This is a genomic window from Acinetobacter sp. 1124_18A (genome assembly GCF_052824995.1).
The window spans coordinates 173,014-230,684 of the sequence record NZ_VTDF01000006.1; the positions used below are offsets into that span (position 1 = coordinate 173,014).

Genomic DNA, 57,671 nt, shown 5'->3' on the forward strand with positions numbered 1-57,671 from the left:
AAACCAGCCAGAACGCTCTATTGCTCAAAAGTATTTTGGTATTAGCAATATGGCCTTTGAAATTGGTACGTTTGCTCTCGCCTTCAATTTCGACAGTTTTCTTAAGTTGCAAATTACGCAAACCGAAAACAATGCTGAAAATAGCGATTAGCGTTAACCCAGCCATCACAAAAAAAGTGGTGTGCCAGTCATGGTGTGCTAAAACATTTGCAGTGATCGGGAACCCAAGGAATGCACCAATTGGTGTTCCAAGTAAGAACATGGTTGAAGCACGTGCTTGCTGACGGTCTGTATATGTCTGTTTTACAATGGTATAAGCCAAGGCAAACAACGGACCTTCTGCCAAACCTAACAGCACGCGTAAAATCAACATGCCTGAATAACTGGTGGTGAACCCCATGCAAAACATGAGTAAACCCCATGAAGTTACACTCCAAAACAGCATTTTCTTCGGGTTAAAGATGTCGCCCAAAAAGCTTAGAAAGACTGATGAAAAACCATAAGCAAGTAAGAAACTTGTCATGAGCCATCCCAGCTTGGCCTTATCTTCAGCAATTCCCATTGCACTTTGGAAATGAGGATCTGAAAATAAAACCGCAATACTAATCTTGTCGAAAAATGCCAGTACCACACACACCATAAGGACAAAAGCAGGTACCCAATGCTTTAATCCACTTTTTTCTTCATTACTCATGTGTCATTCCTTCGATTTGGTAATGAGAACCAGATTTAATGTTTACGGTTTTAACTTCATGACATTAAATTCAGAATCTTCTAACAGTTTTGGGTCTAAAACAGTGTTGGCTTGCATCCAACGTTTTGCCAGTTTGACCAGTTTAGAATCATTAATGGCAATCATATTCAGCAAACGATTTTCATGGTCCAGATATAAATAACTCACCTGATCTTCACCACCTTGGCGAATCACTAACTCTTTGGTTTTTTCAGGTTGGTAAGTTCCTAAAATTTGAATATTGAAGTGATATTGATCAGACCAGAGCCATGGAATATCACTGTATTCAGTTTCAATTCCAAGCATCGACTTCGCTGTGGCAATTGCCTGATTTTGTGCATTTGCCCAAGACTGAATGCAATAACCCAAACTCGGATGAATTGCGACATCACCTGCGGCATAAATGTTTTGATCTGAAGTTTGCCCAAAACAATTCACCACAATGCCATCTTTCACATCGAGGCCAGCATGAACACCTAACTCTTTGGCAATTTCAGCGCCTGCACCTACCACAACGCAGTCAAATAACTGACTATTTTGTGGATGGTTTACTACTTCAACTTTTTTATCTGGTGCTTCAATTAAATGAAGGCTCTTGCTGTCTAAGTGAATTTGTGTACCTTGAGTTTCATGCATATTTTTTAAAAATGCAGACACTTCAGGACTCACACTTCTTGCACATAAACGGTCGCCATATTCAAAAATATGAACTTCTTTACCTTGCTTACGTGCAGTTGCAGCAATTTCAAGACCAATCCATCCGCCGCCAATCACAGCAACATTCTTTGCATTCTTTAAAATTTTAGCCAAGCGTTCACAGTCATGTACATTACGTAAGGTCACAACATTTGGAATGAACTGCCATGTATTCACTGGCACACGAGCACGGCTTCCAGTTGCAATCAGTAATTTGTCATAGGGCAAAACCTGACCACTTTCGAGATGAACCTGTTTTTGTTCACGATCGACTTTTGTTGCGATTTCCGGTTTGTGCCATTGAACATTGAACTCTTGAACCTGTTCAGGAGAGAACAGATTCAAACTTTCATAAGTTGCTTCTTTTGAAAGTACTTGCTTAGACAGTGGTGGACGCTCATAAAACACTTGATTCTCATTTGAAACCACGTGAATTTCACCAACATAACCATTTTGACGTAAGGTACTTACTGCCCAGCCCGCTGCCTGTCCAGCACCTACAATTACGATCTTTTCCATAGCCATCTTCCTTGTTCAGCAATACCTGTTAAACAGGCTTCACCTGACGGCGAGTTGTGTCATCAAGACCACCTTCAATCGCCCATTCGGTGAAAAGCTCTAGACGATGTTCTTCTACACGTGGCTGCCATTCTTCTGTCAAATAGTCATCGTTAGTGTAATATTCAAATGCACCACCCAATGGTGAGTTGACGTACCAGAAATAAGCAGAAGAAATTGGGTGTCGTCCCGGTCCAATAAAAGTTGACCATTCCGAACGATTCATATTTAAACCGCCCCCAATTACTTCATGAATATCACGTACTACAAATGCAACGTGATTTAGACCAGCAGGTTTATTTGGAACACTGAGCAAGAATAAATCATGGTGATAACCTTCACCGCGGCAACGTAAGAATGCACCGCGATTTTTGTAAGCATCCGATAAATGAAAACCTACTTTTTCAATATAGAAATTTTCAGTTGCTGCCAAATCTGGTGTAAAGAACACCACGTGTCCAATCGCAACAGGCTGACCTTTTTCATAGACGGGACTTGCTGCATTGACACGTTGAATGTTGCCGTATTGGTTAATGCCTTGCGTTTTAAGTTCAGACACATCTTTAACAAAGCTTTGTTCAAAACGAATGGTCATGCCATTTGGGTCAAGACACTGAACTGTATTTTCAGAACGTTTAAAACCTTCTACATCAGCCAAACGAGCTGCCAAGTCTTCAATGTCTTGAGCACTATCAACGCCCCAAGTCACTTCACGTAAAGTTGAACCTTGCTCAATGGCAACTGGCAAACGTGCATCATCACAATTAAATAGATAAATCTTGCTGCCATTTTGGGTTTGGTAAAGATCTGTGCCTTCAATATCTGAAGTACTTTGGCTTAAACCAAAATCTGCTAAAAACTTGTTTGAAGCGGCTCTATCTTCAACTCCAAACTTTAAAATCTCGATCCCTGTAATCATTTGACCACTCCTTAGTTAAAGACAAAACCGCCATTGACCGGAATATTTTGACCTGTCACAAAAGAGGACAAATCCGACAGTAGATACAATGCTGTTCCATTTAAATCTTGTGGAAGTTGCTGACGCTGAATCGCTCTTCCGTTGACATATAAATCGTGACGTTCCTGCGGTACATATTCAGTTGCTTCAACCAAAGTCAGACCTGGAGACAATGTGTTGACACAGATATTGAACTGCCCCAACTCTCTTGCCATCGAACGTGTCATGGCAAAAATTGCACCTTTACTTGCCACATAAGCCATCAGGTTCGGTGCACCCCATAAAGCAGTATCTGATGCAACATTAATAATTTTGCCAGCAGCCGACTGCTTTAAGTGTGGAACGCATGCCTTACTGATCAGCCATGTGCCTTTTACATTAATATTCATGACCCGATCCCAAAGTTCAGGATCATAGTCAATCATATTTTTTCCACCTACATTGGTTGCAAGTGCCGCACAGTTCACAAGGCCATCTAGCCCTTTTAACAGCTCAACACTTTTTGCTACCGCATTTTCAATCGAGGTCGCATCGGCAAGGTCAACGGTGACCGCATGAACATGAAGCCCTTGTTTCTGCAAGTTCTGTGCTTCTTGTTGAACGAGCTCAGACAAAATATCTGCCATTACAACCTCAGCACCAGCTTCAGCAATCGCTTGGGCGAAATCTCGCCCTAAACCACGTGCAGCACCAGTCACTAAAACTTTTTTGCCTTGCAGCAACGCTACATTAGCCATGAGCTTCTTCCTGCATCTCGATACGGTTTGATGCATTTAGTGCAGCAATTTTCTTTAATTGCTTTTCAGCTTCTTTCTTCATTAAACGGCGTAAACGTGCAAGACCCACATCGTGTTGATATAAGAATTCTCTTTCACGCGCATTTGGTGCAAGGTTTTCTAAAATAATGCGGTCTTGTTCCAACACATCCCAATGCAACTGTTCTAAGTGATTACGATATAAGAAACGCCATACATTACGTTGCCAGCCACTCACCTTACGGCAGCGCCAGAAAAATACACGGGTATTGTTGGCATCAATTGGCGTTGCATAACCCACGATCCAGAACTCGCCACCCGGACCAAATTGTTTACGATACGGAATTGAAAGACGTAACCAGCTTGCACCTGTTGAACCGTATTCAACCCAGTCAAAGTTCACGCCTGTTTGACCTTCTTTTTCAAAAACAAAGCCATTATCGGTTGTACGGTGCTTCATCTCCGCGGTACGTTCACCATCTGCCATCGAATGTGATGTCGCGTGTAAATAGGTCCCGTGCATTGGGTCCATCACGTTATCAATCGCGTATTGATGGTTTACTTTCCAGTCGGCTTGGCAAAGGAACGCACTCCACTCTTCGCTTGCAAGTTGTTCTGGGAACTCAAGCGGTTTTGGCTGTTCATTTGCGTCGATACCAAACCAAATAAAAATTGCGCCATGCTGTTCACTAACTGGATAGCTTTTTAAGCATTTGGTTCCTGTCATTGGGCATTCGTGAACGGCTGGTACATCTGCAACCACACCATCAGCACGAACTTCAACACCGTGATACCAACAAGCAACTCGGTCACCTAAGTTCCAGCCTAACGAAAGACGGGCACCACGGTGCGGACAGCGGTCTTCAAGTGCGTGTACCTGACCTTCGGCATCACGCCAAACCACAATGTTTTCACCCAAACGGGTAATTCCGACCGGATTGGCAGCGACTTCCCAACTTGCTAAAACCGGATGCCATTGATCACGTAAACCGAGTTCTAAATATTCTTCAGCGCTTTGTGAAGCTGATACGATTGCGTTCATTTTATTCTTCCTTGAATTAATAACCTAAACGTTGCATTTCTTCTGTAAAGCTCGCAGAAGTCCATTCATCACCAGATTCACAGCGGAAACCCTGCTGATTAAGTGCAGAAACAACGTCATCTAAAGCTGTTGCGCCCGCAGAAAATGCCTGAATCAAGTTCTTTACAAAGTCTTGTTCGTAGACGGTTGGTTCTTTATAACGTGTTTGCCAAACCAACAATTCAGATTGACCAGGAATTTGAATATTGTTGATACCTGCATCGGTTGCCGGCGTTGCATGAATCCAGCTAGCCAACTTTTCATTAAATGTCTTCATTGTTCTGCTTCCTTGTACCTGTGAGGACTAGAGTTGAATTTGAATATCTTGTCCTTCAACACGAACTGGGTACGTACATAGGTTTCTACATCCCGGTCCACTTTTTAGCTCACCTGTCTGAATGTCAAAAATTGCTTCGTGCAATGGACATTCAACAGTTTGATCTTCGATAAATCCTTCGGTTAATAAGGCATATGCATGAGGGCAAACATTTTCAATCGCAAAGTAATTTTCATCGACGAAAAATACGCCAATTTTCTTCCCTTCAATTTCGATGGCTTTCGGCTCATCTTCGCTAACGTCACCCTGCTGACAAATTGAGATCCAACTCATACCTTGCGTCCTCATTTTGTTTTATATACAAAACATAATTTGATTTTCAAAACATGAGCTAAGCATAATACCCTTGATCATTTTTTGTCAAAGTAAAAATAAATAGATAATTCATTGGTTTAATAAATTTTAAATATTTTGTTACGTTTCAAACAAGAAACAAAGTTTTAAATATAAAAATTGTTTTATGCATTTTTAACAATTACAATAGTTCTAAAATAAAGCAGCATGCCCCAAATTGAACCTTGTTTTATTTATAGGAAAATGACACGAATGAGCCTAACAATTGAAGAAGATTCGCAAGAATCAGAAACAACAAAAAATGATGATCGATATTTAGTACCCGGTCTTGTACGGGGTTTAGCCATCTTGCAAGCATTTAACCAACAAGCACAAGAAATGACGATTACAGAAATCGCTGAAATTTTAGAAGTGAACCGTTCTAGTGCATTTCGTCTAATCTATACACTCGAATCTTGTGGCTATTTAAGAAAAGCTTCTCAAAAAACTTATGCACTTGATTCAAAAGTCATGGAATTAGGTTTTAACAGTTTATCTAAACTTTCATTGCTCGATTTATCGACGCCTTTAATGAAAGAACTACGTGATCAAACCAAACTTGCCGTGCATCTTTCTATTTTAGAAGGCACACATATTGTCTTTGTAAATAATATTCAGTCGATGGGAACCTTCACGAGTAACATTAGCTTAGGTACTCGCTGGCCTGCCCATGCAACCGTAATTGGTCAAATGCTATTGTCTGATTTACCTGAAACTGAAGTACGTCAGCGTTACCGTAACTTTGATGATTGGGATAGTTTTTCTGAACTGACTCCAACCAATTTAAAAACCTTATTGCAAAGATTAGTTTATGTAAAAACACAAAAAACGATGGTGAGCTGGGGTCATTATAATCATGATATGGCAGCCTGCGCGGCACCTATATTTAAACAGTCAAATGGCAAAATGGTCGCTGTTATTTCAGTGAGTTGCCCAATTACAACCTATGATGAAAGAACGTTTAAAGAAGATATTGCAAGCCTAGTCGTTGAAACAGCAAACAAAATTTCAAAATTTATTTATTAAAAAAAGCGACGTTAAGTCGCTTTTTTTTGCAATTTTATTTCAGAAATTAAAAATTACGCTTAAATACGTTCCCATTCATATCTTGAAAAATAACTATCGAATGGTTTTCTTTAATATCAAACTTTAAATACTGCTGTTTAAATTTTACAACGGCATAAAACTCTTCAGCGCCATCATCTAAACCAGTAGCAGAAATCTGGCTGCCTTGTGGAAAATCCTTAAGCCATGCAGCATTATAAAAATCTGAGACTGAATTAAATTCACAATACTCTTTTGATTCGGCCATTATTTTTGCGGCAATTTGATCAAACTGTTGCTGTTTATAACCATCTAAGCTCAACAACATGACCATTCTCCAAACTAAATCGGCTCAGAAGATAAATTCTGTTTCTTTTTAACCTTTTCCCATTGATACCAACCATAAGCCGCCATTAACACAAAGGCTGCATATAAAGCGGCTGTTAAAAATAAATCTTTATAGATAAACATGCCTACATAAATAATATCAACGAACACCCAAAGTACCCATGTGGCAATATGCTTACGACTGGTCCAATAGGTTGCGAGTAAACTAAATGCTGCAAGTTGCGAATCAAGCATTGGCACCGCTGCATCAGTAAAGTTTTTAAGAATCAAACCAAAGAGCAAACCACCTACCGCCGCAATAATCATTTGAAAAATTGCTTTTTGAACTGCAATCGGTTCAATACGAATGTCATGATCTTGCTGCTTTCCCTTGAACCAGTAGTAAAAACCATAAAAATTTACGACCATGAAAAAGAACTGTAAAATCGTTTCACCATAAAGCTTAAATTCGTAAAACAAATAAGCATATAAAACAAAGGCAAAGAAATTAAACAGCCAACACCACATGTTCCTAATAACAGTTAATCCAACTCCAATTAGGCTAATCAAGACTGCAAAAATTTCTAAAGGTGACATAAGAACAGCTTCTTATAGAGATCAATTCGACGGGGTATTATGAGAAAAATATCAGGTTAAGCAAACTGCTAATTTGAAATCAAAAAAACTATGGTCCATGCTTGAATATAATTTGTACTTTTCTATTTCTGTGTTATAAAAATATCACCTGTATTTTAATATACTTATCATGTTTTTATCTAAAGCCCATCTATGTCTGGTTCACCAATTATATGCCTTAGAGGTCAATGTCTCTATGGTCGATTGGCGACGTCCTTATTTTGGACAATCTGGCGCTTTGGATGAGAAAATCAAGATATTCCATTTGTAATATACCCCCTGATTTTCATAACAAGCCGCCATAAAACGCGGCTTTTTTTATGCCCTTTTAAAACACAAAAACAAACTTTCTGGAGCTTTATATGAAGCCATTATTTGAACAACAGAGTATACCCACCCCGCAGATTCAGCCGGCTGTAGCATTATCTTCACCTTCTACTCGCCTTGCTACAGCCGGCCAATTTATTGCTGTCGTCATTATTTGGTCACTTACCCCACTCGCAGCCGTCTGGACAGTACAAGAAATTCACTGGGCATGGGGGTTATTTATTCGATTCAGTTTGGCAATTCCAATCGCTTTGCTGTGTCTAAAATTTTTTCGTTTAAAACTCATCTTTAGTAAAAAAGCTGTTTTAAGTTATTGTGCCGGAGCCATTGGCTTATTTGGTTCTATGGCCTTTTGCTATATGGGCGCAGATAAAGTCCCCTCTGCCATTATTTCAATTATTTACGGTACTTCTCCGTTAGTGTCTGGACTCATCAGCTCTTTTTTATTAGGACGTGAACGTTTTTCAGCATGGCAGTGGCTTGGGCTGGGTATCGCTCTTGTCGGGATGAGTTTTACTTTAGGACTGTCTTCATCAGGTTTTCAGCTCAACCGCATTGGTATTATGTTAGAGCTGATTGCGATGCTGTTTTATGTATTGTCGACTTTTGCCGTAAAATCTGTTGGTGCGCATGTTCCGCCAATTACACAAATGACAGGTGCCACCCTTGTTTCATGGGTCGGTTATATATGCCTGTTGCCTTTCTTTTGGTCACATCTTCCAACTGAATTTCCGAGCCTTAAAATTTCAATAGCAGTGCTCTACAGTGCAGTCTTTTCATCTGTGCTTGCCATGATTTTCTATTATCAACTCATCAAAGTCCTACAACCGACCACTGTGTTACTCATTACCATTATTACCCCAGTTTTAGCTACATTTTGGGGGACATGGTTCAACCATGAACAGCTCAGCTCACATCTTATTTTAGGTTTAACCCTGTTATGCTTAGGATTACTGATGTATTCACGTCGTCCAACATAATGTTTTATAACCTGATTGAGGCCACTCATCAGGTTATTCTGCCCCTTATATTTATATTGATCTTAAGAATAAAAGTTTAGTTTTATTTTAATCCCCCTTCTATTTTTGTTTACGAAGTAGTCTATAAATTGTATTTGACAGTTTTCTAACGATCGTTTAAAAAATTATTAAAGACAAATAAAGGACATCACGACATGTCAAATCAAGAAGGAAAAGTCAGCCGTGAAACTCGCGAACATATTTTTTTAATTGGTCTAGATCGGGCAACAAAACGTAATGCCTTTGATAGCCACCTGATTAAAGATTTATCACTAGCACTTACTGAATATGAAAATAATGATGCACTTCGCTGTGCTGTTATCTTTGCTCATGGCGACCATTTTACGGCCGGATTAGATCTAGTTGAGTTACAACCCAAGCTCGCTACAGGTGTTTTTGATTTTAGTGATGAAGAAGTTAACCCGTGGGGTACAGTTGGACGAAAACTGAGTAAACCTTTGATTGTTGCGGTACAGGGTTATTGCTACACCGCTGGTATTGAACTATTTCTGAATGCAGACATTGCTTTAGCAAGTGAAAATACTCAGTTTGCACAGATGGAAGTTCAGCGCGGCATCTTACCTTTTGGTGGAGCTACTGCGCGCTTTACTCAAGCCGCAGGTTGGGCCAAAGCCATGCGCTATTTACTCACCGGTGACAGCTTCGATGCAAAAGCAGCTTTTGATATGAACCTGATTACAGAGATATGCCCAGAAGGTACGGAGCTCAACCGTGCAATAGAACTGGCTGAACATATTGCTCAAGCTGCACCACTTGCTGTAAAAGCCACTCTCGCCTCTGCCCGTGAAGCCATTAATGAAGGTTATGAAACTGCTTTTAGCCAATTACAGAGCCATCTTCAGCCTTTACTCACCACAGAAGATGTTCAAGAAGGTGTGTTTGCCATGGTGCAAAAAAGACCGCCTGTTTTTAAAGGTAAATAAAATTCATCACGCTAGAAAAATAAAGAGAAAAGCAATGCAACCAGAAACTCAAATCAATGAACAGCCTAGCCAAACTGTACAATTCCCAGCTTTAGATGGTTATCAACTCAAGGGCACACGTTACTTTACAACGATACCTGCTAAAGCAAATATTGTCGTTGCGGGAGCAACGGGTGTGCCACATGAGTTTTACCGCCGCTTCGCTGAATATATGACGCAATTTGGCTATCAGATATTTACGTTTGACTATCGAGGCGTTGGAAAATCGAGTCCAAAATCTTTAAAAGGATTTGATATGTCTTATTTAGATTGGGGACAATATGACTTAGCTGGTGCGATTGAATATTTATCAAAAGACCCCCTACCTCTTTTCATGGTTGGTCATTCCTATGGTGGCCATGCGCTAGGTCTACTACCTAATCATGATAAATTATTGGCCTGCTACACCTTTGGTACAGGTGCTGGCTGGCACGGCTACATGCCACTGAAAGAACGATTTAAAGTTCAAGTGGTCTGGAATATCGTGTTTCCACCCATTGTTGCCGTGACAGGTTATTTGCCTTGGAGCAAATTTAATATGGGTTCTGATTTACCCCTCAATGTGTATAAACAGTGGCGTAAATGGTGTAAAAACCCTAAGTATTTTTTTGCTGACCCAGAACAGCAACACTTAATTGAACAATATGCCGCTGTCAAAATTCCAATTTATGCAGTCTCTGCCCTTGATGATGATTGGGCTTTACTTACTTCTTGTCGGGCATTTATGCAGCATTATCGACAAGCTCAAGTTTCATACGTCAGTCTTCAACCTCAAGATGTTGCTATGAAAACCATTGGCCACATGGGTTATTTTAAAAAAGATGCTGAACACATCTGGAGTAAAATCCGCACCACTTTTGATGGTTTTTTATAAACCTGCTTTATGTTTGGGATGATGTGAAATGAGACCGCAAAAACTGACCAAAGAAGATCTGCTTAAGCACTGCGCTTTGCAGTTCAAAACTTATGGATATGCCGGAACGAGCATGGACATGCTGGCAAAAGCTTGCGGCCTCACCAAAGCTTCTTTTTACTATTATTATCCAAACAAAGAGGCACTTTTGCTTGAGGTGTTAAATGGCACTCATCAATATTTAATCCATTCTTTATTTGGTGCTACTGAAAATTCAGAACTCTCAGCCATTGAACGTTTTGAGCAAATGCATAAACGTGCTGTGCAGTTTTTTACCCAAGGGGTGAATGGTTGTCTGATTGGGGTAATTTCAATGGAAGTAGCATATGGCTCACCTGAAATTTTAGCCAAAATACGCAGTATTTTTCAGGACTGGCAACTGGCTATTCAATCTATTTTTGCTTGTTGCATTGCTCAAGATCAAGCAGAGATTTTAGCAAAACAAAGTATTGCTGATTATGAAGGAGCGATCTTGATGTACCGTGTCACTCATGATGAGTTTTACATCAATCAAGTTAAGCAACGTATTCTTGGACTTCTTAATTCTTAAAAAAATAAAGCCCACTTAAAGTGGGCTTTATTTTTTAGCTAATCGTTATTCAACTCTCACGATTTTACCTAATTCATCGTGGTGAACGACTGTAATTTTTTGGCTACGCCCCTGCTCAATTTCATGTTCAGGTAAATCAAAATAGCGCGCATAATCATCAGTCTGTTTTGCTTTAAGTGCACTGCCACCGACACGGCGCTCTGGTAGCAAATGGCTCCATAACAATAAGCAAATTGCACAAGCAATTAATGCGCTAAGGCCATGTTCAAGTCCTACACCAAAGGCACTAAATAAACGGTGTACCAAATGAGTTTTTTGTAGTTCAACCAATAGCCATACAAACACAAATGGACGCCACAACAACAACCAAACCGCCCACATCATGGCTGTGCTTGTTGTAGAAGCATAGCGTTTATGCCATGGTAATTGACGGCGTAAATCAATAATCAACGAATCTGTCTTCATTTCTCTCTTTACCTAACGAAGTGCTGTGGTTTTTCCCCAGACATCAATACAGCACGATCTTTAAAATCTCATGACTCTTGCATTTCATTCTAGCGAATGCCCCGATCCGGGCTCACCCAACGTGCTCGTTTCTCATCTCCACGTCGTAAGACTTTTGGAAATGCCACAATGGTTGCTGAAATAGTGATTAGCCAAAAGACCAATGGATACCAGATCATCCAGAAATAGTTTTTTCCTAGATGCGGTTCATAACGACTATCCATCCATTTGCTTAAAGCAAACTGAATTAGACAGGTTGCCCCCAATAAAATACCGGTACCATACGGTAAAAATGGGGAGCTCACAACAGCTAATGCAGGGAGTGGTAAAATAAAATGTACCAACCACAACAAAGCCATCGCTAGCATTAAATATGACCAGACTAAAGTTAAGCAAAGCTCAAACATTAAAGGCCATAAAAAATTCAATTTTGGTTTAGTGAACACATCAATATTTTTAATTAATACTTGTGCGCCACCCATTGCCCAACGTAAACGTTGTTTCCACAACCCATTGAGGGTTTCAGGCATTAAAATCCAAACCAAGGCATTCGGTTCAAACTCAATATCCCAACCTGCACGCTGTAACTTCCAAGTAATATCGATATCTTCAGTCAACATATTAGGTGACCAATAGTCGACTTGGTGAACAGCGCTTTTACGAAAAGCAGTAACTACACCAGATACGGTAAACAAGCGACCAAAGGTACGCTGTGCACGTTTAATCATACCTACGATTGAAGAAAACTCACCGACCTGAATACGCCCTAATAAAGTTGAGCGAGTACGGATACGCGGGTTTCCAGTAACAGCTGCAACCGTTGGGTTTTCAAGGAAATGACGAATCATCCACTTTGCCGCATGTGGATCAAGTAAAGCATCACCATCAATACCAATTAAAAACTCGGCATCGGTCATTAAGCTTCCGGCTTGCAATCCCATGGCTTTACCTTGGTTTTGTGCCAAATGAACAACACGTAATTTTTCATGTTGTTCTGCTAAGCGGTCAAGTACTTCACCTGTATTATCTGAGCTGCCATCATTAATCGCAATGACTTCAAAATGAGGATAGTCCAGTTTTAAAGCATGGCTAATGGTTTCCTCTGCATTATCCCCTTCATTAAAACAAGGAACTAATACAGCGACTTTTGGATAACTTTCTAAAGGAGCTGGTTGATCGTAAGGCGGAGCCTGACGTTCTTTCCAATAGAAAATGATCGCACCCATCATCCATAAATACGACATGAATAATGGGTAATAAAAAACGAATTTTAAAGCATGCGACCATATTGCAGCAAAGATTGTCATGTTTCAGCCTCGACTACGGCACAAGACGAGATGATTTTTCAGCAAATGCTTTATGCATTACGTCAACATCCGGATGATCTTTGATTGGGTCATCTGGGTAATATCCGACATGCATTACACCTTGTTGATAAAGTGAGTGAATTGTTGCTGCCATTTCAGTTGAAGGTACCTTTTCATTTTTACGCCAGTCGGTTGCCTGTAATTCAAAAACGGTTTTCTTGATGCCATTAGGATATTGTTTCACGCGATCAACCATGTCTTTATAGAACTGATCTGAGTTATCAACCTGCTCCATATAAGGCATTGCCATAATAGCTGTAAAATCATAACGCTTTAATGACTCTTCAAGCGATTGTGAATACCAGTTTTCTGCATATGGTTTTAAAGCTACCTGCGCATATAAGTTACGTGCAGTGACCAAGAACGGCTCATATTGTCTCACGTCATCAACGAGTTGCATTGCAAAATCATCTAGATATTTTGTCTTATATGCAGTCCATTTTTGCAAGTCTTGATCGTTTTCACGGATTTTTGCCAAATCTGTTGGCAAACCTTGTTTTGCATAAGCTTTTAAAGCATCAGGGCTTGCATCTTCATAATCAGATAAGGTCACATCGTCGTGGAATAAAATTCCATTGAACGAAGCTGACTTAGCTAAGTCCTGATAAATTTCTCGAACAGTTTGGCGTGCATCTGCTGAGAACGGACTTAAACGGATATAACCCATATTAAGGTGTTCACCTGCTTTCTCTTGCTGAGTCACTACTAAATCCTTAGAAACAGGATCAGTTTTTGGTAGTTCCCACGCCAATAACGGCATCCATGCATAAATACGGCTTACAGGTGTGCGCGTTTGAATTTGCCATGCAACACGGTTAAACAAGTCTGCACGCATTGGAATATGGCGGTTAGGGAAATAAACCATATCAGCAGAACCATTCGCATCTGGATCTGAAAATGCCTGTAAATAAACTGTATTTACACCCATGCCATTAATTCGATCTAACAAGTGTCCTAAATTACGCTCTTGTTGTTTCGGATCTGGATCATAAATATAGTCCAAATCGATATGCATGATTTTTTGCGGACGATTGTTATCCGTTAAATTTAATTCACGGTTTTTAATTTCTTGAGCCAAATCATCAGTTGTCATTCCACCTTCTACCAAAATACGGCTCATATTTTGTAGAGATTGTTTTGCGTGGTCTGCCCCATCATCAAGTGTAATGGTCACAGGCATGCCTAAATTTTTTGCAATTTGGACAGTTTGCATATTATAGCGACCGTATGGCCAAACCATAACACGTGGCGAACGTAAGCCATGCGCTTTTAATAAGTCATTATTCTTTTTCAGGTCGCTATAGATTCGTGCCTGATATTGTTTATCGTTTTCATATGTTTGTGTTTTAACATCATAAAAACGTGTGGTCGCAGCAGGTTCAGAGTTGCCTTGCGGGTTGCCCGTAATACCACGATGCAAATGATAGCTATGATTCGCGATTTCGACTAAACCGCTGTCTTGCATTTCTTTAAGTTCATTCCAACTCAAGATCTTATCGCGAGAGATTTCCTCACCAGAGAAGTCAACTTTTTGGCCAGCTTTTGGTTCTAACCATGAACCTACTACAGCCAAAACAACCGGAATTTTTTTTGCTTTAATAACAGGATATACATTTTGATAAAAAGACTGATAACCATCATCTACGGTCAATAATACTGGCTTGGTCGGTAGTGGATTTTTACCTTGATGCGCACGAATTAATTGATCAACCGTAATAAAATGAAACCCGTTTTTTTGTAGCCATTCAACATGCTGTGTAAATTGTTGAGTAGTGACTGCATATTGAGGGATCATTGCATTTTTTGTATCAGTAACTTCATGATAGCCAATGACCGTAAGTGTTGAAGCATCGAGTTTTTGTGGTTTAGCCAATGCCATACCAGACATGCCTGTAAGGGCCAATCCAAGCGTAAGATTCAACAAAGGAGATGCAAAGCGGATAATCATGAAATAGCGTCTCAATAACAATATAGATTATTTATGTGAAATTTGAAGTTAAGACGCAAACTTTCTGAAATTTGGTCTTAATATCACACTGCCCACAAATGAACAGTTTTTCAGTCAGCATTTATAATCAAATAATCTGAAAATAATCTTAAATATTCAAAAAGCTAAAATATAAATTATGAATGTATTTATATTTAAAGCTCATATAAACAAGAAAGCCCCCTCAAGGGCTTCTATTTTTCACTAATCACGAGTTTTGACATCAAATAATTCAATTTCAAAAATTAAATTAGAATTAGCTGGAATAATCTTACCCATTTTACGTTCACCATAAGCCAAATGAGAAGGCACGATTAATTTACGTTTACCGCCAACTTTCATTCCCATGATGCCTTGGTCCCAGCCTTTAATGACACGGCCTGTTCCAATTACGCATTCAAAATAGTTACCACGGTCAATTGAAGAGTCGAATTTAGTACCGTCTTCTAACCAACCAGTGTAGTGAGTCGTAATTAAAGCACCTTTAACAGCTTCTTTGCCTTCACCTACTTTTAAATCGATAATTTCTAGTTCATTTGACATGGTTTACCCCTTAAATCGAATTTCTAAATAGCAATTGGTACTTAGTGTACCAATTGAATCTGTAGAATTTGTTGCGCTTTTCTATTTTACTGTAACTGCGTCCACACAACATTTGCCTGACCCTTTTCACCTAAAAGCGTCCACTCTGTGTCCATGACATTTAATTGTAGCTGCATGGTGCGTTCACAGATTTGTTCGAGCTCAGCTGTGCTTTGAGGAGCAATTTGCCAAACCTGAACGTTACTTAACGTTTTAATTTTACTGTTTCGCTTCCACCATTCTTCGACTTGTGTGCCATAAACAACAACCGCAACTGTTTTACAGCGCGAACTGGCTTTTTTGACTTTATCTTCAGATGGTAAACCCACTTCAATCCATGCTTCTAACTGACCTGTTAAATCTTTTTGCCATAATGCTGGTTCGTCAGTTTCAAAAAGGTCTTTAGTAAACTCAAGCTCATCACTTGCAAAACGGGCAAAGGCCATCAAACGAACCATTAAACGTTCTAAAGTTTCTGAAGGATGCAAGGCAAGTGTCAGTTGGTAATCACCATAAATATGGTCATCCATATTGGCAATATTCAAGTCTGCCTTATAAATTGTTGCTTTAAGCGCCATGATTAATATGTTCCAAAATTTGGCGCTAAGGATACTCGATTTTAGGTAAAAATTTATAAAAAAACTGAGCAATCCACAACATAGTAATTGGAAATTTGCATATTCTTCCAAAACGCTTTGCTTGCTTGAGAGTTGGCCGGCTTTTTGCTTGAAAGAGAAATATTCTCCTCTTGCTAAAATTGATGACTTATGTGGCAGAAGCTTAAACGTAGTTTATTTTTACAGGTTCTTTGCGCTCTCTTTCTTGGAGTTGCAGTTGGGGCTAGTTTTCATGATTTCTCCCTATCTTTAAAGCCTTTAGGTGATGGTTTTATTTCTTTAATTAAGATGCTGATTGCACCAATTGTGTTTTGTGTCGTTGTGCTCGGCATTTATGGTGCAAATGACATCAAAAAAATGGGCAAAGTCGGTGCAAAAACCATTCTCTATTTTGAAGTGGTTACCAGTATTGCTTTAGTTTTAGGCATTATTGTGGCTTATGTATTTAAACCGGGCGTCGGTATGAATATCGATATCAGCCATTTAGATGCAAAAGATTTAAGCACCTATACTGAACGCGCCCATGAAATGCACACAGGTTCGGAATTTCTACTCAATATTATTCCAAAAACATTCACTGCCGCTTTTGCAAACGGCGATATTTTACAAGTTTTACTCATCGCTATTTTATTTGGTGTATCACTCCTTTTAATTCCTAAACATTTGGCAGAGTTAGTACGTCAGGCGCTTGAAGCTTTTTCTGAAGTCTTCTTTAAAATTATGGGTCTGATTATTCGTTTAGCACCTATTGGTGTGTTCGGATCAGTGGCCTATACCACTGCCAAATTTGGTTTAGATTCACTTCTACAATTGGGCTATTTGGTTCTACTGTTTTATGCGACCTGCATTTTATTTGTTGTTGTGGTTTTAGGTTCAATTTTAAAACTTACCGGTCTCAACATCTTCAAATTTGTGGCTTATTTTAAAGATGAATTAGCCATTGTTTTGGGTACAGCATCTTCTGACTCTGTCTTACCTCAAATTATGAAAAAACTCAGAAATCTGGGAATTAAAGATTCAACCGTCGGTCTGGTCATTCCTACGGGTTATTCTTTTAACTTAGATGGGTTTTCAATTTACTTAACTTTAGGGGTGATCTTTATTGCGCAAGCCTGCAATATTGATTTATCTAAGCATGACTTGCTGGCTATTTTGCTGGTTTCACTCATCACGTCTAAAGGTGCCCACGGTATTCCCGGCTCAGCTTTAGTTATTCTTGCAGCAACACTTTCAGTTATTCCAAGCCTCCCTGCGATTGGTCTAGTACTTCTACTTTCAGTCGATTGGTTCATTGGCATTATTCGTGCCTGCACCAACTTAATCGGTAACTGTGTTGCTGCTGTAGTGATTGCACACTGGGAAAAAGATATTGACCATGCTCAAGCCAAAGCAGTGTTAAATACAAAACCTTAAATCCGTTTTAGAGAACATTAAATCGTCTTTGGTTTAATGTTCTCTACTCTTTAAGCTGACAAGCAAGTAACGCCGTTTCAAAAGCCAACCAATCGTGATGATGTGCGCTAATGATTTCAATACGGTTATCAATACCCTCTTCACCAGACTTATAATTAAACTGATCAGGATTAAAGTTAAAAACTTTCCAACCTTGATCTGTATTAAAAATTCCCTTAATTCGCAGCCAGTCTTGCTGCGCACATAATAAATCTAGCAAAGCATAAAACTCGAATTTCCAGCGTTTAGGTAATTTCCAACCTGCCACAATATAGCCTTGTGCCGACTCGACATAATGATAAGGTAATTGCTGAATTTCCTTCTTAACCTCAGTTTCAGTCATTTGTTTTTGAAGTTTAAGTAAGGGCTGTATAGATCGCTCAGTTAAACGAGCAGCTACATCAATTTTATTGAGAGCTAACTGACCATTTTCAGTTTTAATCCATTCTTGTTGATAAGGCTGATATTCTTCTTTTAATAACTCAAGTGCCTGATCATCTTCAAAAGTCATCACATCAGTATGTGACACCACCACAATCTGGGCAGCTTTTAACTGATCTTCATAAAGGTTTTGCTTTACCCAGTTTGTATCATGCAAACGGCTACCATCTAGAACTGTGATTAATGCTCGCATGGCTAAACTACTTTGCCAATGCGGTTCAGTCAGTTGATCAAATAACTGCGAAGGATGCCCAAGACCAGTCGGTTCAATAAAGAGTCGGTCTGGCTTTTGTTCACTCAATAGACGAGCTAAAGCAATATGCATAGGCAATTGACTGCTACAACATAAGCAACCACCTAATAATTCTTTGACTGCATATCCTTCATCTTGAGGTAAGAGTTGTTGATCTACTCCAATTTGCCCAAACTCATTCATTAATACAGCCCAGACCTCATCTTTAGGTTTCTGACTTAATAAATGCTGCAATAACGTGGTTTTCCCCGCCCCTAAAAAACCGGAAATAATATGGGTAGGAACAGTTTTTTGGGCAATAAATTTCACGAGTCACTCAAATTGGAACGGTCTAAAACATTTTAGGTATATCACTCTTTTTTGTCATGTAAATGATTTTTAAACTTAGCCGATGATTTTTTAATTTTTACTTAACGAACCAATAATGAGACTTACATCTCATTTAAAATCTAAATTAACTTTAGATAATTGCAATTCAAACGGAATATTCTATTTATACGCATTCACAATTCATGCCAGAGTGTTAGGTTTACGTAACACAATTGGTTTTTTTTCATTCAAGAAGAAATATTTTTACACATTTTAAGGTGTATTTAAGCCGGTTAACTTTACAGATTCCGCACATAAACGGCCCGTATATTTCATATTGTTAAGATAGGCGTAATAGATTGTTAAGTTAATTGATGTAATCCCAAGCTCGGCTTAGCATGTGTCCTAGCTTAGTCATTCAGCCATACACGTTTCATGTAGGTATGAACGATTAGGTTTGATTTACTTTTTTAATGAATTTAAGGATGCCATAAAATGAAATTAGCTAAGACTCTACTTGCAACAACTTTAGCTTTAACTGCTGCTTCAACTTTCGCTGCTTCTAAACATGAACAAGCACACAGCACTGCTGGTGAAGAGAAAGTTGTTGTTTCAACTCAAGAACAAGCAAACACAGCAAATGCTGCATCTGATGCTGTAGGTTCTGCTTCTGAAGCTGCTCCTGCAACTCGTTAATTCTCTCAGCACTCTCCTCCAAGCTCAGAGATAATTTTACTGAAATGAAAAATGGATGCTGAATTTCAGTAAAGAAGAAAAGGATCGAACCATGCTGCGGTTCGATCCTTTTTTTAAGAAGATTTTTTATACATACTACAAGATGGGTTGTGATTTTCTTGTAGACGTAAAACCTTACGGTGCTCGGCTGCTTCAAAGCGGCAACGTTTCCACTCAGTATTTAGATTTAATTGAGGCACTTCACATGGCTTGCTCTGTTCATCAACAGCAACCATGGTGAAATAACAACTATTAGTATGGCGCACTGTACGCTTCTGGATATTTTGGGCTTCAACACGTATTCCCACTTCCATTGAAGTACGGCCTACATGGTTAACACTTGCCAAGAAGGTTACCAGCTCACCCACATAAATAGGTTCTTTAAAATTCACCTTATCTACAGATAACGTCACCACGTAGCCACCCGAATAACGGCTCGCACAAGCGTAAGCAACTTGGTCTAGTAGTTTTAGAATCGTACCACCATGAACATTACCTGAAAAATTTGCCATATCAGGCGTCATCAAAACTGACATCGTCAATTCAGACTGATCATCAGTTGCTGTGGTTATTTCATCTAATGTAGGCATAGCTCAACTCTGTGTCTTAAAACAAGCTCAATGAACATTATGGTTGATAATTCACAAAAAAAACATGATTAAATCCACAACATGGCATTGTATTTTTTAATATCTCTGATTGTTTTTTAAAATCTAATTTTTTAAAGCATTATTTTTAAAGTTATTTTTTATAGCTGCATCATTTATTTTAAAGTTTTATAGAACATGCTATGCCATTTTATTCCACGCTTAATGGCATAGCAGGGTCTTACAGATCATTCACTATACTTTAGTAATAACGCCTGTCACACCATTAATAATCATATCAATGGCGATCGTTCCGATTAATAAAGCAGATAAACGGCCCACAATGTCGAAATAACGGTCGATATGCTTGGCATGTTTATAGCGTAAATGATCATGTGAAAATTTCATCAAAATCAAAATACTACAGGTTAAAAACAAGGTGAAGGCAATCACTAGGGCTGCCTCACCAATTGACATTTCCATTCCCGTGACTACGGCAGCACTAATCGTTCCCGGGCCAACCATGAAAGGCATGGCAATGGTGCCTGCCAGATGTTCTGGCGCACCCCTCATTTCACCGATGGTATCGGCACCCTGAAACACATAGCGATAGCCAATCACTAGAAAAATCAACCCACCAAAAATCTGGAAGGCTTCAAAACGTACATTCAGATATTTACTAAAAATTGCTTCACCGCCCCATGCAAATAGCATAAATACAATGTAAGCAATTACACTTCCCTGAATCAGTGCTTTATTAAACACCCTTGTTTCTGAATGGCGGATCAGACCAATCATATAAATGCTCATCAAAAATGGATTGAGCAAAGAGAAAAATAAAACAAAAGAATGCAGATATGGAGACGCCATGCATATTCCCCTTAAGCTTGTGGATCTGGGAACAACGGTCGGTTCCCCGGGCTAATACGATTAATATGTAGAAACGTCATATGTCTTTCATATTTATCTAAAATATCATTAATGACTTGCTCTTTACCGTAACCCACTAAATCGTTATCTTGAGAACCATCATAAAGATAGGTTTCCAATCGATAATAGAACTGTTTACCTCGTTTCACACGTTGACTGAAAATCGGTGCGCTATAACGCACAGGCCAGATCTGGTAAACGAAGTTTTGCTCTTCTTCTAAATGAATAGTGAAGTCTAGATGATAAAGCGTGTCTTCATCTTCGAGCAGCGTTTGTTGCACATCCACGTTCATTCCCTGCTTAATAAGTTCATCAGCAACGGCCTGAACTGCTGGTCGGCAGACAGTATCTAACATGCGCAGAGTTTCAGTGGTTCCCGGATGATGCATCACACGGGTTAAACGTTGTTTCCAATTCAGAATATCGACGTTACCGACCACAGGAGCTGCATTCATACTTCGGCTAGCCTGTCTGTAATCTTCAAGTCTTAAGGACTTGTAAAGCCCTGCCATGACAAGGAACATCACGAAACTAAACGGCAATCCCATAATAATGGTCGCGTTTTGTAAAGCCGTAATTCCGTTGGTCATCAGCATCGCTAGCGTAAGTAAACCAATAGCAATTGCCCAGAACACACTCAGCCAACGCGGAGCATCATTATCAATATGAGTTAACTTAGTGGTGAAGTTACCTAAAACTAGCGCACCCGAGTCAGCAGAAGTCACATAGAACAAAAGCCCTGTTACGGTGGCAATTGAAGCAATAAACGTAAAGCCCGGATATTGTGCTAACAAATCATAAAAACCATGCGCGGGATTTGCTAATACTGTGGCAGCGAGTGTCTGGTTCCCTTCAAAAATTACGCTATATAACGCGCTATTACCAAAAATAGATAACCACGTTATTGTAAATAGAAGCGGAATAATTAAAGTACCGGATACAAACTCACGAATGGTACGCCCTCTTGAGATACGAGCTAGGAAAAGCCCTACGAACGGCGACCATGCAATCCACCAAGCCCAAAAGAATAAGGTCCAGCTACTCATCCACGCTTTAGGCTGTTCAAACGCAAAACTTTGTAAGGCCAAAGATGGGAAACGGCTTAAGTAATCACCAACATTTTGAACAAGGGCATTGAGTAAAAACTCAGTATTTCCCAAGAACAAAATAAACAGCAATAGCCCGATCGAAACATAAATATTAATTTCAGATAAAATCCGCAGGCCTTTATTAACGCCTGATGTCACCGAAATAATACTGATTCCAACTGCAATGGCAATCAGGGCAAACTGCATCCAGATGTTCTCTGGTAGCCCTAATAATACATGTAGCCCATAATTCAGCTGTACCACCCCAATCCCGCAGGTTGTTGCAATACCAAAAATTGTCCCGATAACGGCAGCCGTATCAACACTATGCCCGATCACACCATTAATTCTTTGACCAAAAATTGGGTAGAGTGCAGAACGAATGGTAAGCGGCAGATTATAACGATAGCTGAAATATCCCAATGACATGCCAAGTAAGGCATACATACACCAACCAGTTAAACCGTAGTGGAACAATGTCCAGACCATACTTTGGCGTGCGGCTTCATAAGTCTGAGCTGCACCTACTGGCGGTTGCATATAATGAGATAAAGGTTCGGCGACCGAGAAGAACATTAAATCGATACCAATACCAGCCGAAAACAGCATGGCAGACCAACTAAGTAAACTAAACTCAGGCTTTGAATGCTTAGGTCCTAGCTTAATATTGCCATATCTTGAACAGGCAATGAAAATTACGAATGCCATATAAAGTGTTGCGGCAAGCAGGTAATACCAACCAAAGGTCGAAGTTACCCACTGAAGTACTGTATTCATTACCCGATTTGAAAAATCATTGAACAAAAACGTGACGAGAGAAAAAATTAAAATAAGTACAGCTGAAAAATAAAAAACCACACGGTTGAGCGGGTCTTTTTTAGATTTAGATAATGTTAAATCATCAACTGCTCTTGGATTATCTGTTGCCATACAATCCTCAAGGAATAAAAAATAAAAACAAAATGTTTAACTTCGTCTTTTCACTATTCAAAATAATGAAAAGACGATATTTAAACGCAAAAATAATATATAGATGTGATCGATGGAGGTTATAAAACCTCGGTCACTTTATTCTGGTCACAATTCGATGGGACAGAAATGTCTTTTGAAACAGCTAACTGCTTTTTCACTAATTGAGGGTCAAAATCATCTTGCTTTAACGCTTTGGCTAAGCCAAACATATAAAGCAAAATAATGACTGAAAATGGTAAACCACATAACACCACAGCGCTTTGCATGGAGTTAAAACTACCGGCCAGTAACAAGCCAATACTTACAATGGTAATTACCACAGACCAAAAGACGCGTAACCAAATTGGCGAATCACTATCATTGGTGCCCCCTTTTGAGGACAAATTAGCGATCATAAGTGTACCAGACCCAACTGGTGTCAAAAATAAAACGAAACAAATTACAACAACAATGCCAGCAACATATGGATTAAATGGCAGATATTCGAGTAATTTAAATAATGATAATGCTGGGTCACTTAAAACCATATCACCCAAAACTTTCTGTTTTTGATTCAAGATTAAGTAAATTGCAGTATTGCCAAAAACCGAAATCCAAGCCAGTGTAAAACCTAATGGAATCAGGCAAACACCCAATACAACTTCGCGGATTGTGCGTCCTTTTGAAATACGGGCAATAAACATACCCACAAAAGGTGCCCAAGCAATCCACCATGCCCAATAAAATACGGTCCACGAACCCAACCAACCACTTGCTTTTGGGTTATACAAATACATATCAAAGCTTTTACCAATAAAATTGCTTAGATAATCACCGATATTTTGCACAAGACCATTTAATAAATGATTTGTAGGGCCCGTTAAAAATACAAATAAAAGTAAGGCATAGAGCAGACGTAAATTAATACGAGATAACCATGCCAGACCTTTTTCAATACCAACCACTGTCGTTATTGTGGCAACAGCCATCATGACCAGAACAACAGTAATTAAGGTTGCAGAGTTATCAGGAATTTGAGGAAGTAAATAGCAAATACCAGATACGAGTACCAAAGCACCAATGCCTAAATTGGTCACCAAGGAAATAACTGTTGCTAAAATTCCAAAGCCATCAACAAAATCCCCCACCAAGCCATGAACACGTTCCCCAAAAATTGGGTAAAGTGCCGAACGTAATGCCAGTGGCAAATTTTTTCTAAAAGCAAAATAACCTAAAGTGACTCCAAGCAACGCATAGAGCACCCAACCATGAATTCCCCAGTGTAAAAAGCTATAGGTCATGGCATTTCGGGCAGCTTGAATAGTTCCTGCTTCGCCTTCTGGTGGGCGTAAGAAATGATCAACAGGTTCGGCAACACCATAATAAAGTAGCGCAATACCAATCCCTGCCGAGAACAGCATTGAAGTCCATGCCAGATAACCAAACTCAGGTTTATCGTCGTCTTTTCCTAACGGAATCTGGCCGACTTTTGAAAAAGCGAGCCAAGCCACAAAACCGAGGCACAGCACAATAACCAGCATGTAATACCACCCAAAAAAGTGATTTACCTGCTCTTGTATATAGGTTAACCAGAACTGGCTCTTTTCAGGAAACAGCACAAAAAGTAGGCCAAAAATGCCAATACTAATGGCTGAACTCCAAAATACAAACCGATTTAACCGAATATGGTCTGAAGAATATCTATCACTTTTCAACACCATCTTATTGCTCCTTGCAATCGGTGTATTTTCTCAAAATAACGTGATAAGTACTGTACTTATGCGCATCATCCTATCCTTAAGAATCTTTGATTTTACCTCTTTATTCTTAGAGCTAATCTTCAAAAATTCATTGATTTTTACATATCATACTTGTTATTGATTGAACGTTCAATCAATAACAAGTATGATAAAAAAAGTGCTATGATGCTCTGCAAGTTAACATGCTGAATTTAAAGCACCGCTAAAAGTGCTGATGTGGAAAATCATGACAAAACGCAGAGTAAAACCAGAGCACGTGCGACGTGAAGAAATCATGAACGCTGCACTCGACGTAATTTATGAAGTGGGGTTATCCAATACCACCATTGCACAAATTGCAAAAAAAGCCGAGTTGTCGACCGGCATTGTCAGTCATTATTTTGGTGACAAACAAGGGTTGATAAACACCTGTATGCAAGAAATGCTGAATGTTCTGCGTCATAAAACCGAACAGTACAGAGCAGAAGCAGATTCGCATCCAGAGAGCCAGATTAAGGCCATTATCGACTCTAACTTTGACATTAGTCAGGTCAACGAAAAAGCAATGCGGGTCTGGTTAGATTTTTGGTCAGCGAGTATGCATGTACCAGACTTGAGCCGTTTGCAAAAGATTAATGATCAACGCCTATATTCCAACTTGAAGTTTTATTTTCTCAAGTTAATGGATGAAAAACAGGCCGGTGTTGCCGCCCGAGGTTTGGCAGCATTGATTGATGGATTATGGCTACGCGGCAGTTTAAGCCGTCATAACGAATTTGACAGCGAACTTGCCCGTTCCATTGCTTACGATTATGTACAAACGCAATTGCAATTTGCGAACAAGCCTTTGCAGGAGAGACAAAATGAGTGATGTACAAGTTCATCAACTGTATATCCATGGACGCTACGTTAAAGCAACCAGTGGTAAAACATTTAATAGTATTAACCCTGCCAACGGCGAAACAATCGCGACTCTTCAACAAGCATCTGAACAAGATATTGAAGCTGCTGTGCAAAGTGCACAACAAGGTCAAAAAATCTGGGCAGCCATGACCGCCATGGAACGCTCACGTATTTTACGCCGTGCAGTCGACATCTTACGTGAACGTAATGATGAGCTTGCCCGTCTTGAGACACTAGACACAGGTAAAGCTTTTAGCGAAACATCTACCGTCGACATTGTGACTGGTGCAGATGTACTCGAATACTACGCAGGGCTTGCAACAGCCATTCAAGGTGAACAAGTTCCGCTTCGCGAATCAAGTTTCTTTTATACACGCCGTGAACCTTTAGGCGTGGTTGCAGGTATTGGTGCCTGGAACTATCCAATTCAAATCGCTTTATGGAAATCTGCTCCTGCCCTTGCTGCCGGTAATGCCATGATTTTCAAACCAAGTGAAACGACCCCTCTTACTGCATTTAAACTTGCAGAAATCTATACAGAAGCAGGCTTACCAGACGGCGTATTTAACGTCGTTCAAGGGCCCGGCCGTGAAATTGGTCAATGGTTAACTGAACATCCAGTGATTGAGAAAATCTCATTTACAGGTGGTGTTGAAACTGGCAAAAAAGTCATGGCAAGTGCTGCTGGTTCTACACTTAAAGAAGTAACGATGGAACTTGGTGGTAAGTCTCCACTCATTATTTGTGAAGATGCTGACCTTAATCGCGCAGCAGATATTGCTGTCATGGCGAACTTCTTTAGTTCAGGCCAAGTGTGTACCAATGGTACGCGTGTTTTTGTTCCAAAATCACTGTTAGCCGATTTTGAAAAAGCTATTGTAGAGCGTGTAAAACGTATTCGCATTGGCGACCCAATGGCTGAAGACACCAACTTCGGTCCTCTCACCAGCTTCCCTCACATGGAAAAAGTGCTGTCTTTCATTGAGTCAGGCAAACAACAAGGCGCTAAAGTTTTAATTGGTGGTGACCGCGCAACAGAGGGTGACCTTGCTAAAGGCGCTTACGTGCTACCAACGGTATTTAGCGACTGCAACGACCAAATGGCCATTGTTCAAGAAGAAATTTTTGGACCAGTCATGAGCATCTTAAGCTACGAGACTGAAGAAGAAGTGATTCGTCGTGCTAACGACACCACCTTTGGTTTAGCTGCTGGCGTTGTCACTCAAGACATTAGCCGCGCTCATCGCATTATTCACCAAATTGAAGCTGGTATTTGCTGGATTAACACTTGGGGCGAATCGCCTGCCGAGATGCCAGTGGGTGGCTACAAACAATCTGGTGTGGGCCGTGAAAATGGTCTAACCACGCTTGGGCACTATACCCGTATCAAATCTATTCAAGTTGAACTCGGCGACTATCAAAGCATTTTTTAATGCATCAATCGCCTTAAACACTTCAACCTAAATCACATATGCAGAGCAATCTTTATAGATTGCTCAGGCAAACTGTTAGTAAAAAAAGGATAGTTATGAATATTAAAGAATATGATTACATTATCATTGGCGCAGGATCTGCCGGAAATGTACTTGCTGCACGTCTTACTGAAGACAAAGATACCACCGTTTTATTGTTAGAAGCTGGCGGGCCAGATTATCGTTTGGATTTTCGTACCCAAATGCCCGCAGCTTTGGCCTTCCCTCTGCAAGGCCGCCGTTATAACTGGGCTTATTTAACTGACCCTGAACCACACATGAATAACCGCCGTATGGAATGTGGCCGCGGTAAAGGTTTAGGTGGCTCATCTTTAATTAATGGTATGTGCTATATCCGCGGTAATGCAATGGATTTAGAACAATGGGCAACCCATAAAGGCCTAGAAAACTGGTCTTATGCTGACTGTTTGCCGTACTATAGAAAAGCAGAAACCCGTGACATTGGCGAAAATGACTACCATGGTGGCAATGGCCCTGTGTCAGTTGCTACACCCAAAAATGGTAACAATGTCTTGTTTCATGCCATGGTTGAAGCTGGCGTACAAGCAGGTTACCCGCGTACCGATGACTTAAACGGTTACCAACAAGAAGGCTTTGGTCCAATGGACCGCACGGTAACGCCTAAAGGTCGCCGCTCAAGTACCGCACGTGGTTATCTGGATATGGCGAAAGGTCGTCCTAACCTCACCATTTTGACTCATGCAACCACCAATAAAATTTTGTTTAACCAAAAACAAGCCGTTGGTGTTGAGTACATTATTGGGGCTGATCAAAACAACTTACAACGCGCCTTGGTTAAACGCGAAGTCTTACTGTGCGCGGGTGCAATTGCTTCTCCACAAATTTTACAGCGCTCAGGTGTAGGTCAAAGTACCTTCTTAAAATCAATGGACATTGATGTCGTTCATGATTTACCAGGTGTAGGTGAAAACTTGCAAGACCATTTAGAAATGTACTTGCAATATAAATGTAAGCAACCTGTTTCTTTATACCCCGCCCTAAAATGGTATAACCAACCGGCCATTGGTGCCGAGTGGTTATTTAACGGTACAGGAGTTGGTGCAAGTAACCAATTTGAAGCAGGCGGATTTATTCGTAGTTCAGACGAGTTTAAATGGCCAAACATTCAGTATCATTTCTTGCCGGTTGCCATTAACTACAACGGTAGTAATGCAGTGAAAGAACATGGTTTCCAAGCTCACGTAGGTTCAATGCGTTCTCCTTCACGTGGCCGTATTAGACTTAAATCAAAAGATCCGTTTGAGCATCCAAGCATCTTGTTTAACTATATGTCGAGTGAACAAGACTGGCGTGAGTTCCGTGACGCGATTCGTATCACCCGTGAAATTATGCAGCAACCTGCTCTTGATCCATATCGTGGTGAAGAAATTAGTCCAGGCAAACACTTGCAAACAGATGCAGAGCTTGACGACTTTGTTCGTAACCATGCAGAAACAGCTTATCATCCGTCTTGTAGCTGTAAGATGGGTGAAGATGAAATGGCTGTCGTGGATGGTCAAGGCCGAGTCCATGGTATGCAAAGCTTACGTGTGGTTGATGCCTCGATCATGCCGCTTATTATTACCGGTAACTTAAATGCAACCACCATTATGATTGCCGAGAAAATTGCAGACCAAATTCGTGGACGTGAAGCATTACCACGTTCAACTGCACCATTTTATGTAGCCTCATAAAATCATAAGGGTATATTTCTTATGCAGAAATATACCCTTAATTTAATATTTATAATCCAATCATTAATAAGAACGATGTATGACAGAAAATAAACTATTCAAAAAAGCTGTTTTACATCAATATGGCATGAAACAAAAAATCATCTATCTTTATAGGCAAATATTCTTCAAATGATTTAACTTTAGTCAAATCAATATTATCAATTTAATTTCAAATACTTAAATTAAAATAATTCACTTAAACTATCTTATAAAAACTCAATTTGATTAAATATAAATCATATTTATGATTTTGATGAACCCCATTTATTATAAAAATTGTCTTGTCAATGCAAAATTAGTCTAAAATATAGAGTGTTTGCGATAATCCCAAGTCATTTTTATTTTTTTCGAAGTTCTCTAATTTTGAGAATTCAGTTTCGCATTTATATCCATTTTGTCTGGATACGCTGTCTAGGTTTCCTCACTCCTTAAGTGACTCAAATAACTTATTTTAAGGTCCCCCTTACATGAAAAAGTTTTTGAAATACCTTCTGGTATTAATCATTCTTATTTTAATTGCAGGTATTGTTTTCTTGTTTAGACCAACTGCGTCAAAACAAGTCGAAACTGCAAAAGATGAGCCAGTTGTTGATGCTGTTCTTGTTGGCGGCGGCATCATGAGTGCCACTCTTGGTACTTATTTAACTGAGCTTGAACCAAACTGGCAAATTCGTATGTATGAACGTCTTGACCAAGTTGCTCAAGAAAGTTCAAACGGCTTTAACAATGCCGGAACAGGCCATTCTGGCTTTATGGAAATGAACTATACCGAAGAAAAAAACGGTAAGATGGAAATTGTCAAAGCTGAAAAAGTTGCTTCTCAATTTGAAGTAGCGAAACAGTTCTGGTCATATCAGGTAAAACAAGGCGTTTTAGCTGAACCTAAATCATTCATTAATCCAGTTCCGCACATTGCTTTCGTTTGGGGCGATAACGTTCAGTTCTTAGAAAAACGTTATGCTGCCATGATTCAAAGCCCGTTGTTCAAAGGCATGAAATTTACTGAAGACCCAGCTGTAATTAAACAATGGGCACCTTTAGTAATGAACGATCGTGACCCTAGTCAAAAAGTTGCAGCAACCCGTATGGATGTTGGCTCTGACGTAAACTATGGTTCTATCACTAAACAATTAGTGAATCGTTTAGACCAAAACCCGAACTTCAAATTACAGACTTCAACCGAAGTGACTGGCATCAGCCAAAATGATGACAAAACTTGGACTGTGTCTTTCAAAAATTTGAAAACTGGTAAAGTAGATCACGTTAAAACACGTTTTGTATTTATCGGTGCAGGTGGTGCAGCAGTTAAATTATTGCAACTTACTGGTTTACCAGAAGCGAAACAATATGCTGGCTTCCCTGTAGGTGGTGAGTTCTTAATTACTGATAACCCAGCAATTACTGCTCAACATACAGCGAAAGTATATGGCCGTGCTGAACTTGGTGCGCCTCCAATGTCTGTACCACATATTGATACACGTTATATCGACGGTAAAAAATATGTATTGTTTGGACCATTTGCAACGTATTCAAACAAGTTCCTGAAAAATGGTTCTCAGCTTGATTTACTTGCATCAACTAACAAAAACAACGTTTTACCAATGACCACTGTTGGCTTGGAAAACCTTGATCTTGTTAAATACTTGGTGAGCCAAGTAATGATGTCAGACCAAGATCGTCTAAATGAACTTCGTAAATACTACCCAGATGCGAAAGCTGAAGACTGGCGTTTAAGCCAAGGTGGTCAACGTGTTCAGATCATCAAGAAAGAACCAGGTAAACCAGCAACGCTTCAATTCGGTACAGAAATCTTTGCGTCTAAAGATGGTGCTGTAACTGCATTGTTAGGTGCGTCTCCAGGTGCTTCGACTTCTCCATACATCATGCTTAACTTGCTTGAAAAAGCTTTCCCTCAGCAAACTGAAGGTAAGTGGAATCAGAAGCTTCATGAAATTGTAGTGTCTTATAAACAAGACTTGAGCAAAGACCCTGTGTTACTCGACAAAGTTCGTCAATATACAAGTTCTACGCTTGGCTTGAACTATACATCTCCGTTCAAAGCTGCAAACGATGAAACTGCTGCTGCCCCAGTTGCAAAAGCAAACTAAGTTTGACGATGTATAACTAAAACTCCAAAAGGATGAATTTCGATTCGTCCTTTTGTTTTTTAAGACCTCAGTTGAGATATAGATTCGCTATGACGCCTTTAAACTCATCACCTCGCCTCATGTCATTTTGTTTTAAGCTCGTGCTTGTTTTGCTACTGGCTTATCTGTTGGTAAGCGGGTTTTATATGTGGATGATTGGCGGTACAGCCATTTATGTCAGCTCAGCGGTGTTACTTGCTATAACGGCTTATACATTTAAGCTCGGCAAATATCAAAAGTTATGCTCGGTTTTAAATGTGCTGATGAGTGCAGCCGCATTATATTTCAGTAGTGCTCATTTATTTTTCTCCCCTGTTCAGTTCTTGATATTTTTACCTGCGCTGTTTTTTGCTGTGCTTGCTTTTATTTCTCAAAACAAGACTTATCGCTTATGTAAGCTTTTATTATTAATCAGTTTATTGATTTGGTGTGGCATACATTTTACGCAGCTTGAACAACTTAAAGCCTATTATCAAACGCAGCATACAGGTGAAAGCTGGCAACAATTTGGCGCGTTGTAAGATTATTTTTTACGCTACATTTCCATATAAATATCTTATCTTTTCTATATAAAGTTCATCAGTAAAACTGAACATCATCTACAGAAATCCTTTTAAGCAAAAATATTCATAACAATCTAATTTATTTAGAAATATATCGAGCATATTAGCGATTGAACACGACTCATCTACACGCTAGATTACACAAATATTTTTTCTCCCTTTATGTCGTAATTTATGAAAATTTTAGATGGTGGTTTAGGCCGTGAATTAGCTCGTCGTGGTGCTCCGTTTCGTCAACCAGAGTGGTCTGCACTTGCACTGATTGAAGCACCTGAAACAGTAAAAGAAGTACATCTCGATTTTATTAACGCGGGTTCAGAAGTTATTACCACTAACAACTATGCTGTTGTGCCTTTTCACATTGGACAAGAACGCTTTGAAACTGACGGCGTGCGTTTAATTCAAGTCGCTATTGAACAAGCAAAAAATGCAGTTAAAGAAAGCGGCAAAAATGTCAAAATCGCAGGCTGCTTACCGCCTTTATTTGGTTCTTACCGTGCAGACTTGTTCCAACCTGAACAGGCTAAAAATCTTGCCGAGCCAATCATTAACACATTGGCACCAGAGGTTGATTTTTGGTTAGCAGAAACTCAATCGTGCTTAAAAGAAGTCGAAACAGTTCATGCGTTATTACCTAAAGATGGTAAAGACTATTGGGTATCGTTCACGCTGCAAGACGAAATCAAACATGAACAAGCGCTACTTCGTTCAGGCGAAAACATGCAACAAGTGGCTGATTTTATAAAACAATCAAATGCTAAAGCAGTGTTGTTTAACTGCTGTCAGCCTGAAGTGATCTTGCAAGCGATTAATCAAATTAAAGGACTCATTCCAGAGTCTGTACAAATTGGTGCCTACGCCAATGCTTTCCCACCGCAAGATGACAGTGCAACTGCCAACGATGGTCTGGATGAAATTCGTAAAGACCTAGACGCTCCAGCTTATCTGGGTTTTGCTAAACAGTGGCAGCAAGCAGGTGCAAGTCTGGTCGGCGGTTGCTGTGGCATTGGTCCAGAACACATTGCTGAACTTTCTCAATTTTTTAAAGAATAAATACCATGTCTGCTGCCAAAATTGGACTATTGTCTCTTACAGCGCTGGTCTTTAGTTCTATGGTGGGGTCGGGCGTATTTAGCCTCCCCCAAAATATGGCTCAAGTCGCTAACGGCTCTGCCCTTCTTGTTGCATGGCTCATTACTGGGGTCGGCATTATTTTCTTGGCCCTCACGCTATTGCATTTAACGCGTCAACGGCCAGATCTAGACGGTGGTATTTATAACTATGCGCGGGAAGGTTTTGGAGACCTGATTGGTTTTTGCTCGGCGTGGGGTTATTGGTTGTGTACCACCATTGGTATTGTCGGCTATGTCGTAATTGCCTTTTCAGGCGTCGGCATGTTTACTGATAGCAAAGACCATATTATTTTTGGTGAAGGTAATACGCTCTACTCTCTGATTGGTTCAAGCATTTTTGTATGGCTAGTACACTGGTTAGTGAGTCGAGGTATTAAAGAAGCTGCAATTGTGAATTTACTGGCAACTATTGCCAAAATCATTCCAATGGTGGTTTTCATCTTCTTTACCTTCATTGCCTTTAAGTTTGATTTGTTCAAACTCAACTTAAATGACTTTTCTTTAAAAGTTCCACTTTGGCAGCAAGTGAAAGATCTGATGCTCATTACCCTTTGGGTATTTACCGGTATTGAAGGTGCTGTGGTTTTATCATCACGTGCAAAAAACCGTTATGACATTGGTAAAGCCACCATTCTGGGCGTGTTACTGGCGTTAAGTTTTTATGTGATGGTCACAGTTTTGGCCTATGGCATAGTGAGTCGTGAAGCGCTTGCAGGCATGCATAACCCATCAATGGCAACCATTTTACAGCAGCTCATCGGTTTGCCGGGCACTATCGTTATTACCATCGGGCTTATTATTTCAGTTTCTTCGTCTTATTTAAGCTGGACTTTGTTCGCCACTGAAATTCCATATTTGGCTGCAAAAAATGGTGCATTCCCGAAATTATTTTTAAAGAATAATCAAAATAATGTACCCATTTCATCACTTTGGCTGACCACCATTGTCGTGCAAGGTGCCTTAATTGCGGTGTATTTTTTCAATAAAAATTACACCCAGCTTTTATTAATTTCATCGGTCATGATTTTGCTGCCTTACTTTCTGGTGTCGGCTTTTTATCTTAAAGAATCCATTCGCCACAAACGCACGCCGCATATTGCCATTGCAAGTGTCGCTTCCATTTATGCACTTTGGTTGCTCTATGCAGCAGGATTAGATTTATTACTTCTGTCTGTAGTGTTGTATTTGGTCGGCTTGGTTATTTTTTCAATCAGCTATTTTGAGCATAAAAAATCGCTCAAACAAAATCAGCTTAATTGATCATTTCAACCACTGTTGAGTCGTTTCAGCAGTGGTTTTCTAAAAACAAAAAATTCTATTTTAAAGGCTGTGACTGCTTTAAATGCAACCGTAAAATACGGCGTAATTCTAAAATCGCCTCTGGGGTAGTTTGAATCGAATGCCCGCCCTTAATAATTAGTTCTGACTGTTCACCACCTAAATGTGAACTTTGATACGGCACAATCCCATCGCTGCTTTTTAACTTATCAGTCGTGCCATTTATGTTCCCCATAATCGAGTGATAGACCACGCTGGACGATGGCTGAATGGCTTGCGTAAGTTGCATAAAGCTAGAAGAACGACTTAAATTACTCGCACCATTTTCAATTAAACCTTTTCTGAGCTTTGTGTTTTTCTCATCTCTCATTTCGACAGCAATAAAGAAATCGGCTGGCAAACGAATAACACGGCGCGCAATTTGGGTAAACCATCGGTCAGCGTAATCTGTGCCATGATGCGGTGCCGAAACAAAAACAACCCGCTTAAAATAAGGCAAAGCTTTGAATTGAAAACGCTCTCGTACCACCGGATTTTCTTTTAAACGATTTAGCTGGGCTTCATTCATTTTTTGCATGGCTTGCTCTGAAACATCGGCATCACTTACCAAGAGGCGACTAATCACTCCGCCCATACTATGCCCGACCAGCACTGCATCGTGTGCAGCGTAGCTATCTTTAGCAACATTTTGAAAAGCTTGATTCAGCAAGGAATAAATCTGAAAACGACTTTCAAAAATCGGCATATTGGTTGAATAAAACACCTGCCAGACTTGATAGTTATTTCTTAATTCGGCATCACCCATAATGTCATTGGTTAGGCTCACCCACGCCTCTGGGCTACTTGCCAAGCCATGAATAAATACAATGATTTTCTTATTGGGGTTAAAGGGTTCCAGCATATATAAATGCGGCATGATTAAATTGTTTTCTTTATTAATTAAAGACCAATAACCTGCTGCCCCTAAATTATATTTCGACAGCCATAGCCCATAAGGCGCCGAATAGTTTGCAGTGAGCGGATAGTCCACACCTTCAACCTTTACGCGGTCTTGTCGATATGGATCAAACATGGCAATTTCTAAATCTGCTCCAGCAATGACCTGATCTGCTGTGGCTTTTTGTTTTGGGTAAGCAATCGCAGTGACTGGAAAGAAGCGTGGTAAATGTATGTTTGGATTATTCTGGTGAGCATAAAAAGCATCGGGGTCTAAAATGAAGTCGTGATTTACATCATTTTCTTTACGCCCGACAATAAACTCTGCCCCTAAACCATCCTTACGGTTAACAGTATTAAAGCCAGAAAAGTTCATGTTATAGCTTGAGCGAAAAGTATCGACTTCAATTTTTTGTACATCTACAGCATGGTCAAAATTGACGTGGTACTCATGACCATCTGCTTTAAGCAGCGGTGGAAAGCGATGCGTATTTAAATGATTAAAATACGTGGTCATGAGCTTCGACAAAGCCACGTTATAAAAAATACGCACCTGATTTTGGCGATGGTCAAATACCCGATCGAACGGTGACTCTTCAGAATCAAATAAATAGACATAACTATAGCGCAAGCTTTTATCAAACAGTGCTAACTCTTGCTCAAGACAACTATTACTTTTATTAATAACATTACATTGGCTATTACGTCCGACGTCTAAAGCCTTGGCTAAATAAATTTCACTGAGCGCAGCATAACGTTCTTCTCGGCTGCTATTTTCAGACAAGCTTTGAATCTTATTTAAACAATCATCAAAATTTTGCAGACAAGACTTTTCATCTTTTTTAACTAAATACAGCAAGTTTTGAGTTTGATGACTTAAGGTGCCATCGGTCAGAATACTTTCATTCTTACTTTTTAAAGCATTACTTAAATTACTTTCTTTTAAATTAATGACCTGACAGCCACTGAGCAAAGCCATTATTGTTATGATTGAATAATGATAAGACTTTGTCATTGTGCATTCCTTAATCGAATGTATTCCCCATCTGGTCATTATGCCTGTAAAGCAGTGAACGAACAATTTCGGCTCAGCTTCCATTTTCCTTTTTTGTTATTTTTTCTAATCAAGCTTGGTTGAACTTTTGCTGTGAGGCTAAATAAGAGAAATACAAAATGGGTAAGATAAATGGCGCTACACTCCAAAAATCAAAATAGACATAGAGAATCGCTCCTAAAAAGGCACCAATCACAAAGCCAATTACAATACTGGCACTTTTGAGTAAACTTGCCCGATTGGCTGCATTATTATTTTTAAGCAAGTTAGCAATATCAATACCGAGCTGCGTGGTGTTGCCCGTCATCATGGTGCTTGGACTAATATTTTTAATGAGTGTTTTGCTTGAAGTATTACGAATAGCTAAAGCAATTAAACCCAACCCACCTGTCAATGCTACAGTAATTGAATCGGCATTTTTAAAAGGTTCGAAATAAAGCCCTGCAATCATAAAAGCAGATAGAAAGATGGCTTCAAATAAAAATAAATAAGACAGCGTTTTATGCTTCATCTGACTACGGTCAATTAAAAGTTTTGTAATGACCACAGTCAAAATAAATAGCGGAATAGCGGCAAGCTTAATCCATATTCCCGCGCCTCCTTTAACCCATGCCGCCCCTGCCAACACTAAGTTTCCAGTAACATGAGCGGTAAAAAAGCCAAACAACGCAATAAAGCCAATGGTATCAATCGCCCCACCAACCATAGTTAGTAAAACAGGATCTCGACATATTGCCCATGTACTTTCTGTTTCTTTTTTAATTGGGGTATCTACCATATAAAATATCCTGTTAAATTAAAGTTTTAAAGCAATTAAGTTGTATCTAAATGATTTAAAAATGAATAATGCTTAAACGTTTATGAAAGCAAAAAAAGATGTAAAAAAATAGGGTGTGTAATGTCGTAACACTGTCTTTAAAATAGCAACAATCAAAATTGTCTATTTTAAGGACAATAAAACAGTGATCATCTTCAAATCAATTTGACCTCTAAAACAGTTCTAACTATGATGAAGCCGCAAGTTGATATCAACTGATTTTGAACCTGAAAAAGTTATGCCAAAATATGGATAATGAAAAAAACAATCACGAGTAGATATATGTCATTTTATAATTATTCAGTTTTTCTAGGCGGATTATTATTTGCATCTATTGCCTTTGCAGGTCAGAAAAATAATGCTCAACGTGATTTCTATTTAAAATGTATGGCAGCAGGTCATAGCCGTGCAAGTTGTACATGTATTTATCACCGCTTAGAACGTCAATATTCCCCTAAACTAATGCTTAAACTTGGAAGCTTAAGTTTACAAAGCCCTGAAGTACCACGTGATTTTGTGAAAACCATGAAGCGTACTATGCAACAGTGTCAATCATAAATCTTCAATTTTTTAACCACATCCAAATTAATACCCCAGCCATGCATAAAATTGCCGGATAGACAAACCACGGATGTGGAATAGTCCAAATCATAAAAATAGCCGCCAGACTCATACTAACTGTCGAGATGTATTTTGCCTTTTTAGGAATACGCCGATGTTCTTGCCACTCGCGAATGAGTGGACCAATATAACGATGATTTCGAAACCATTGATGAAGTTTTTCAGAGCCTCGAGCCGCAAAGAAAACAGCCAAAATTATAAAATCAACGGTGGGTAAACCCGGAATAAAAATACCCAATATGCCAAGTGCAATACACGACCAAGCCAAACTAATAAACACCCAACGCGCCCAAATAGAACGAGCAAGCTTACTGACTGGTTGAGCTGGTACTAACGACTGCTCATGTTTTACGATCACATTTACTTGATTGAGTTTGTCCATATCGGGTATTCCCTTTATCCACTTTTTATTATTTCAATTCATCAAGCTGATCAAGCGCTTGACCAAAATATCCAAAGGCATCTAACGCCCCTTGTACAACACGATCTTGTTGGGTTTGGTCAAAGCCTGTTTCGTCGAGTGCTTGCACAAAACGCTTCCAGACTTTAGCGCGCCCTTCGGGATAGGCAGCCAAATTACGTGCAGCAAACGTTTCAGAAAACCCTAAATTTTTTTGGGCCTCTTTAAATAAAAATGCAGCCCCTAAGGTTGAACCTTCAGACACATAAATCCAGCCTAAAGCTTCGGGTAGCTGTACGTTTTCACTGTGTAATTGCTGTCCGTTAGGTTGAATACCTAAATCATTTAAATCGGCAAGTGCTTGTTTTGAGCGACCGCGGATATCAAGGTCCGGAATCAGTCCTGCTACACCCTCTTTTTCAAAAAGATGTTCAATTTCGCGCTGAAAGTAATATTGAGACAAAGTAAATTGCGCGTATTTTTCTTTACTTGAAAATACCTTTGCCTCTGACATTAATTGATGCATACGTTCATGTTCGGCAGCGGTTTCTTGTTTCAAACGTAAAGACAAGCTGTTGTTAATGATTTGTTCTGTAGATGAGTTCATCATCTTTCTCCTGCAAAATGGATATGGCTCATCGGTTAACGGCCCCGATTGAGTTTGAGTTGGACTGGAAAATCCACAACAATAGTCACGGCGCGACCATTAATTTTGTGGGGTTTAAATCTGGATTTACGTGTAGCTTGCATGACCCGTTCATCAAGGCTGGCAATGCCCGAACTTTGACGTAATTGGATGTCGATCGGCTGCCCTTTTTCATTAATGCGAATCCGAAGCTCAACCAAACGATTTTGTTGTTTTAACTCGCGGTCATCGTAGTCAAGCCCACCAAAACTCAGCACATCCACACTACTCACCTGAACAACGTCATCGTGTTCAACTTGAGTGCTCGGTGCTTTGGAATATTCTTGCTGCGTTGCAGGTGTTTTAACGCCGCCACTTTTGGTTTCGCTATTGGTGCTTTGCAGCAAATGCTCAGTTTGCGTTTGTTCGCTGTCTGTCGAACTCAGTTTTTTATCGTTATGAACCGCTCGCCGTTCTGTACGCTGCAATGGTTGGAGTGAAGTTGAATTGTTTAAAGTCGTTTTTGGTTGTACTTGCTGTTTATCACTTAGATTATTTTGTACCACCTCTTTAGAAGCAGTTTTTGACGCTAATGTTTGAACATTTTTAGGCGAGTTTTTTGATTCTTCAGGTGCAGAAGATACCGAACTATTTAAGGTAGATTTAAGTGTTACACTTTTTTAGGTTGGCTTTCGATCTTTTCAGCCGATGGCTTTTTAGCAGGCGCCAATGACACAAAACTTACTTTTAATGCATCTACTTTTGGCGATGCTTGAAAAGTATAAGGTTCAATTAAATGACTCAGCATCCAGACAACAAACACATGCAGACCAATCACCACGACTACGGTTAAGCACTTATAAAAATGCTTCGGCCCTTGTAGTAAAGGCAGTTTGCCCATTGGCTCATGTGTCGGGAATAAAGATTTTGATTTCATGACTTATTCCCTAAAAACGATGCTCAAGCTTGAGACTAATGTTGTGTTTATCGTAGGAATACAGCCAATCGACATTGCTTTTATTTTGGTTATAGCGATAGGTTAAATTAGGCGTCATGCCATAAAACTCAAAGCGCGGCATTTGCACAACAAAGGTATAGTTCTGCTCAAAATCATGACGGCGTGCCAAGAAAGTTTCTGCATATTTATCAAACTGACGCCAACGATAAGAACTCAGCAAAGTGGTGTTAAATCCTGTGCTCCAAGATTTGCTTAAGCCTAATCGTACGCCTTGCTGTTCGTAGGCAGCTACATATTTTTCTTGTGCAGAATGGTCAACTACATCTAGACCACCAAAAACAGTCCACTGGTCTGGAAAAATCTTCCAGAAAGTGGCAAAAGCTGAATTTTCTATACCATCAAAGCTTTTATATTTCTGATAATTAAAATCTTTTCTTTCAGCTTCAAGCTTAAAGGCTTTATCTGACGAGATAAAATGCATCCACTCGGCACGCGTCCCCCATGCATTGTAAAGGCCATCATTGCCATAACGTTTATGTTCAAAAAGCGGACTCACCCCAATTTGATTTTTTAAGTCAAAGTAGCTGTAGCCTGCATTAATATTAATGGTAGATTCATTAAATGCCGCGTGGTCGTTATAGGACTGTCCAAACGCCAGCGCACGTAAAGCCACGCCATGATGCCCTTCAATCGCATAGCGTTTTATAAGACTGGCTTCGTAATCTAATCCCGTTGCTGACACAGGTTTAGGACTATCACGAGTAACTTTCTGAGACCCAATAATCTTACCGTCCTTATCTGTCTGATAACTCATCCATGTTTTACTCTGTTCAGAAGAACTATTTAAATTACTGACATAGGTATAACCCGCTGAAACAGAGCCTTGCCAAGAGTCTCGTTTTTTTAGTGCCTGAACAAAAGTATTCACTGTTGTTAAAACCCCAGAAGGAATTACCGCAGGGTCACTTTGTTTAAGTTGGTCTTGAATGGAAATAAAAAGGCGTGCTGCTTCCTTATTCTTCTGTTGTTCAAACAGCACGCGCGCTAACTCAAGTTCACAAATTAAATTATGAGGTTGTTGTTTTAGGCTGCTTTGAAATTTTTGTTCAGCCAATTTCAATTGACCCTGAGAACGTGCAACTGCCCCTTCGGCAAAGTCGGTTAAAGCCCGATCGTAGCCAACATATTTCTTATAATGTTCTAAATAAACCGTGGCTTTGAGCCACTGTTTTTGCATGACTGCCAGATATAGAGCCTTGGCAAGATCATTTGGGTTTTGCTCAACACTATATTCTTGTCCATTAATTTGAAGTTTTGGTAATTGCTCGGTACTACGAATGGTTCCCTGCTCGTGAAACTGTCGCTGTTCTTGCAAAAGCGTTTGGTCCAAGCTTTGGTTGAGACGAAGCTGTGTGTCTTCGTCGGCATATAAAAATGGACAACTCAACAATGTCAGACAGCACAAAAGCGTTCGTTTCATAAAACAATAAACCTGAAGCAACCAAGCAAAAGCCCAAAAAACAAAAGGAACCTACGTGTGTAGATTCCTTTTGCATTCATTAATTTTTAGCACCGCCAAATGCAGTGTTGTAAGACACGTTATCAAACTGGGCAATACCCGCTAAAGCCGAAGCATTTGCACCGAAGAATTGACCTTGCACCACACCAGAGTTGTCCACCCCAGCCGTACCGTTAGCCGTTGCCAAACCTGCAAAGGCAGCAGTACCTGGGTTAAATGCCACGCCATCTAGGCTTAATGATGAAACAGCCGTACCTGTTCCGGTAAGTGTTCCTTCAAGTGTGCCCGCGCCATAATTTGCCGTGAACGTACCACTTAACAAATTGCTTCCAGAACCATTAATCCCTGCAACCGTATAAGTTGCAGTACCCGCAGTTGGAACAGTGGTATTGGTGTTATCACCCGCATAGTAAACGGTATGGCTCGCGCTTGCTGGCGTGTCGCCCGCTTTCCACCATTCACCAAAATAGACTTCCTGTGTGCCCACCTGACCAAAGTTAAAATTACCTAATGCACTGTGTGAAGGTGGCATTGCAGACACTGGAATATGCGAAATATTAAAGGTTTTGCTGCCAACCGTTACATTGGTGTTACTCGTTCCCTGAGCAGCAAAAGCCTGAGCCAAACCTTTTAACGAACTAAAACCTGTAAAAGCGTTATATGGTGCGCCCGCAGCTTGAACCGATACCGCTGCTACACCACCCGGATGGCTTGCATTGGCAGCAGCACCGATTTTGATGTTACTTTCATTACTCGAAATACCATCAATACCTGCATAAGCAAATGCAGTTGAACAAGCAACGAGACCCAAGAACAATTGAGAGATTTTCATTTGTTGTTACTCCATCTTTTTTTAAAACTAAGTTATTGTTTAATTTAAAATAACGATTTCGCTATTTTTAGTTTATTGAGTAGGCCCAGCTGCAAACCTACTCGGGCTTGTTTGTAAATAATAATCATTCAATATTATTATTTACCGTTACCTGACTCCCCTTTTATGTATGTGTAGAGGGAATCAAATTCTGTTTAAAATTTGGTGGTCCAACTAATTTTCATCGTTCGGCCGGGTGCCGCCATGGCACTACGGGTTAAAGGATCGATATAAAACTGGTTAGAAAGATTGCTGCCGACAAATTCAACGGTGTTGTAGTCATCGACCTGATAACGCGCATAGGCATCAAAAATCCATGTGTCATCCCACGCCAAAGGCACATTGAGGTAATAGCCTTTATTGACGCTAGCATCATTGTTTTTGCGTAGTGGGCTTTCATAAGCTTTGTAGAATGTTGCACGCGCGCCGAGCTCTAACTTTTCATCTAAAAAGCGTGCGCCCAGCAAACCGCGGAAACTCAGTTCAGGTGTAGCCATGGTCACCAAGTAGCCATTTGGGAAACCATCATCGACACAACGCTGATAGGGTTCACGGAACTCAAGGCCCTGCTCGGTTTGAACCGTGCCGCCTAAAATCATTTTGTTAATGGCACTATTGGTGTCACACACTTCATTTTTTAAGTTATAGGCCACGCTCAAGTCTGTGAAAAAACCACCATTATCAAAACGGCTTTGTAGCTCTAGACCTGACAGTTTCTGTTCATCCATATTGGTAAAAATAAGGTTCTGGTCACGCTCAATCACATTTTTGGTTTTGTTGTAGTAATAGGCGAGTTTAATGTCGGCATTGCGCGCTGTGCTGAACCAGTCACGCATGTCATAGACATAACCCACTTCGTAGTTAAAAGCGTGTTCAGGTTTGATTGCTTGATATGGCAACATCGCAGAAAAACCGACAGTGCTTTCAAACAAACTTGGTAAGCGATATTCCTCTGCATAGCGTGCATAGATTCTGCTGTTTGGCGTGAGGTGAATTGAGGCACCTAACTGCGGTGCCCAGCCGCTATCTTTAACTTTATCGGCAGACTCAACCGGAACTTGGTCTACCACCGACATAAAGTTCCCGCCAGTTACGACGTACTTTTGTCCAGAGGCATTGAGCTGGTTTAAAGGATTATCGGCAAGCGACAATTGCCCATTGGCATCTGCTTTCCAGCTCAGTGTATTTTTCTGTGACCAGATCATGTTATACAAAGTGCTCTCTGATGCAGGCACGGTATCGAGCTGCCCATCCCATTCAGGATTTTTTGTGGCATAGCGCTGTTTTAAAACATTGATTAAACGCTGCTGAGTCGAGGTGTAACTCTCAGGCATGGTCTGATATTCAAAGGTATATTCTTTAAGCCTACTTTTTTTGGTAAACAGCGGATTTAAATTCGGGTCAATCTCGCTCTGCAAAGATTTATTTAAAAAGTCATCAACAGCCCAATACGAGCGATAACGCATGCCCGCATCAAAACTTAACCAAGACAGCGGTCGATAATTAAAATTAAAGTCGAAGGTTTTTTCCTCACGGCGCCCTGCCCGTGGTAATGCCTGATAGAGCGAATAACTTGGGCCAAATCCACCATACACATCGTCAGACGTCAGTTTTTCTTTTAAGAAACTTCCACCGAGCGTCAAATCAAGCAGGTCTAACAAACGGGTTTTATTACTGACCGTAATGCCTTTACGCGTATTGTCAGAATGGCTTATCGCCGTGTTAATAATGGTGTTATCTCGAAAGTCGATTGTGGTTGGCCACCCACCACGTGTGTATGTCTGGCTTGCGGTGTCGGTTTGCCAAATGTTGGCATAGAAATCAATCCAACGATTATTCTCAGGCTTAAATTTATATTCGAGGCTATAGGCTTTAGAGTGAATATTGCTTAAAGGCCACTGCGGAACACCTAAGTCGGGCGTAATGCCCCAAACAATACGAGACGGCATAATTTCACCAAAAATATTTTTGGTATCTCGGTAAGTCAGTTTAAGAGTCTGATCATCGGTTGGGCGATAGGTCCCTTTTAATAACCACGACTCCATATGACTTGAAGTGTTGGGAACTTCATCGCCCGGTTGATAGGCATAGGCAAAGTAAGGGATAAAATCGAGACTACTGTCTGGCGTCGCTCGTTTATAATAGCCCGCGCCATGTGTCCCCGAAAAATAATTGCCGCGCTCACGTACTGCATAAACAGCCAGTAAATCGAATTTATCTTGCTTGGTCGCAATTGCCAGTCGGCCCGCCAAGTCATCGCCCGAAAAATTAGAGTTGTCACTTCTAGTACGGTTCTTTTTATAAATATCGGGGTCGTATTTCGCCCCGTTCATGTCGATCCAAGGCGTTGTGTTATCGTAGTTTTGGCCCACTTTGCTCATGTCTGGCAAAGACGGATCGATTGAGTTGGTTGAGCCTTCTACCTTTAACTCGGCACCAAAAGACTTACCCGGACGAACAATATCATCGGCCTCTAGCGTTTTAACGACTACACCGCCGCCAACAGAAGTCGTGGTATTGCGCTCTAAAGATGGGCCTTTAATGACTTCAATGCCCGCAATGAGATTGGGGTCGATATAGTTGCGGTTGTTTACCCCGTTGTAACCACGCCATACCGCAATTGACTGTTCGGTACCATCAATGGTTAAAGGCACACGGCCAACGCCCTGCACACCACGTACACTTGGGTCGAGTGCCCCACTGTTACGGGCATCGCCGCTATAGACCCCCACCATGCCTTGTAAAACATCGGCTGGGTTGGTTCCTTTAAAGCGCTCGACATAGTCTTTGCCCGCATAGACCGAAGAACGGTTTGCGTCATAAACTTTGTTATAGCCTTCTGTGTCACGGTCTTCTTTGCCGTACACCACAATTGGGGTGAGTCGTACCGATGCATCTTCTTCGATTACGGCACTACTTGGCGGTAGGCTAGCGGCCTGAACCTTAGATGAAGCTACCCGAGGCGTAGATTTTTTGCTGAGTGTGTAGCCCTGCCCAACCTTTACAGCATTAAAATCGGTTGCTTTTAAAAGCTGCTCAAAACCTTGCTCGACAGCAAAATTGCCTTTTAAGCCTAGGCTATGTAACCCTTGAAGTTGCTGGGCATCCATTGCAATTGAAGTACCTGATTGTTCGGCAAACTGATTCAATACGTTAGCAAGGCGACCAGCAGGAATGTTATAGCTTTTAACTCCGGCTGTTTGTGCATAGGCCTGCTGCATAGGAAGCACAACCAGCCCACCCATCGACACAACATGTATGGCAAACGCCAGTGTTGAGAATCGAAAAATCGATCGATTCCGCTTTTGCCCCATTCCCGCTTTTTTCATTTGCCCCGCCCCAGTAAATCGTAATAAGAATCATTCAATACAACAGATTAAAATGATCCATATTTATTGCTTCTACTTACTATGACGAACGACTTTCAAAAAAGTGGAACCTAAAATTGAAAATAAATTTAATTTTTTATTATTTTAAAGAAACCATGACCACAAACGGCGTGATTTGCTTAATTTTCAGGTCAGGAAAAACCGTAGCCAAAAGCTTAAGCGATTCTGTGGTTTGGTCTAAAGGCAACACAGCATTGACACGCACATGTTGCAGCGCCGCATCATTAAAAATAATTTTGCCTTTGTAGTTGCGGTCTAGCTCTTGTAGCACTTGATTCAATGGCAGGTTTTCTACCATAAGCTGATGCTTTTGCCATTTTTGTTGTTCGTTATAGATATTAAGTGCAGGAAGTTTTTGTACACCATTTTGGTCCATTTTAATGGCTTGCCCCGCCTCGACAATGGCCTGACGAGTCGCGTGCAATTGGGTCGTTTTAACCCGTGTGGCTTCTACTTTTACCTTTGAGTGGACCATTTTGAGTTCGGTTGCCGAAGAGTCATAACTGACACTAAAAGCTGTGCCGAGTGCCTGAATTTTTCCATGACTGGTTTTGACCAAAAACGGTCTGGTCTTATCTTTGGCAACGTCGACATAAATTTGACCTTGTACCAACTCAACCACTCGCTGGTTGGTTTTAAAATCAAGATTGACTGCACTTTTACCACGTAAAATTAAACGTGAACCGTCTGGCAAGGTTTGCGTGGTCCACTGCCCCGATTTCCCTTGAATATCGGCAGTAACATAGGCCACCGTGGTATCAGTTAAATAAAGTAACGCCCCACTCATGGCAACAAACACGATGGCAAAAGCTGTTCCTGCCCGTAAATGTTTATAGGCTTTGCCTGAGCTTAGGCCAGCTTTAAGGGCAACTTTAGTGACTTTTTTATGTCCACTGGTTTGGGAAAGTTTTTGAATTGAGCCAATACACTGTTCAATATCGGCAGCCACTTGGCGATGTTGCTCACTGGTTTTTTTCCACTCTTCAAATTTTTGATTGGCGGTTTTTCGTGAGCTTTCATCATCCGAACTGAGTTGAACAATCCAATGCGCGGCTTCTTCAACCAGTTGGTGATGTTTGCTTTTATCCATGGCCATTTAAATGCAAGCGTCCATGTCTTGTCTGTTTTGGTAGCACTGAATTAAGCAGCTCGCCAAATATTTTTGAATCATTTTGGTCGACACATTTAAACGCTCGGCAATTTCTTTATGGGTATAGCCTTCGAGGTAATGCAAAATAAAAGCTTGCTGTGCTTTTTCAGAGACCCCTTCGAGTGCTTTGCAAAGCTGGTTAATCGCTTGAATAATTTGCATTTGCTCTTCGGGTGAAGCCACCGCTTCAAGCATATATTCCATTTGACTCAAGCCATCTAAATAGGCCTGTTCAATGCGTTTACGGCGCACTTGGTCAATGAGCAGGTTTTTAGCAATCGACGTTAAATAGGCACGCGGTTCCTTAATGCCGAATAGCTCGTCTCGGGTTTGTAGCAGTTTAATAAATGTGTCCTGAACCAGATCTGCGGCCTGATCAGTATTACCTAATTTTTGTCTCAACCATTGGTGAAGCCAGCTTTGGTGACTTCTATATAACTGATCTACAAGCAAAGAAGTTTTGTTCACAGCAATTGGACTCAAAACAAGGAACTTACAAATGATAATAATTATCATTTAAACAAGTCAAGCAATAATTCAAGTAAAACTTAAATCACTGTTTAATAAATTGAATTAATTACTACATAGTTTTGCTGCACTTCTCTTAAAGCAAATGAGCAAGATTTCTAATTTCTTCCATCACTGCCTTACAAGCAGGCGTTAAATAACCATGCTTAGAAATAGACAAAGAAATATAGCGCTTTAGCTCGGGACTCATAATTTTTGCGGCTTGAATTGAGGTGTATTGGCTGGCCTTTTTTAAAGCCTGTGGCCCAAGCATGGTGTAAATGCCAGATTCGGAAACCAAATGGGTTTGTAAACTAATCGAGTCAGCTTCAAACACAATATTCAGCTCTACCCCATTTTCATAAGCCATATGATCTAAAAAATTGCGCCAGTTACTTGGTCTGCAAAACGTAACCAGCGGTAACTGATTTATTACTTTAAAGTCGACTTCATTTGCCTGAGTGAGCACATCTCCTTCACAGCCCACCAAATAAGTATCGGCTTCGGTAAGATAGACATCACCGTGTTTAGGCGTCGGATTAAATCGATAGAGTATGGCTAAATCGACGCTGCCATCTTCAAGCCATTTTTCTAAATGCACCCCTTGCCCTTCACGCACCGACAGTTTAATTAAGGGATATTTTTGTTGAAGCACTTTATATAAGGTCGATAACAACGGATGTGCAGTAGATGGCAAACTGGCAATACGAACCGTACCAATCGGTGTATCGGTTGAGTGCAAAATTTCATTATTAAGTTGGTCGGTCACGTTTAGCCATGAACGAATTTTTGGAAGTAAATGCTGGCCTAAATCGGTCAGCTCAACACCGCGCCCAGTTCGGTTAAACAAACGACCGCCACATTGGGCTTCAAGTTCGTTCATTTGCCGACTTATTTGCGGTTGGTTGGTGTTATGTAGCATCGCGACTTTGCTTAAGCTACCGAGTTCCACCGCGTCTAAAAATATTTTCCATAAATCATAATTCATCGATTCTTCCTAAATCGTAAATAGGCAGCATTTTGAGCCATACATTTTCAGTATAACTGAAATTCAAGAATTGGTAATTCCTACATAGCTCACCTATTTCTATACTCCAATCATGTTCTCTACAACACGATTTAAGTCAGATTAAAAACCAGAGAATATTTAATTACACTGTATAGGAAGTACGATTATGAGTTTAGATTTACGTGGATTAACCCCAGCACCTGTGACTCCTTTTACCCGTGACGGACAAGTAGACCATGATGCAATTCAACGTTTAGGTTCATGGTTAGGCAGCATTGATGGTGTGAAAGGCTTGGTTGTTCTTGGGCATGCAGGTGAAGGAACATTCTTGTCTCAAAAAGAACAAATGCAGGTCATCGAAAGCTTTGTTAAATCGGTAGATGACAAAATTCCGGTAATTGCAGGGATTACACTCGAAGGTACTTCGGTTGCAGCAGAAGAAGCAAAACGTGCCGTAAGTGCGGGTGCTTCAGCAGGTTTAATTTACCCTTCACATGGCTGGTTGCGTTTTGGCTATCAAAAAGGCGCACCACAAGACCGCTATAAAGCAATTTATGAAGAAAGTGGTTTGCCCTCTATTTTATTCCAATATCCAGACGCAACGAAGGCCACTTACGACCTAGAAACTCTACTCGATATTTCTGCACAGCCGGGTGTGTTTGCCATGAAAAATGGTGTGCGTAACATGCGCCGTTGGGATGTTGAAATTCCAATTATTCGCCGTGAACGTCCAGACTTACAGATTTTGACATGCCACGATGAATATTTGCTTCACACCATGTTTGATGTAGACGGTGCTTTGGTTGGTTATGGCAACATTGCCCCTGAGCTTTTAATTGAAATGATTAAAGCAGGTAAAGCCAAAGATTACGCTAAAGCTCGTGCACTTCACGACCAACTTTTACCAGTGACTCGCAATGTTTATCACCGTGGTTCACACATGGAAGGCACGGTAGCACTTAAACATGCATTGGTTGCTCGCGGAATTTTGGACCATGCCACTGTGCGTTCGCCTCTGCTTCCACTCGCAGATGGTGCTGAGCAAGAAATTCATGATGCGATGCGTCAAGCCGGAATTGGCAAGGTCGATTTAACCCAAGCCGTTGCTTAAATTCTATTCGGGCTAGCATGTACGCTAGCCTTTTTTTCCTGTACGCTGCCTGAGGCCAAACATCGGGCATGTCACTTAAAAATAATAATAAAAAGCATGCAAACTGTGGTGAACAGGTAGTGCGAAATAGAACAAAAAAACTACGAGGAATGTAGTCATAAGGAGATAGAAGATGACAAATCTAGCGGATGTAGAACCAATTAGTCATCATCAAAAAAATGCGGAAATTATTGCAAGACTCGAACGGCTACCCGTCACCGGACGTTTGCAATTTATGCGAATTACCATTGGTATAGCGACCTTTTTTGACGCGTATACTGTTCTTGCGATTGCCTTTGCTTTACCCCAACTCATTACCGAATGGCACCTGACTCCTGCCTATGTCGGTGCGATCATTGCCGCAGGCTATGTCGGGCAACTGGTCGGTGCCATCTTTTTTGGTTCTCTTGCCGAAAAAGTCGGTCGCTTAAAAGTACTGTCTTTTACCATTTTACTGTTTGTGGCAATGGACATTTCTTGTCTGTTTGCATGGAGCGGAATGTCTCTGTTAATTTTCCGTTTCTTACAAGGTATTGGAACAGGTGGCGAAGTGCCTGTTGCCAGTGCCTATATTAATGAGTTTATTGGTGCGGAAAAGCGCGGTAAGTTTTTCTTGCTCTATGAAGTTTTATTCCCGATGGGCCTTATGTTTGCAGGCATGGCAGCGTTTTTCCTGATGCCAATTTATGGCTGGAAAGTCATGTTTATTGTGGGCCTCGTTCCATCTTTACTGGTGATTCCTTTACGGTTTTTCTTACCTGAGTCACCACGTTGGCTTGCCTCAAAAGGTCGTTTTAAAGAAGCCGATCAAGTGGTTAAAAGTTTTGAAGATGGTGCCATTAAAAGCGGTAAAACTTTGCCTGAACCTGTGATTAAAGACATTAATCCGCAAGGCATGGCAAAAACCGACTGGCGTGAGCTGTTCCAAGGCATTTACCGCAAACGTACCTTTACCCTGTGGGGCATGTGGTTCTGCGTCTATATGATTAACAATGCCATGGTGACTTGGCTGCCATCTCTCTACAAACAACACTTTGGTCTGTCGCTTCAAACCAGTTTGGGTTATGGCTGGATTACCTCGGGTGTGGGTGTGATTGCCTCTATTATCTGTGCGTTAATGATTGATAAAGTCGGCCGTCGTCCTTGGTACAGTGCAGCGTTTTTCTTGGCAATCATTCCTCTCATGAGCCTCTCGATTTTAGGTGCAAAATCGGCGATGGAAGTGGTGATTTTAGCAACGCTAAGCTATGCCATTTTGCAGACCATTTCATTCTCTTTATACCTTTACGCAGCCGAACTTTACCCAACTCGCCTACGTGCGATGGGCATCGGGTTTAGTACCGCTTGGTTACGTGCCGGCTCTGCAATTGGACCTGTTATGGTCGGTCTGGTGGTCGGTGGCTACGGCATTCAATATGTGTTTAGTGTGCTGGCTGTTGTGGCGCTCATTGGTGGCCTAGTGACCTTCTTATTTGCCATTGAAACCAAGGGCCAAGTGCTCGAAAAACTCTCTCCTTAATTCATCCATTTCATAAAAAGCTTGCCTAACCTCAGCGTTAGGCAAAGGGCTTATTCATGCTTAAAAAAGGAATTTAAAATGAATAAATATTTGCTATGGGGCTGTATTGGTTTAGGCAGTGTGAGCAACGCGTATGCAGAGCTTCCTCAAGAATTTGGCAAGTTAGAATTAAAACTTAACACCCGTTACTGGAACGATGAAGGCACCGCCCACCCCACGCTTGCCAACCCTTCGCCTTCGTCGAGTGAATATGAACAAAGTGCCTTAGGGCTTGAGTTAAATTATCAGTCACCTTACTTGTGGGACTGGCTTGGGGTAGATGGCTCACTCTATGCAGTCACCAAGTTGTTTGACTCCGGCAAACCTAGCGCTCAGCTTTTAGAAGTCGAAAATAATGGCAAGCTCGATCAAAACTTTGCAACTTTAGGACAGCTCTACATTAAGGCAAAACTCGGCGACAAAGGCGAAATTAAATTAGGCCGCCAGTTGCAAGATTCGCTGTTGCTTAAAAGCACCAATAACCGCGCAGTGCCTGATACCTTTTCGGGTGCGAGTGGTCAGTTCCAACTGAATGATCAGCTACAAACTTACATTGCTTACTATGACCGCTGGAAACCGCGTAGCATGGACAGTTTTGAAAAACTGGTGACTGAAAATGACGAGCGGATTGATTATGTCGGTTTACTTGGCGCCAAATATCAGTACAAAAACTGGAGCGTGAATGCCGAATATTTAAATAGCAAAGATTATTTAAAAAAGTACGGGGCGATTGCTCAATATAAATTGCCCTTTCATGGCTTGGTATGGACATTCAACACTGGTGCTTTTTTCTCACGTGATGATGGCAAGCTGTTTAAGTGTGGTGCCGAAACCGAGCTGGACTGTGTCAAAGGCCAAGACATTAACAACCGTGGTAATGGTTATTTTGTCGATGTAAATGTAGCCAAGAATAACCTCGAAGGCGGCATTGCTGTTTCAAAGTTTGATGGTTTTTGGATAGAAGATAACTTTGCCGTGCACTCTGACCGCAACTCAGTTTTGACGCAAGATCACGGTACTAATCCGTTTCCGACCTCTGCGACCATTGGCCCTGACTTTACCAATAACGATGAAACCGCGGTTGCCCTTCGGCTGAAATATAACTGGAAAGACTATGTGAAAGGTTTAAAAACCGAAGCGAAGTATATTTATGGATTTGGCGCTCACCAAAGTAACATTAGCAGTGATATTGAAGGTAAAGAGCGTTACTTTGACTTCACGGTGAGTTATGCCTTGCCGTGGGTAAAAAACTTAGATGTGCGTTATTCATTTTTGCATTATGAGTCAAAGTTTGAAAATTCAAATCTAGGTGAAAAAATAAATGGAATGACCCGTAAAGATTGGGACCAGCACCGTGTATTTATTAATTACCGTTATACATTTTAAGAACAAGTTAAACGTTTAGTTTAACTTTATTATATTTATTAATTTACCCATTTAAATAGATAAACTTTTGAGTTTAATTAAAATATAAATTTATATTTTAATTTTTTATAATATTTTATTTAAATTGAATTGACCTGTTAAAAACTTATGATTATTATGGTCTCGCTGGCCTACATTGCCAGTCGGTTTTGACAGACCGTTTTACATACAGCACATCAGATTTATCCTTCTGAGGGAGAAATTTGTGTGAAAACCACCGTCCCCCTCATGTTGCGGTAGGGCGGAAGGGGGACACCTTCGGGTGTGCTGGTTCTGTATGTCCGGTCTGTCAACCCTCTTCCGTTCTACCACCATAATCAATTGACGGTGATCTTTGGTGGTAGAGCTCCATAAATTTTAAGGAGTTGACCATGACATTTTTTATATTAATCCCCTATCCTCTCTCGTGATTTTATTTATTTAAAATTTAGGCTTTCTCTCACCTAAAATATTTTAAATTTATAAATACTTTTAATTTAAAAAGTTTAATCATTTTATTTTCCTGTATTACAGGCGGGTTAACTATTCCCTTTTTAAATGATTTTAATACTTTAAATATAAGCGGCTTATTTTTTATTAATAACTTAGTGAAAATTATCACGAGAATAATATGAAACTTTATAAACCTATTTTGGCTTTAAGCCTTTTAATAGGCGATTACGGTGTTTCTGGTTGCGACATTCACACTCAGCAGGATTTTGAAAAAATTTGCCTGTCTGGTGGGCACACCCAAGCCAGTTGCGACTGTATTTACCAACGGCTTGAACAAGTGTATTCGCATAAACTCATGCAACGTCTAGAACATGTCAGTTTGCAAAGTCCTGCTCTCCCACAGGACTTTGCCCCTACTTTTTTTAGCGTGATGCGGCGGTGCGATAAAGAAGAGATGGGCTAAGCGTTTGGCTTAGCTCCCTTATCTCTGTGTCGCAACGGTAGATTACTTTAAATCAGCGCAAAAAATTAAACTTCTGTTGTAGCATGGGGGCCTTGAGTAAAATGAATTTAATTATTCATCTAATCAGTAATACTCCAATTATGTTTTTTAAATCTACTTATCCAGATTAATTTAAATCTTTTGGCTTCCAAACTTTTAAAGTACGTGGTAATACAACTAAACTTAAAATATGGTCATATTTTTCTGAATATATTTTATATTCTATTATTGAGCTGTCCTTACAGGTGTATGGGAACCAGATAGTTGCTTTAATTTCTTCTCCTTGTTTAGATTCAATAATTTCTAGATTCGCTGCTAAAGATTTTTCAGGTATTTCAATAATATTTTTCTTTGTTCTGAAAAATGCTCCATTTTTTAGAGCAACCTTGCTTGAAATTGCCCAATTCATGAAACCATCTCTTGAATTAATTAGAATTGCACTTTCATCAGTAAATTCTAGCCATTTCAATATTGCAGCAGTTAATGAAACGCCATATCTCAATGCACATAAAGATAAGGATTGGATCAAATCGGATTGATCAATTTGCATCCTAAAATCATCTATAGGCATAAGTAAATAAGATGAAAATTTATTAGCTTCTGTTTCAATAGAAGCTATTTCATAACTTTGAAAATCATCGGTACCGCACTGAAACTCATCTTGTAATGTTCTGTGAAGTATGTAATGTCCAAGTTCATGAGCTTTTGTAAATAAAATTCTTCCCGATGATTCCACAGTAGGATTATATAATATAGTCCATTGATTAGTATTATTTTTAAACAACGCCCCATCAAATCTTTTTATTGAAACTTCTTTAATTTCAGTAATAGGATCATTCCACTTAAAAATATTAGCAGTTTCATATGCAAGCATATCAACATTAATAGGAAATTTATCTAAACCTTGTACCTGAAAAAAAACGTCTACAATCTTTAATAACCTATTAGCAGCTTTAGGTGGATTTATTTTCTCATCCATTATTATTAACCTGATGATGATTTAATCACTGCCATTATATTCCTTATTTGTTCTTTTTCTTGAGAATTTAAATTTTTATATTCACGAAAAAAAGCATTATCAATATGTTTTTCTTCAGGAGTTCTTACATCTGACTCTAAAAAAAACTCAACATCAACCTTTAAAGCTTGAGCTATGGATAATAACTTTTCTGCTGAGGGTTTCTGAGATTCTCTATTTTCTAGTTCCCATAAGTAACTCTTACTTAATCCAGCATTATTGGCTAAGGCTTCTAAAGTAAGTTTTTTTTCTTTTCTAAGAAATCTGATTTTATCACCAAGTGTATTTGCCATCTCATATGCCTCTTGATTGATACTGAGTATATTTTACAAGAAAAAAGTTCGGAGTAGCGTAAAAAAAAGCTTGACTATGTAAAATTTAGTATAAATAATGATCTTAGTTCGGTATAGCGAACTTTTTATCATGTTTCAGTATCATTGGAGTTTAAACTTTGACTACATTTCTTGATTTTTTTAAGGTACCACCGCCCGAGTCTCTAGACTTTCTTAACTTGCAGTTGGAAAAAGATACAAAGGTATTTCTAGACCCCTATAGTGTGGCAATGACTAACAACGTTCATTGCATGAATGCGCATAAATGTATTAAGGCATTTATGGAAACTTTATTAACCGCCTTAAAAGATGATAATCACACTTTGGCGACGGAATTATGTAGCCACTTTCAGGAACCTAAAGGCACAGGGATTGGATGGACAAAGAAAAGTTATAAAGGCAGAGGAGCTGGAGAAATAAAAGCAGCTAAATTGCTGGAAGCATTAACTTCTTCTGAAGCAGTTATGTCTGGTGCAATTGAAGATTTAGAAGAATTAATATTAGTTGTTGAAGGATTAGGTTTAGATACTATTTCAGATATAACGATAAACCTAGGGATGAAACATTTTATAGAGTTTACGCAAGAAAAATGTAATGAGCTAAATATCCCATTAGAGAGAATAAATAAAAAAGTTAATTACTTTTGTCATTTAGATAATGAATGGAAATCAGATTTTTTTGACTTACCTCATGCTCTTATCGGTGAAGAAAAAGAAAAGGGGCAAATTATTTTATTGCCTATAAACACTTTAGCTAAGCAATCAGCGTATGGAACTTCATATTTCTTTACAAATATCGCTACCCCTTATTTCGTTAATCAAGGTATAGCTGCTGGTGCATCTTTTATCAGAGCTACAAAATCAGGGGGTTATAAAGCCGATCTTAAAAAGATGAGGGAAAATGATCAATATAAAGGTGGAAAAAAAAGAATGGGGAAATTTATAACAGATCACCCAGAAGCCCTAAAAGAATATCGAGAGAAAGTGGCTTTCTATCGATATAAGAAAAATCACAAAAAAGACTAATCACCATAGGAGAATTTATTATGTCTAAAAATACAAAACAAACATCTAAAGCAGTAAGCTCTTTGGCATCGAATGTATTACGAGACTCTTCATCTTCGGCAATACAAAAACAATTAGCTGCTTCTGCCTTGTCTCAAACACATTCAAGTAAACAAACAGGAAGTGAGATGGAGACAAAAGCATCAAAAGTATTACAAAGTGACAAATATAGTGATACTACAAAATCATTAGCGGCATCACTTCTTTCACAATCTAATAAGCAAAGATAGTAATTATCTTTGCTTATTAGACATTTACTTATCGGCCTTTTGAGTTCGCTCTACAGTAATATATTCATTAGGAATCACAATCTGTTTTTCAATCTCTTTGACCCTGTAAGAAACTAAAGTGTTTTTACCAATTCCTTGAAAAGGAACTTCCATACCGCTAAAAATAAAAATTTGGTCTTGGCTTAGTTTTTTAGTGGTCAGTTTTGGTAATTCAATTAGATTGGCATAAGGTTCTTTGATGTATAAGTTCGCTTTTTCTATTCTTACACCAGTTTTTTGCATTGTGTAATGTAAAAAAATTTTGCCAACATCTCCAATCAAGAACATGAAGATTAGTGGAGTAAGAATAAGAAATAGAGCTGATTGTATAGAGTTTTTAATCCATATTTCTAATTGCTTTAACTTTGTTTCTGCAAAAGTTTTTAGATTTTCACTTGCTTTAGGATCATCAATAATATCTCTTAAATTTTCAAACTTTAAACGATATTCTTTGACTCTCTTCTGATTAACATAAAAAGCATAATAAAATAAAGAAATTAGACTTACTGTAATACCCATATAGGCATTAATTTTCCAATCTAATAAAAATAAAACACGAATAATATATAGAAGGTAAATAGATACTCCCAATGTGATAATACTAATCTTTGGAAAAGGAAGTTTTTGTCCAATTCTTACATGAGATGGCAAATATTTATCAACTACACTTAAGATGAACCAAGTTACGGGCATTAAAGAGATACCAAAGAAAAATAGCATCATGCAGAACGCAGTATAGACAATAGAAAATGCTGCAAAAATCAGTAAAAAAATAAGCGTATCACCAAAGCTAATTTCCGAAGGGATATAGCTAATTGTTAAAAGATAAGCAACTAAACACAATACCCCTATTGCAATAATCGCTTTGGTAATCGTCAATGCGACGTCATGCCACTGCCCCAGATTACTTAAAAATCTCGTTATTAAGTCATTCATTTGTCTAACCAAATCTTATAAATTATTTAAAAATAGATGATTACCGTTTTATTAAACCGCTCCCCAGCAGAGTAATCATCTTTTTGAAACTTCCCCAAATTTCAAAGTGTGTTCCTACATACTATTTAATACTACCTGCAAAAATTTACGGATGTTAATAAAAAAATCACAAAAAAACCGGGACAACTATTGACAAAAACAAAAATACCAAAATACCTATAAAAATATAATTATAAAACCCATTGTCCTCACTGTCATACTAGATATAATAGTAATCCATACAGTTATCCACAAGGAAACTATAGGAGAAACCTATGAAAAAAAATACAACTATTATATTACTTAGCGATAAAACTATGAAAGAGGGATGGGACTTCTAAAAGTTCTAATCTCACAAAAAAGCCACTCTTATATAGAGTGGCTTTTTGTTTTTGGATATAATCTTATTTAATTTCTTTATATTAAATATACTTATGCAACAACCACAAGATTTTACACTCTGGGGCGGAAATATCGCTTTTTGGATACAAACTTTAGTTTTTCTTTTCAGTGCAATCATTGCTATTTTTACTTTATGGAGAAATGAAGCTCAAGCAAAAAAACGTGCAACTGTTGACCTTGTTTTATCTGAAACACAGGATATGAGTTTTAGAGATATAAAGGAAAAATTTGGCCAATATAAAAAAGAGAAAATAAATTTTACAAAACTAGCTTGTGATGAATTAGCAGATCATCCAGAAGAGAATGAAGTAATAATGACGATTTTAAACCATTATGAGTTTATTGCCTCAGGTATCTTTGAAAAAGCATTAGATGAAAAAATATATAAAAGAATGAAAAAAGGAATTCTTGTGCGTGATTGGAAAACTTTGGAACCTTATGTAATGGAACTAAGAAGAAAAGAAGGACGTAAAGCTATTTATGCAGAAACTCAAAAATTAGCTGAAAAATGGGAAAATGATCCAAAATAATTGAAGCTCTTTTATAAATATTTTACTTTAATCAAAGCATCAATTCAAAAGCAATATGGACTTCTTATGATTTAACCTAAAAGAGTCAGTCAAATTAAACAAAGATAAAATTA

General features: G+C 39.6%; 54 protein-coding genes and 1 pseudogene (1 of these 55 running past the window's edge). 22 read left to right on the forward strand and 33 right to left on the reverse strand.

The window, feature by feature from the left end:
- The 7 genes in view from FY048_RS13645 to FY048_RS13675 are tightly spaced (at most 42 nt apart) and all read right to left on the reverse strand, a layout consistent with a single transcriptional unit that may run on beyond the window.
- On the reverse strand, positions 1-694 hold the 5' portion of the coding sequence (locus FY048_RS13645; RefSeq protein ID WP_005042319.1) for an MFS transporter. The gene continues 530 nt to the left of window position 1, outside the view; the window shows 694 of its 1,224 coding nt (coding positions 1-694); it begins with the start codon at positions 692-694; its stop codon lies beyond the left edge, outside the window.
- Positions 695-736: 42 nt separating this feature from the next.
- Positions 737-1,948 carry an NAD(P)/FAD-dependent oxidoreductase gene (locus tag FY048_RS13650; protein WP_446091496.1) on the reverse strand — a complete coding sequence of 404 codons (1,212 nt, stop codon included), beginning with the start codon at positions 1,946-1,948 and terminating at the stop codon, positions 737-739.
- A 28-nt stretch (positions 1,949-1,976) separates the two neighbouring features.
- Positions 1,977-2,906 carry a VOC family protein gene (locus FY048_RS13655; protein WP_446091497.1) on the reverse strand — a complete coding sequence of 310 codons (930 nt, stop codon included), beginning with the start codon at positions 2,904-2,906 and terminating at the stop codon, positions 1,977-1,979.
- Positions 2,907-2,917: 11 nt separating this feature from the next.
- The gene (locus tag FY048_RS13660; protein ID WP_424613470.1) at positions 2,918-3,682 is read right to left on the reverse strand and encodes an SDR family oxidoreductase; all 765 of its coding nucleotides are present in this window, start codon (positions 3,680-3,682) and stop codon (positions 2,918-2,920) included.
- Positions 3,675-4,742, reverse strand: coding sequence for an aromatic ring-hydroxylating oxygenase subunit alpha (locus FY048_RS13665; RefSeq protein WP_017388716.1), 1,068 nt, complete (start codon positions 4,740-4,742; stop codon positions 3,675-3,677). The genes FY048_RS13660 and FY048_RS13665 overlap by 8 nt, the downstream gene beginning before the upstream one ends.
- 16 nt (positions 4,743-4,758) lie before the next feature.
- Positions 4,759-5,058 (reverse strand): recombinase-like helix-turn-helix domain-containing protein, encoded by a 300-nt coding sequence (locus FY048_RS13670; RefSeq protein WP_003653124.1) that lies wholly within the window; start codon positions 5,056-5,058, stop codon positions 4,759-4,761.
- Between the two features lie 27 nt (positions 5,059-5,085).
- Entirely contained in the window at positions 5,086-5,391 is a 306-nt protein-coding gene (locus FY048_RS13675; RefSeq protein ID WP_003653126.1) for a non-heme iron oxygenase ferredoxin subunit, read from the reverse strand.
- Between the two features lie 273 nt (positions 5,392-5,664).
- On the opposite strand from FY048_RS13675, the gene FY048_RS13680 reads away from it, so the two are divergent.
- Positions 5,665-6,477 (forward strand): IclR family transcriptional regulator, encoded by an 813-nt coding sequence (locus FY048_RS13680; RefSeq protein WP_003653128.1) that lies wholly within the window; start codon positions 5,665-5,667, stop codon positions 6,475-6,477.
- A 46-nt stretch (positions 6,478-6,523) separates the two neighbouring features.
- On the opposite strand, the gene FY048_RS13685 is transcribed toward FY048_RS13680, so the two are convergent.
- Both FY048_RS13685 and pnuC read right to left on the reverse strand, forming a co-directional pair.
- On the reverse strand, positions 6,524-6,823 hold the full coding sequence (locus FY048_RS13685; RefSeq protein WP_348950221.1) for a hypothetical protein: 300 nt from the start codon (positions 6,821-6,823) through the stop codon (positions 6,524-6,526).
- A 14-nt stretch (positions 6,824-6,837) separates the two neighbouring features.
- Positions 6,838-7,419 carry a nicotinamide riboside transporter PnuC gene (gene pnuC, locus FY048_RS13690; RefSeq protein WP_003653131.1) on the reverse strand — a complete coding sequence of 194 codons (582 nt, stop codon included), beginning with the start codon at positions 7,417-7,419 and terminating at the stop codon, positions 6,838-6,840.
- A 401-nt stretch (positions 7,420-7,820) separates the two neighbouring features.
- Here pnuC and FY048_RS13695 point away from each other — a divergent pair, with 401 nt between their 5' ends.
- The 4 genes from FY048_RS13695 (at position 7,821) to FY048_RS13710 (ending at position 11,250) form a co-directional block, all read left to right on the forward strand.
- Positions 7,821-8,765, forward strand: a complete 945-nt coding sequence (locus FY048_RS13695) for a DMT family transporter (RefSeq protein WP_446091498.1) — start codon at positions 7,821-7,823, stop codon at positions 8,763-8,765.
- A 194-nt stretch (positions 8,766-8,959) separates the two neighbouring features.
- Positions 8,960-9,748, forward strand: a complete 789-nt coding sequence (locus tag FY048_RS13700) for a crotonase/enoyl-CoA hydratase family protein (protein ID WP_446091499.1) — start codon at positions 8,960-8,962, stop codon at positions 9,746-9,748.
- A 34-nt stretch (positions 9,749-9,782) separates the two neighbouring features.
- Positions 9,783-10,661 (forward strand): alpha/beta hydrolase family protein, encoded by an 879-nt coding sequence (locus FY048_RS13705; protein ID WP_446091500.1) that lies wholly within the window; start codon positions 9,783-9,785, stop codon positions 10,659-10,661.
- Positions 10,662-10,689: 28 nt separating this feature from the next.
- Positions 10,690-11,250 carry a TetR/AcrR family transcriptional regulator gene (locus tag FY048_RS13710; protein ID WP_446091501.1) on the forward strand — a complete coding sequence of 187 codons (561 nt, stop codon included), beginning with the start codon at positions 10,690-10,692 and terminating at the stop codon, positions 11,248-11,250.
- A 45-nt stretch (positions 11,251-11,295) separates the two neighbouring features.
- Here the strand turns inward: FY048_RS13710 and pgaD are convergent, their stop codons facing one another.
- The 5 genes from pgaD to FY048_RS13735 form a co-directional block, all read right to left on the reverse strand.
- A complete protein-coding gene (pgaD, locus tag FY048_RS13715; RefSeq protein WP_446091502.1) occupies positions 11,296-11,715 on the reverse strand; it encodes a poly-beta-1,6-N-acetyl-D-glucosamine biosynthesis protein PgaD in 420 nt (139 codons plus the stop codon).
- 89 nt (positions 11,716-11,804) lie between these two features.
- Positions 11,805-13,061, reverse strand: coding sequence for a poly-beta-1,6-N-acetyl-D-glucosamine synthase (gene pgaC, locus FY048_RS13720; protein ID WP_446091503.1), 1,257 nt, complete (start codon positions 13,059-13,061; stop codon positions 11,805-11,807).
- Between the two features lie 13 nt (positions 13,062-13,074).
- The gene (gene pgaB / locus FY048_RS13725) at positions 13,075-15,069 is read right to left on the reverse strand and encodes a poly-beta-1,6-N-acetyl-D-glucosamine N-deacetylase PgaB (RefSeq protein ID WP_446091504.1); all 1,995 of its coding nucleotides are present in this window, start codon (positions 15,067-15,069) and stop codon (positions 13,075-13,077) included.
- Between the two features lie 243 nt (positions 15,070-15,312).
- Complete coding sequence (locus tag FY048_RS13730) at positions 15,313-15,651, reverse strand: FKBP-type peptidyl-prolyl cis-trans isomerase (protein ID WP_016138973.1); 339 nt, start codon at positions 15,649-15,651, stop codon at positions 15,313-15,315.
- A gap of 86 nt (positions 15,652-15,737) precedes the next feature.
- Positions 15,738-16,268, reverse strand: coding sequence for a YaeQ family protein (locus tag FY048_RS13735; protein WP_016138974.1), 531 nt, complete (start codon positions 16,266-16,268; stop codon positions 15,738-15,740).
- Positions 16,269-16,457: 189 nt separating this feature from the next.
- Between FY048_RS13735 and dctA the strand changes: the two genes are divergently transcribed.
- Positions 16,458-17,720, forward strand: a complete 1,263-nt coding sequence (dctA, locus tag FY048_RS13740; protein ID WP_446091505.1) for a C4-dicarboxylate transporter DctA — start codon at positions 16,458-16,460, stop codon at positions 17,718-17,720.
- A 43-nt stretch (positions 17,721-17,763) separates the two neighbouring features.
- Here the strand turns inward: dctA and FY048_RS13745 are convergent, their stop codons facing one another.
- The gene (locus FY048_RS13745; RefSeq protein ID WP_446091506.1) at positions 17,764-18,762 is read right to left on the reverse strand and encodes a CobW family GTP-binding protein; all 999 of its coding nucleotides are present in this window, start codon (positions 18,760-18,762) and stop codon (positions 17,764-17,766) included.
- A 495-nt stretch (positions 18,763-19,257) separates the two neighbouring features.
- Between FY048_RS13745 and FY048_RS13750 the strand changes: the two genes are divergently transcribed.
- Positions 19,258-19,458, forward strand: coding sequence for a hypothetical protein (locus FY048_RS13750; RefSeq protein WP_016138977.1), 201 nt, complete (start codon positions 19,258-19,260; stop codon positions 19,456-19,458).
- A gap of 113 nt (positions 19,459-19,571) precedes the next feature.
- Here FY048_RS13750 and FY048_RS13755 read toward each other — a convergent pair whose 3' ends face one another.
- From FY048_RS13755 to FY048_RS13770, 4 genes are all read right to left on the reverse strand, one after another.
- Positions 19,572-20,087: an acyl-CoA thioesterase gene (locus FY048_RS13755; RefSeq protein ID WP_003653152.1), complete on the reverse strand. Its 516-nt coding sequence runs from the start codon at positions 20,085-20,087 to the stop codon at positions 19,572-19,574.
- A 252-nt stretch (positions 20,088-20,339) separates the two neighbouring features.
- The gene (locus FY048_RS13760; RefSeq protein ID WP_446091507.1) at positions 20,340-20,954 is read right to left on the reverse strand and encodes a MarC family protein; all 615 of its coding nucleotides are present in this window, start codon (positions 20,952-20,954) and stop codon (positions 20,340-20,342) included.
- An 11-nt stretch (positions 20,955-20,965) separates the two neighbouring features.
- Entirely contained in the window at positions 20,966-23,032 is a 2,067-nt protein-coding gene (locus tag FY048_RS13765; protein ID WP_446091508.1) for a choline transporter, read from the reverse strand.
- A gap of 119 nt (positions 23,033-23,151) precedes the next feature.
- On the reverse strand, positions 23,152-24,774 hold the full coding sequence (locus FY048_RS13770; protein ID WP_446091509.1) for a BCCT family transporter: 1,623 nt from the start codon (positions 24,772-24,774) through the stop codon (positions 23,152-23,154).
- Positions 24,775-25,039: 265 nt separating this feature from the next.
- Between FY048_RS13770 and betI the strand changes: the two genes are divergently transcribed.
- The 7 genes from betI to FY048_RS13805 all read left to right on the forward strand — a co-directional run bounded on the left by betI (position 25,040) and on the right by FY048_RS13805 (position 34,027).
- A complete protein-coding gene (betI, locus tag FY048_RS13775) occupies positions 25,040-25,663 on the forward strand; it encodes a transcriptional regulator BetI (protein ID WP_446091510.1) in 624 nt (207 codons plus the stop codon).
- Complete coding sequence (gene betB, locus FY048_RS13780; RefSeq protein ID WP_446091511.1) at positions 25,656-27,128, forward strand: betaine-aldehyde dehydrogenase; 1,473 nt, start codon at positions 25,656-25,658, stop codon at positions 27,126-27,128. Before betI ends, betB begins: the two co-directional genes overlap by 8 nt.
- A 95-nt stretch (positions 27,129-27,223) precedes the next feature.
- Entirely contained in the window at positions 27,224-28,882 is a 1,659-nt protein-coding gene (betA, locus tag FY048_RS13785; protein WP_446091512.1) for a choline dehydrogenase, read from the forward strand.
- A gap of 509 nt (positions 28,883-29,391) precedes the next feature.
- Complete coding sequence (gene mqo, locus FY048_RS13790; RefSeq protein ID WP_446091513.1) at positions 29,392-31,032, forward strand: malate dehydrogenase (quinone); 1,641 nt, start codon at positions 29,392-29,394, stop codon at positions 31,030-31,032.
- A gap of 89 nt (positions 31,033-31,121) precedes the next feature.
- Entirely contained in the window at positions 31,122-31,592 is a 471-nt protein-coding gene (locus FY048_RS13795; RefSeq protein ID WP_446091514.1) for a hypothetical protein, read from the forward strand.
- A gap of 216 nt (positions 31,593-31,808) precedes the next feature.
- Positions 31,809-32,687, forward strand: coding sequence for a homocysteine S-methyltransferase family protein (locus FY048_RS13800; RefSeq protein WP_446091515.1), 879 nt, complete (start codon positions 31,809-31,811; stop codon positions 32,685-32,687).
- A gap of 5 nt (positions 32,688-32,692) precedes the next feature.
- Positions 32,693-34,027 carry a basic amino acid/polyamine antiporter gene (locus FY048_RS13805; protein ID WP_446091516.1) on the forward strand — a complete coding sequence of 445 codons (1,335 nt, stop codon included), beginning with the start codon at positions 32,693-32,695 and terminating at the stop codon, positions 34,025-34,027.
- A 55-nt stretch (positions 34,028-34,082) separates the two neighbouring features.
- On the opposite strand, the gene FY048_RS13810 is transcribed toward FY048_RS13805, so the two are convergent.
- Together FY048_RS13810 and FY048_RS13815 are read right to left on the reverse strand one after the other, a co-directional pair.
- Entirely contained in the window at positions 34,083-35,996 is a 1,914-nt protein-coding gene (locus tag FY048_RS13810) for an esterase/lipase family protein (protein WP_446091517.1), read from the reverse strand.
- A gap of 109 nt (positions 35,997-36,105) precedes the next feature.
- On the reverse strand, positions 36,106-36,813 hold the full coding sequence (locus FY048_RS13815; protein WP_446091518.1) for a YoaK family protein: 708 nt from the start codon (positions 36,811-36,813) through the stop codon (positions 36,106-36,108).
- 321 nt (positions 36,814-37,134) lie between these two features.
- On the opposite strand from FY048_RS13815, the gene FY048_RS13820 reads away from it, so the two are divergent.
- Positions 37,135-37,410, forward strand: coding sequence for a hypothetical protein (locus FY048_RS13820; RefSeq protein WP_017391749.1), 276 nt, complete (start codon positions 37,135-37,137; stop codon positions 37,408-37,410).
- A 4-nt stretch (positions 37,411-37,414) separates the two neighbouring features.
- Here FY048_RS13820 and FY048_RS13825 read toward each other — a convergent pair whose 3' ends face one another.
- The 9 genes and pseudogenes from FY048_RS13825 to FY048_RS13865 form a co-directional block, all read right to left on the reverse strand.
- Positions 37,415-37,855 (reverse strand): YbaN family protein, encoded by a 441-nt coding sequence (locus FY048_RS13825; protein ID WP_446091519.1) that lies wholly within the window; start codon positions 37,853-37,855, stop codon positions 37,415-37,417.
- 28 nt (positions 37,856-37,883) lie between these two features.
- Positions 37,884-38,483 carry a biliverdin-producing heme oxygenase gene (locus FY048_RS13830; RefSeq protein ID WP_446091520.1) on the reverse strand — a complete coding sequence of 200 codons (600 nt, stop codon included), beginning with the start codon at positions 38,481-38,483 and terminating at the stop codon, positions 37,884-37,886.
- A gap of 32 nt (positions 38,484-38,515) precedes the next feature.
- Positions 38,516-39,435, reverse strand: a pseudogene (locus FY048_RS13835) (TonB family protein).
- Between the two features lie 10 nt (positions 39,436-39,445).
- Positions 39,446-40,936, reverse strand: a complete 1,491-nt coding sequence (locus tag FY048_RS13840) for a surface lipoprotein assembly modifier (protein WP_446091521.1) — start codon at positions 40,934-40,936, stop codon at positions 39,446-39,448.
- Positions 40,937-41,015: 79 nt separating this feature from the next.
- Positions 41,016-41,807, reverse strand: coding sequence for a Slam-dependent surface lipoprotein (locus FY048_RS13845; protein ID WP_002041986.1), 792 nt, complete (start codon positions 41,805-41,807; stop codon positions 41,016-41,018).
- 194 nt (positions 41,808-42,001) lie between these two features.
- Positions 42,002-45,175, reverse strand: a complete 3,174-nt coding sequence (locus tag FY048_RS13850) for a TonB-dependent receptor domain-containing protein (RefSeq protein WP_446091522.1) — start codon at positions 45,173-45,175, stop codon at positions 42,002-42,004.
- A 139-nt stretch (positions 45,176-45,314) separates the two neighbouring features.
- Positions 45,315-46,331: a FecR family protein gene (locus tag FY048_RS13855; protein WP_446091523.1), complete on the reverse strand. Its 1,017-nt coding sequence runs from the start codon at positions 46,329-46,331 to the stop codon at positions 45,315-45,317.
- A complete protein-coding gene (locus tag FY048_RS13860) occupies positions 46,332-46,853 on the reverse strand; it encodes a sigma-70 family RNA polymerase sigma factor (protein ID WP_446091524.1) in 522 nt (173 codons plus the stop codon). It lies immediately after the preceding gene.
- A 136-nt stretch (positions 46,854-46,989) separates the two neighbouring features.
- Positions 46,990-47,880, reverse strand: coding sequence for a LysR family transcriptional regulator (locus FY048_RS13865; RefSeq protein WP_446091525.1), 891 nt, complete (start codon positions 47,878-47,880; stop codon positions 46,990-46,992).
- A gap of 187 nt (positions 47,881-48,067) precedes the next feature.
- Between FY048_RS13865 and FY048_RS13870 the strand changes: the two genes are divergently transcribed.
- The 4 genes from FY048_RS13870 (at position 48,068) to FY048_RS13885 (ending at position 52,929) form a co-directional block, all read left to right on the forward strand.
- Positions 48,068-49,012 (forward strand): dihydrodipicolinate synthase family protein, encoded by a 945-nt coding sequence (locus tag FY048_RS13870; protein WP_003653186.1) that lies wholly within the window; start codon positions 48,068-48,070, stop codon positions 49,010-49,012.
- A 172-nt stretch (positions 49,013-49,184) separates the two neighbouring features.
- Complete coding sequence (locus FY048_RS13875) at positions 49,185-50,570, forward strand: MFS transporter (RefSeq protein ID WP_004641688.1); 1,386 nt, start codon at positions 49,185-49,187, stop codon at positions 50,568-50,570.
- Positions 50,571-50,648: 78 nt separating this feature from the next.
- Positions 50,649-51,995, forward strand: a complete 1,347-nt coding sequence (locus FY048_RS13880; protein WP_446091526.1) for an OprD family outer membrane porin — start codon at positions 50,649-50,651, stop codon at positions 51,993-51,995.
- Between the two features lie 649 nt (positions 51,996-52,644).
- Entirely contained in the window at positions 52,645-52,929 is a 285-nt protein-coding gene (locus FY048_RS13885) for a hypothetical protein (RefSeq protein ID WP_446091527.1), read from the forward strand.
- Positions 52,930-53,095: 166 nt separating this feature from the next.
- On the opposite strand, the gene FY048_RS13890 is transcribed toward FY048_RS13885, so the two are convergent.
- Both FY048_RS13890 and FY048_RS13895 read right to left on the reverse strand, forming a co-directional pair.
- Positions 53,096-53,947 carry an ImmA/IrrE family metallo-endopeptidase gene (locus FY048_RS13890; protein ID WP_446091528.1) on the reverse strand — a complete coding sequence of 284 codons (852 nt, stop codon included), beginning with the start codon at positions 53,945-53,947 and terminating at the stop codon, positions 53,096-53,098.
- Between the two features lie 5 nt (positions 53,948-53,952).
- Positions 53,953-54,279, reverse strand: coding sequence for a helix-turn-helix domain-containing protein (locus tag FY048_RS13895; protein ID WP_017391762.1), 327 nt, complete (start codon positions 54,277-54,279; stop codon positions 53,953-53,955).
- A gap of 290 nt (positions 54,280-54,569) precedes the next feature.
- Between FY048_RS13895 and FY048_RS13900 the strand changes: the two genes are divergently transcribed.
- Together FY048_RS13900 and FY048_RS13905 are read left to right on the forward strand one after the other, a co-directional pair.
- The gene (locus FY048_RS13900) at positions 54,570-55,343 is read left to right on the forward strand and encodes a hypothetical protein (protein ID WP_227558553.1); all 774 of its coding nucleotides are present in this window, start codon (positions 54,570-54,572) and stop codon (positions 55,341-55,343) included.
- 20 nt (positions 55,344-55,363) lie between these two features.
- Complete coding sequence (locus FY048_RS13905; protein ID WP_446091529.1) at positions 55,364-55,612, forward strand: hypothetical protein; 249 nt, start codon at positions 55,364-55,366, stop codon at positions 55,610-55,612.
- Between the two features lie 24 nt (positions 55,613-55,636).
- Here FY048_RS13905 and FY048_RS13910 read toward each other — a convergent pair whose 3' ends face one another.
- Positions 55,637-56,587 carry a hypothetical protein gene (locus FY048_RS13910; RefSeq protein WP_446091530.1) on the reverse strand — a complete coding sequence of 317 codons (951 nt, stop codon included), beginning with the start codon at positions 56,585-56,587 and terminating at the stop codon, positions 55,637-55,639.
- Between the two features lie 473 nt (positions 56,588-57,060).
- Between FY048_RS13910 and FY048_RS13915 the strand changes: the two genes are divergently transcribed.
- Positions 57,061-57,558, forward strand: a complete 498-nt coding sequence (locus FY048_RS13915; RefSeq protein WP_446091531.1) for a DUF4760 domain-containing protein — start codon at positions 57,061-57,063, stop codon at positions 57,556-57,558.
- The last annotated feature ends 113 nt before the right edge of the window (positions 57,559-57,671 follow it).

Bases quoted from the DNA above. Each gene is read 5' to 3' on its own strand.
- betA (WP_446091512.1), top strand. From the start codon at position 27,224: ATGAATATTAAAGAATATGATTACATTATCATTGGCGCAGGATCTGCC.
- FY048_RS13655 (WP_446091497.1), bottom strand. From the start codon at position 2,906: ATGATTACAGGGATCGAGATTTTAAAGTTTGGAGTTGAAGATAGAGCC.
- FY048_RS13880 (WP_446091526.1), top strand. From the start codon at position 50,649: ATGAATAAATATTTGCTATGGGGCTGTATTGGTTTAGGCAGTGTGAGC.
- FY048_RS13760 (WP_446091507.1), bottom strand. From the start codon at position 20,954: ATGGCGTCTCCATATCTGCATTCTTTTGTTTTATTTTTCTCTTTGCTC.
- FY048_RS13905 (WP_446091529.1), top strand. From the start codon at position 55,364: ATGTCTAAAAATACAAAACAAACATCTAAAGCAGTAAGCTCTTTGGCA.
- FY048_RS13820 (WP_017391749.1), top strand. From the start codon at position 37,135: ATGTCATTTTATAATTATTCAGTTTTTCTAGGCGGATTATTATTTGCA.
- FY048_RS13845 (WP_002041986.1), bottom strand. From the start codon at position 41,807: ATGAAAATCTCTCAATTGTTCTTGGGTCTCGTTGCTTGTTCAACTGCA.
- FY048_RS13910 (WP_446091530.1), bottom strand. From the start codon at position 56,587: ATGAATGACTTAATAACGAGATTTTTAAGTAATCTGGGGCAGTGGCAT.
- FY048_RS13810 (WP_446091517.1), bottom strand. From the start codon at position 35,996: ATGACAAAGTCTTATCATTATTCAATCATAACAATAATGGCTTTGCTC.
- FY048_RS13710 (WP_446091501.1), top strand. From the start codon at position 10,690: ATGAGACCGCAAAAACTGACCAAAGAAGATCTGCTTAAGCACTGCGCT.
- FY048_RS13685 (WP_348950221.1), bottom strand. From the start codon at position 6,823: ATGTTGTTGAGCTTAGATGGTTATAAACAGCAACAGTTTGATCAAATT.
- FY048_RS13675 (WP_003653126.1), bottom strand. From the start codon at position 5,391: ATGAGTTGGATCTCAATTTGTCAGCAGGGTGACGTTAGCGAAGATGAG.
- pgaC (WP_446091503.1), bottom strand. From the start codon at position 13,061: ATGACAATCTTTGCTGCAATATGGTCGCATGCTTTAAAATTCGTTTTT.
- FY048_RS13735 (WP_016138974.1), bottom strand. From the start codon at position 16,268: ATGGCGCTTAAAGCAACAATTTATAAGGCAGACTTGAATATTGCCAAT.
- FY048_RS13840 (WP_446091521.1), bottom strand. From the start codon at position 40,936: ATGAAACGAACGCTTTTGTGCTGTCTGACATTGTTGAGTTGTCCATTT.
- FY048_RS13730 (WP_016138973.1), bottom strand. From the start codon at position 15,651: ATGTCAAATGAACTAGAAATTATCGATTTAAAAGTAGGTGAAGGCAAA.
- FY048_RS13650 (WP_446091496.1), bottom strand. From the start codon at position 1,948: ATGGAAAAGATCGTAATTGTAGGTGCTGGACAGGCAGCGGGCTGGGCA.
- FY048_RS13700 (WP_446091499.1), top strand. From the start codon at position 8,960: ATGTCAAATCAAGAAGGAAAAGTCAGCCGTGAAACTCGCGAACATATT.
- FY048_RS13875 (WP_004641688.1), top strand. From the start codon at position 49,185: ATGACAAATCTAGCGGATGTAGAACCAATTAGTCATCATCAAAAAAAT.
- FY048_RS13770 (WP_446091509.1), bottom strand. From the start codon at position 24,774: ATGGTGTTGAAAAGTGATAGATATTCTTCAGACCATATTCGGTTAAAT.
- FY048_RS13870 (WP_003653186.1), top strand. From the start codon at position 48,068: ATGAGTTTAGATTTACGTGGATTAACCCCAGCACCTGTGACTCCTTTT.
- FY048_RS13750 (WP_016138977.1), top strand. From the start codon at position 19,258: ATGAAATTAGCTAAGACTCTACTTGCAACAACTTTAGCTTTAACTGCT.
- FY048_RS13670 (WP_003653124.1), bottom strand. From the start codon at position 5,058: ATGAAGACATTTAATGAAAAGTTGGCTAGCTGGATTCATGCAACGCCG.
- betB (WP_446091511.1), top strand. From the start codon at position 25,656: ATGAGTGATGTACAAGTTCATCAACTGTATATCCATGGACGCTACGTT.
- FY048_RS13855 (WP_446091523.1), bottom strand. From the start codon at position 46,331: ATGGCCATGGATAAAAGCAAACATCACCAACTGGTTGAAGAAGCCGCG.
- FY048_RS13805 (WP_446091516.1), top strand. From the start codon at position 32,693: ATGTCTGCTGCCAAAATTGGACTATTGTCTCTTACAGCGCTGGTCTTT.
- pgaD (WP_446091502.1), bottom strand. From the start codon at position 11,715: ATGAAGACAGATTCGTTGATTATTGATTTACGCCGTCAATTACCATGG.
- FY048_RS13865 (WP_446091525.1), bottom strand. From the start codon at position 47,880: ATGAATTATGATTTATGGAAAATATTTTTAGACGCGGTGGAACTCGGT.
- FY048_RS13900 (WP_227558553.1), top strand. From the start codon at position 54,570: ATGAATGCGCATAAATGTATTAAGGCATTTATGGAAACTTTATTAACC.
- FY048_RS13850 (WP_446091522.1), bottom strand. From the start codon at position 45,175: ATGAAAAAAGCGGGAATGGGGCAAAAGCGGAATCGATCGATTTTTCGA.
- pnuC (WP_003653131.1), bottom strand. From the start codon at position 7,419: ATGTCACCTTTAGAAATTTTTGCAGTCTTGATTAGCCTAATTGGAGTT.
- FY048_RS13800 (WP_446091515.1), top strand. From the start codon at position 31,809: ATGAAAATTTTAGATGGTGGTTTAGGCCGTGAATTAGCTCGTCGTGGT.
- FY048_RS13830 (WP_446091520.1), bottom strand. From the start codon at position 38,483: ATGATGAACTCATCTACAGAACAAATCATTAACAACAGCTTGTCTTTA.
- FY048_RS13815 (WP_446091518.1), bottom strand. From the start codon at position 36,813: ATGGTAGATACCCCAATTAAAAAAGAAACAGAAAGTACATGGGCAATA.
- FY048_RS13890 (WP_446091528.1), bottom strand. From the start codon at position 53,947: ATGGATGAGAAAATAAATCCACCTAAAGCTGCTAATAGGTTATTAAAG.
- FY048_RS13665 (WP_017388716.1), bottom strand. From the start codon at position 4,742: ATGAACGCAATCGTATCAGCTTCACAAAGCGCTGAAGAATATTTAGAA.
- FY048_RS13695 (WP_446091498.1), top strand. From the start codon at position 7,821: ATGAAGCCATTATTTGAACAACAGAGTATACCCACCCCGCAGATTCAG.
- mqo (WP_446091513.1), top strand. From the start codon at position 29,392: ATGAAAAAGTTTTTGAAATACCTTCTGGTATTAATCATTCTTATTTTA.
- FY048_RS13885 (WP_446091527.1), top strand. From the start codon at position 52,645: ATGAAACTTTATAAACCTATTTTGGCTTTAAGCCTTTTAATAGGCGAT.
- FY048_RS13680 (WP_003653128.1), top strand. From the start codon at position 5,665: ATGAGCCTAACAATTGAAGAAGATTCGCAAGAATCAGAAACAACAAAA.
- pgaB (WP_446091504.1), bottom strand. From the start codon at position 15,069: ATGATTATCCGCTTTGCATCTCCTTTGTTGAATCTTACGCTTGGATTG.
- FY048_RS13795 (WP_446091514.1), top strand. From the start codon at position 31,122: ATGACGCCTTTAAACTCATCACCTCGCCTCATGTCATTTTGTTTTAAG.
- betI (WP_446091510.1), top strand. From the start codon at position 25,040: ATGACAAAACGCAGAGTAAAACCAGAGCACGTGCGACGTGAAGAAATC.
- FY048_RS13825 (WP_446091519.1), bottom strand. From the start codon at position 37,855: ATGGACAAACTCAATCAAGTAAATGTGATCGTAAAACATGAGCAGTCG.
- FY048_RS13755 (WP_003653152.1), bottom strand. From the start codon at position 20,087: ATGCCTACATTAGATGAAATAACCACAGCAACTGATGATCAGTCTGAA.
- dctA (WP_446091505.1), top strand. From the start codon at position 16,458: ATGTGGCAGAAGCTTAAACGTAGTTTATTTTTACAGGTTCTTTGCGCT.
- FY048_RS13705 (WP_446091500.1), top strand. From the start codon at position 9,783: ATGCAACCAGAAACTCAAATCAATGAACAGCCTAGCCAAACTGTACAA.
- FY048_RS13895 (WP_017391762.1), bottom strand. From the start codon at position 54,279: ATGGCAAATACACTTGGTGATAAAATCAGATTTCTTAGAAAAGAAAAA.
- FY048_RS13765 (WP_446091508.1), bottom strand. From the start codon at position 23,032: ATGGCAACAGATAATCCAAGAGCAGTTGATGATTTAACATTATCTAAA.
- FY048_RS13660 (WP_424613470.1), bottom strand. From the start codon at position 3,682: ATGGCTAATGTAGCGTTGCTGCAAGGCAAAAAAGTTTTAGTGACTGGT.
- FY048_RS13915 (WP_446091531.1), top strand. From the start codon at position 57,061: ATGCAACAACCACAAGATTTTACACTCTGGGGCGGAAATATCGCTTTT.